Source organism: Janthinobacterium sp. B9-8, from assembly GCF_000969645.2.
GTDB lineage: Bacteria > Pseudomonadota > Gammaproteobacteria > Burkholderiales > Chitinibacteraceae > Iodobacter.
Map to the genome: position 1 here is coordinate 2929528 of NZ_CP014222.1, position 57671 is coordinate 2987198.

Consider the following 57671-nt stretch of genomic DNA (forward strand, 5'->3'; position numbering starts at 1 on the left):
GGAAAAAGCTGATAAGGCAGTAAAAGCCAGCATGCCTGCTAAAAAATAAGCAGCAAAAATTACAAAAAGGCACCTGAGGTGCCTTTTTTTATACCTATTTCTATTTGCGTGCGCCAAACCCTCAGCATTTTTTATAACGGCCCCCCATCATCCCCAAGCATTTTTAACTTGAACCGCGCTCGCTCTCATGGAATGCTGTGCCATCTTTCGCACTAAAATGATAACTCATAATGACAGATAGCCGCGCTTGGGTTGCCCGTGCGATTCGCACTATTGAAGCTGATTTTAATCGCTCTGCAGATACCCATTTAATCCCGCTTGATTTACCGGGTTTTCCCGGCATTGATTTCTATTTAAAAGATGAATCAAGCCATCCAACGGGCAGCTTAAAGCACCGTCTGGCACGCTCACTCTTTTTATATTCACTAGCCAATGGCTGGATTAACGCCAAAAGCACCGTGATTGAAGCATCGAGCGGCTCAACTGCTATTTCTGAGGCTTATTTTGCACGGCTTTTAGGACTACCCTTTATTGCCGTGATGCCCGCATCAACCAGCCCGGAAAAAATTGCGGCGATTACTTTTTATGGCGGGCTGTGCCATTTAGTGAATGACCCAACCACGCTGCATAGCGAATCGCTCAGGCTTGCCGCAGAAACCAACGGCCACTTTATGGATCAGTTTACCTACGCCGAGCGTGCCACCGATTGGCGAGCCAATAATAATATTGCCGAATCTATTTTTGCGCAGATGGCACTGGAGCCTCACCCGATTCCTAAATGGATCGTCGCCAGCTGTGGCACAGGCGGCACATCGGCCACCTTGGGGCGCTATGTACGCTATCGCCAGCACAGCACGCAAATTGCCTGCGTAGACCCAGATAACTCGGTATTTTTTGACGCTTTTTGCAGCAAAGATCGCAGCTTAAGCTTGCAATGTGGCTCTTTAATCGAAGGTATAGGCCGCCCTAAGGTAGAAGCGTCTTTTATACCCTCGGTGATCGACAGTATGTTTCAAGTGCCCGACGCGCTATCGATTGCCGCCACGCGCTGGCTATCTGAAAAGCTAGGCCGCAGAGTGGGCGGGTCCACTGGCTGCAATTTGGCTGGCGTACTGGCTTTGGCACTAGAAATGAAAACCGCCGGGCAAAGCGGCAGCATCGTTACCCTGCTTTGCGATAGCGGCGAGCGCTATGCGCATTCTTACTACAACGATGCATGGCTGGCAGAACGAGGCATTGATATTCAGCCTCGGCTAGAGCAGCTAAGCGCCATTACCGAACGAGGTGAAACACTAAGTTTACGACGGGCGGATCAGGGCTAGGGTGGCGGCTGTGAATGGTGCAGTGTGGCGCACTGCGTGTTGAGCAACGAAAACCGCCGCTCACCGAGCCTCGAGTGCGCCCTACGCCATGATTTCTGATTTTTTCATCTGAGCATGTCGGGTTACGCCGATTTATCCGCCAAAAAACCGTGAATAAACCGCCTAACCCGACCTACTCCTTGGCCTATCAGCCAAATCGCCCCTGACGCATCCATTTGGTGGCAATCCATTTTTCGCCTTTGAGCACAGGGTTGCCTCCGTGCAGGGTTAAAGGATCGGTTTGGCTATGGCTATTACAGTATTCAAAATAAACGGCAGAGCCTTTTTTAGGCGCAACAGCCAAGCCCAGCTCAGGAAAAATAGTTTCGCCGCCCTCATCCACATCATTTAAATACATGACTAAAGTGGATACACGCTGGCCGCCATTTTTTAGATGAACCTGACTGCCTTGATCCGCAACTGGGAAATAATCAAAATGCGGTTTGTATTCGCCGCCAATTTTGTAATTTAAAATTTGCAGACCTTCACCGTTTTCAATCGGCCAGTGCATCACATCCGCAATCCGGCGATCCAACCTAGCGATAAACTCGTTTTCATTCACAGTAAAAAAAGTACCAAAGCTACTGCGATCATCGATGACTTCTTCAGCCCCCGTTTGCGGGTCCACAATGGTCGATCGCTTGAGCTTGCTTTGTGATAAGCGCACCAGCTCATCGCATTCTTCCATCGACAATAAATCGTCCAGGATAGCCACAATCGGTTTGGCCACCCTTGCCGTTACCCGAACGATGCGATCATGGGTATGAATCACCCCACCTTCCATCGGAAACCGAGCTGGCTCCGCAATATACGCAGCAGCAGGCACAGCCGCCGTTTTAGTCTGAGTTGATACATTAGAAAAATGAAAAACCACGGCATTGGCAAAAATGGGATCAAACCCTTTGCCAGCCATCACTTCAACCAGTGATTGCGGTACGCAACCCCTGGCTAAATTATCAACAATCCAATTTTGCCAGTCTGCTGTAATTTGCGTGTCCATCGCCCCATCCTCATATTGATTTATTTGTAGTGACATTCTTACAAGACAAAGGCAGTGCTGTCATCCTTATTTATCCTGACGTTGCAAACAGGCCAAGACAAGCAAGAAAACAACATTTCGTAAAGCTGATCAAATACTTAAAGCATAAGTAGGATAAGAAAAAACCACCGGATATAGCAATGAGGCAAATACCGTTTATCAGCCAGAAAACAACATCCCGACGCCCTTTACCCAACTTCATTTGCCTTGCAAATGAAGTTTGCCCAGAGCAGCAAGCGCGGGCTGTGTTAAAATTAGCACCTTGATTTTTGCAGACGTGAGACTTGGCTCGCAATGGAACTTTCCGCTCTTACCGCCTTATCCCCGCTCGACGGTCGTTATGAAAAACAGCTCGCCGATTTACGTCCTTATTTTAGCGAATACGCGCTGGTTAAAAACCGCGTTACCGTTGAAATTGCTTGGCTAAAAGCCCTTGCTGCAGAAGCCGCGATTGAAGAGATTAAGCCTTTCTCTGCAGCCACCATCGCTGAACTCGATGCGGTTGTCGCCCAATTTTCACCAGAGCACGCGCTGGAAGTGAAAACCATTGAGCGCACTACCAACCACGACGTAAAAGCCGTGGAATACTGGATGAAAGAACGTTTATCCGGTAATGCCGAAGTCAGCGCTGCGAATGAATTCATCCATTTTGCTTGCACTTCAGAAGACATCAACAACCTGAGCCACGCCCTGATGTTAAAAGGCGCTCGTGATGCAGTGATGTTGCCTAAGCTCAAAGAAATGGTCAGTAAGCTCAAAGAGCTAGCTCACGCCTTAGCCGATGCGCCGATGATGAGCCGTACCCACGGCCAGCCAGCGACACCGACCACCATGGGCAAAGAAATGGCCAATGTGGCTTACCGTCTTGAGCGCCAACTGGTTCGCATCGAAAAAATCGAGCTGCTTGGCAAGATCAATGGTGCCGTAGGTAACTACAACGCCCACATTTCCGCCTACCCTGATTTTGATTGGGAAAGCTTCTGCCGCCGTTTTGTAGAAGGCTTGGGTATCAGCTTTAACGCCTACAGCACGCAAATTGAATCGCACGATTATATGAGCGAGCTGTACGACACGTTTACCCGTGCCAACACCATTCTTATTGATATGAACCGCGATATCTGGGGATATATCTCGCTGGGCTTCTTTAAACAGCGTGTGAATAAGAACGAAATTGGCTCCAGCACGATGCCGCATAAAGTGAATCCAATTGACTTCGAAAACTCCGAAGGTAATCTGGGCATGGCTAATGCGATGCTGACCCATCTATCGCAAAAACTACCAATCAGCCGTTGGCAACGTGACCTGACCGACTCCACCGTACTACGTAATATGGGTGTAGGTTTGGGCTATAGCTTGCTGGCTTATGGTGCCTGTTTAAAAGGCCTGAACAAGCTGGAAGTCAATCGCCAAGCCATGCTGGATGATTTGAACGCCAACTGGGAAGTGCTGGCTGAGCCGATTCAAACGGTGATGCGCCGTTATGCCGTGCCTAATCCTTATGAGCAGTTAAAAGAGCTCACACGGGGAAAAAGCGGCATTACCCGTGAAGCATTAGCGGTGTTTATTGATGGCTTAGAAATTCCCGAGCAAGAAAAGGCCCGCCTGAAAGAGCTGACACCATGGAACTACATTGGTAAAGCTGTAGAACTCGCGCAACGGATCTAAAATCCAATCTGAACGGGCGCCACAAGCGCCCGTTTTTCTGCCAAGCTAGCATCTTACTTACGCCTTTTTGATGCGCAAGGCACGATATTGAATGTCGGAGACAATGGTGAAACGTAAAGTATTACTGGGTAGTGCAATCACAGCCGCCATCCTATCCACAGCCTATATTGGCGGTGCTTATGTGGCTGGGCAAGCCGCTGAAAAAACACTAAAAAAACAGCACGAATGGCTAAGCAGCCTGCCCTACTTTATTGTAAAAAATCGTGAATATCAGCCCGGCTGGTTTAGCTCCAGCGAAAAAACCACGCTGCTGCTTAATCCCGAGCTTTATCGCTTTTTTATTGAGCGTGCGGGCACCGAGCTGCCTAAATTTAAAGTGACCTATACCCAGCATATTAAACACGGCCCTTTCCCACTGCTCAGCAGCTTTAATTTGCGCCCCTATAAAGCAGTGGTTGAATCTGAATTTGTTTTCTCGCCAGAAACGCAAAAGTTTTTAACCCAATTCTTTGGCACACAAAAGCCCATTCATATTGAAAACCGAATCGGCTTTAATGACGATGGCGTTATTTCTGTAAAAGTACCGAGCTTTGATTATGAAGAAGCTATTTCTGGTGTAAAAGCCAAATGGAAAGGCTTTGATGCCACACTCAATTACGGTGGTGATTTTAATAGCGTTAAACTGATTGCCAATGCACCCGGTTTATCTGGCGAAGCCAAGGGCAAGCTCTCATTTGCCTTTAATGATTTAAGCTTTGGCTTTGATCATGTGCGCGGTAAAACAGGCGTGATGCTGGGCACAACCACAGCCAATCTGGCTGGCTTTGATATGCAGCTTTCAGAAAACACCCCGATTAAACTCAAGCTGGAAAACCTGAAATACGCGGGCAATATTGTGGAAGAAGGCGAGTTTATTAACGGCGGCGCAAATATCAATTTAGCCAAGCTCATCCTCGACGATCAACCATATGGCCCTGCCGAGCTGCAAGCCACAGCCAGCCATTTGCACGGCCCAACGCTTGCTAAGCTTGCTGATGAATTTACTGCGCTACAGAAAAAACAACTGAACCGCGATGAATTCTCTGCCGAGTTAGTTAAGCTGGTTAAAACCCACGGCATGCCGCTGCTTACGCATGACCCCCTGCTGGCGATTAAAAAGTTCGACGTTAAGCTCCCCGATGGCTCGATCCGCTTTACCACCGAAGTGGGCCTCAAAGGCTTCAAACCGACCGACCTTGATAAACCGGTTGAATTTGTAAGCAAACTCCACGCCAAAGCCGATTTCTCTGTACCGCGCAAAGTGATCGAAACCATGGTGATGTGGCAAGCCCGTAATATGTTCGGCGGACCGGATAGCGGCGTAGCAGCAGACGATCTCGATTATCTGGCAGGACAATTTGTAGAAGGCCAGATCAACAAGCTCACCGATCAAAACCTGATCCGCAGCGAAAACGGCCTGCTCTCTGCCAAAGCCTCGCTAGAAAAAGGCGCTTTCATGCTCAATGGCATCAATGTGCCACTGCCTTGGCAAGAGCCTGCAGCAGCACAATAAGCACGAAGACATAACTAAAATGCCCCGAAAAGATCGGGGCATTTTTTTGCAGCGCCTATAGCAAAAGTATCGAATCATTCAACTTAGACGGCGTTTTCACGAGCTAAAAAAGAACACGTCCTTAATCAGCCCTGCCTCGCAGTGATAAATCACGACAACGGCTTCAGGCTCATCGCTGCGCCCATATACCCATTCGTGATCGACCACCTTATTGCCCATCACGATCCGCTGACTCACCTCGGCGCGCTGCTGAAGATTCGCGAAAGAGCTAGCTGCATAGCGGGCCTTAAATTGATCCAAGCCCTGCATACTTGGTCTAGCCGCAGGTGGCCACCAAACTTTCACATCAGCGCTATAGCAGGCACAAAAAGCGTCTAGGTCTTTAGCGTTGTAGGCATCTAACTGATCCTGGGCAAGCTGGGCGGGGCTTCTCATCAACCATCCATCCTTAATGCAATTGCGGATTCACTTCGGTAATCCCGTGCCCGATAAAGAGCTGGGTAACATCTACTTGGTCGAACTGGTATTTTTCGTTGCAAAACTCGCAACCCACATCCACATGGCCATGCTCGGCGAGCAAGCCTTCGATTTCTTCTTTGCCTAGCATTTTCAGCATGCCACCTACGCGCTCTCTGGAGCAAGTGCAGGCGAAGCTTGGGAATACCGGGTCGAAAATACGGACTTTTTCTTCGTTATACAGACGATAGAGTGTTTCGCGCAGCGGCAGACTAAGCAGCTCTTCGTCTTGAATGGTTTGCGATAAGGCAGTGACTCTATCCCACCCATCTGCATCGCCCTGACCTTCTGGTAGCTTTTGAATCAGGAGCCCACCAGCCATTTCGCCGTCGGCCGCCAGCCAGATTTTGGTATCGAGCTGCTCTGAGCGCTGCATATAATTTTCGATGATTTCAGCCACACTCTGACCTTTTTCAAAGCCCACAATGCCCTGCCATGTCTCACCGTCTTGCGGGTCGATCATGATAGCAAACTGACCTTGGCCAATCAGCTCGGCCAGCGTGGCATCGCTAGGAATCAAGCCTTCCCAGCGTGCGGTAGCACGCAATGTCATCTCGCTGGTGCATTCAACCACCAACATTTTTAGCGGGCCATTGCCACGCAATTGCATCACTAAAGTGCCATCAAGCTTAATGGTTGCAGTGAGTAAGGCAGCAGCGGAAAGTAATTCGCCAATGCGCTTTTGTAAAACCGGCGGGTAAGGATGACGAGTCAGAACTTCTTTATAGGTTGCATCAAGCTGAACGATTTCGCCGCGCACCGGCAGGCCATCAAACAGAAAACGCTCTAGTGAATCTTTCATTTTTACTCTCTACTTAAAAAGCTGTGACTCAGAATATTGAGCTACAAGTATTATTTTTTAGTTTTAATCGCGCTAGATTGCACGCGTTCAACGGTATAGCTGGTCATTGGCATCGATGAGCTCACATCAAAAGCACAACCTGCTTCAATCCCGATACGGGCGATATCAGCCGCGCTTAAATCAGGATTATCGTAAACGGCATTCATCGCGCCAATTGCATAATCACGGCCACTGCCTATGCCCCAGAAACGCTGGTATTCATAAACTTCACGCAGGCTATAGACAGCAAAAATGCCGTGCGGATTAGCCAGCAGCACGGTCATTTGGCTGGATTCGTAGGGATCGTCTTCCTCTTCGTCTACTTTTAGAAAGAAGTCGTCTTTAAGTTTTGGATGTAGCTTTCTGAAGCTTTCAAAAATAGCGGGTCTATCGCTAAAATCCAGATTTTTTACTTTTTTAAGCACTGCTTGCAAAACTAAATCGTGAGCAGCGCTGCCTGCAATCGAAAAATATCCATCGTGTGCAGCAAAAATTTTATTCCAACACGCATCGTCCCCCGCGCCTAGCCGGGTATCACCAAAAGTAGATTGGCTATCCGCCGCAATGGCGATCTGATCGCCTTTTTTAACGACAACTACCGTGGTCATTTATTTTCCTTATTAGCGCAATTTCTAAAAAAACCTGTAGACACAGAGATAAAAACCAGACCACAGAGCACACAGAGAAAACCTTTATCTCATTCAAATAACGTAGCCTCAGCTGATTTTTTTCTCCGTGGACTGTATTGCCCCTCTGTGTCTGCAGATTTTTTTAAGAAAGTTAATCCAATTAATCTTGCTCTTCAATCAACTCAATCAAGCGAATCAGAGCATGGCGTACTGTTTGCATACGCACTTCTGCTCTATCGCCATCAAATAATTCTTGTTCAATAATAATTCCAGTAGGCCCGGCAAAAGCAAAGCACACCGTACCAACGGGCTTTTCTGCACTTCCCCCCGCAGGACCAGCCACACCGCTCACAGCCACACCCCATTCGGCATTAGCAAGAAGACACGCCCCTTGCACCATGGCGGCCACCACTGGCTCGCTCACTGCACCAAACTTAGCGATAAAATCAGGTGGAACAGCAAGCATGTCCATTTTGGCTTCGTTGGAATAAGTAATAAAGCCACGCTCAAACCAAGCCGAGCTACCTGCCACATCGGTAATCGCTCCGGCAATCAGGCCACCGGTACAAGATTCTGCGGTTGTTACGCTCTCACCGCGCGCCAACAGCACGCGGCCGAGTTGAGTTGCTAATACCAACATGGGGGTGACACCTTTAGATTTCAAATAGACACAAATTCGTAAGGCGGGTGAAACCCACGTATTTTTCGTACATTACTCGTAGATTGCACCCGCCCTACGGTGATTTTTAAACCGCAGCTGGAACTGCCACCGCTGGCTCACGAATAAAGTTTTCGCGGTAAAACTTCAGCTCATCAATCGATTCCTGGATATCTGCTAAAGCCGTATGCGCGCCGCGCTTTTTAAATTGCTTGGCGATTTCTGGCTGCCAACGTTTGCACAGCTCTTTCAAGGTCGATACATCCAGATTGCGGTAGTGGAAGAACTCTTCCAAAGTAGGCAGGTATTTCACTAAGAAGCGGCGATCCTGATGCACCGAATTACCACAGAGTGGCGATGCGCCTTTAGGCACGTATTGTTCCAAAAAGGCAATGAGTTGCGCTTCGACTTCCGCCTCAGTAAAGGTCGATGCTTTTACTTTATCGATTAAGCCCGATTTGCCATGAGTGTTTTTATTCCAATCATCCATTGCATCTAAAATGCTATCGTCCTGATGCACCACAAATACGGGGCCTTCGGCAATCATATTCAGATTGCTATCGGTAATAATGACGGCAATTTCGATCACGCGCTCTTTCTCGGGATCAAGCCCAGTCATCTCCATATCAACCCAGATGAGGTGGTTCTTGTCTTGTGGCATACTTGGCCCTATTCAATCACACAAAAATGCTATTTTACCCGCAAATGAACGCAAATCAGTTCTCCCTCCTCTTTCTGTTTGCTTTAACGGCCAGCGTCATATTGCAACTCTGGCTGGCGATGCGCCATATCAACCATGTAAAACGCCATAGAGGCAGCGTTCCTGCAGAGTTTATCTCTGAGATCACCCAAACCTCGCATCAGCGTGCGGCCGATTACACTGTGGCAAAAACACGTTTTGGCATGATCGTTACCCTGTTTGAAGCCATGCTTTTAGGCGCATTTACTTTGGGTGGCGGGATTGAATGGATTAATCAACTGATCTCAAGCTGGTTTAGCTCGCCACTTTGGGGTGGTGTTGCCCTGATTATGGGCATTACCCTCATCCATAGCTTAATCACCCTGCCGTTTACTTTAATTTCCACTTTTAAAATTGAAGCCAGTTTTGGCTTTAATAATATGAGCGCCAAACTATTTATTGCCGATACACTTAAAACCACTGCCGTAGCGGCCGTAATTGGCCTGCCGCTATTAGCTGGCGTGCTTTGGCTAATGGAGCAAATGGGCAGCTATTGGTGGCTATGGGTTTGGGCAGTATGGGTAGGATTTTCACTCTTATTAATGTGGGCGTTCCCGACGTTTATTGCGCCTATTTTTAATAAATTTGAACCCTTATCTGATCCAGATTTAAAACAGCGTATCGAATCACTCTTAAGCCGCTGCGGTTTTAAAACCAATGGCATTTTTGTAATGGATGGCTCCAAGCGTTCCAGCCATGGCAATGCTTATTTCACCGGCCTTGGTAAAGCCAAGCGAATTGTGTTTTTTGATACCCTGCTCAAGCATTTAAATGCCAGCGAAGTGGCCGCAGTATTAGCCCATGAATTAGGCCACTTTAAGCATCGCCATATTGCCAAACGGATGCTGTGGACCTTTGGCCTGATGCTGGGCATGCTGTGGATTTTAGGGCAATTAAAGCAAGAATTATGGTTTTATCAGGGTCTTGGCGTAAATAGCCAATCCACCGCTACCGCCCTCTTGCTATTCTTTTTAGTGATGCCGGTTTTTACTTTTATTTTTGCCCCGCTCAGCTCAATGTCATCGCGCAAACATGAATATGAAGCCGATGCCTATGCAGCAGAACAAGCATCAGCCAGCGATTTGATTAACGCATTGGTGAAGCTTTATCGCGACAATGCCGCCACACTTACGCCCGATCCTTGGCATAGCCTGTTTTACGATAGTCACCCCCCTGCAGCATTACGCATCGCAGCCTTGAAAAAACTAAATTAGACTAATTACTAATCATTCATCCCCCAGAGAGAGAATAAAATGTCACTCACTACAGAAAATTGCCAAGATGGCGCAGCTAAGCTCAGCGAAGTAGAAGCAGAAATGCTGTCTACCGATCTGCAAGACTGGATCGTGACTGATACTTATCTGGAGAAAACATTTCGCTTTAAAAACTTTTACGAAACCATGGGTTTTGTAAACGCGGTGGCCTGGATGGCCAATCAGCAAGATCACCACCCCGATTTAGACGTTAGCTACAGCCGCTGCCGCGTGCGCTGGAATACTCATTCCGCCAACGGTATCAGCCGTAATGATTTTATCTGCGCCGCACGTTCGGACGCACTCACATTGAAAGCGAATTCATGACAGAAACAGCCCGTATCGTCGCTAGCCACGGCAGGTCTTATATCGTTGAACGCACTCATGGCCAGCGCCTTCGGGCCAGTACCCGTGGCAAAAAAACGGATTTCGCCTGTGGCGATTTAGTCGATATCCAGATATTGAACGATGAGCAAGCCGTAATTGAGCGGGTATTAGAACGCAAAACCCTGCTTTATCGCTCTGATGCCTGGAAAAGCAAGCTGATTGCAGCCAATGTCACCCAGCTGATTATTGTGCTGGCCTCTGAGCCTAGCTTTTCTACCGAGCTGATCAGTCGCTGTGCCATTGCAGCAGAAGCAGGCGGTATTCAAACCCTAATCTGCTTAAATAAATGCGATTTACCAACCGCTGCGGCGGCAAAAGAGCGGCTGCAATACTTTGTAAATCTGGGCTACAACGTGGTTGAAATTTCTGCGCTGGATAATATCGCCCCGCTGCGCGCTTCTTTAGTTGGGCATATTTCGGTATTGGTGGGGCAATCAGGCATGGGCAAATCCACCATTACCAATGCGCTACTGCCAGACGCCAATGCACGAGTGAATGAGATTTCTATCGCGCTGGACGCAGGTAAGCACACCACCACCAATGCTACGTTTTATCATTTGGATGCAGAATCGGCGCTAATTGATTCCCCAGGCTTGCAGTCTTTTGGCTTGGCGCATATTACAGCACAAGATTTACCCGCTTATTTTCCAGAATTTAGAGAGCGCATCGGCACTTGCCGCTTTCACAACTGCCGCCACCGCCAAGAGCCGGATTGCGGCATGCGTGCAGGGGTTGAAGAAGGAACGATCAGCCCGCAAAGACTGGCACTACTACATCGCTTACAAGATGAATTAAGCGCAGGTAGCCGCTATTAAATCCAGCCAATTGGCCTGCATTTATTTGAGAAAGACACAGCCTAGACTAAGCTAGATAAGAGAAGAAATTAAGTCATCAGATTAAATAAAATATAGATACGTAAGTATCATATTAAAAGACAAAGCCCCCATGCTTTACTCTGCCTGATACTTGATTTCTTATTTTATTCAATCAGCCTGAGGTGGGTAATGAGTAAAGCAACTACGGTGCGCCGGCAGTTTATTAGCCTGCTTTTACTTATTGTTTTATTACTAATCACCCAAACAGCCATTATTTGGCATATTTCTTCTGAAATTCTAATCAATGGCCCGCGCTATCAGCGCATTATCGCGAGCAAAGATTTAACCACCGATATCCTGCCGCCCCCTGCCAATTTAATAGAAACCCACTTACTGGCACATCAATTGATCAATAGCATTGATCATGCACAGCGTGTGCAGCTAACTCAGGACTTGAAAATAGCCGTAAAGAATTTTGAAATACGCCAGCAATATTGGCAAAACAGCGCATCCCCACCCTCCATTGTTAACGCCATGCGCAACTCGGCTTATCCCCCGGCACAACAGTATTTAGCCCTACTGCAACAACAACTACTGCCCGCAATAGAAAACTATGACAGCCTGTCTTTAAAGGAAGCCGCACTTAAATTGCAAGCGCTCTATGACGTCCATCGTAAAGGGATCGACACTGTTGTTCCACTTGCGCTCGCCTACCAGCAAGAAGAAGAAAAAATAGCCACCCTTACCGCCCAAAAAAGCAGCCAGCTTGCCTTGGGCTTGCTTGTCATCACACTCGTCATGATCTGCCTTATTGTGGCGTCTACTTATCGCAAAGTGCTGCGTATTTTAGAAGCCGAGCCCGCAATGGCCAATGTGATGACGCATATTGCGGCTGGCAATTTGCAAGTTGTAACAGCACTGAACCCCAAAGATACAACAGGCTTGCTAGCAGGGATAAAAGCGATGGGCATGCATTTAAAGCAAGTCATTGAAGACACGCAAAACTGTGTTTCCGCGCTCTCAACGTTATCCGCCCAAATTAGTATGACGGCCAAAACACTCAATCATTCCAGCTATGAATTAGCTGCAGGCATTGAAGAAAGCACCGCGACCTTGGGCCAGCTCACGCACACCACCCGGCTTACCCTCAAAAATAGCCTGCAATCAGTCAGACAATCTGAAGACGCGGTTGAAGCATCCAAGCACGGCGCTTTAATCGTAAGAGAAACGGTAGGTGTGATGAAAAATATCGCAAAGAAAGTCAGCATCGTCGACGATATTGCCTACCAGACCAATCTGCTTGCCTTAAATGCCGCCATAGAAGCCGCGCGGGCTGGAGAGCATGGCAAAGGATTTGCCGTGGTGGCGGTAGAAGTACAAAAACTAGCGCTACGCAGCCAAACTGCCGCCTCTGATATTGAGGGTTTGGCACAAACGAGTATCGAAAAATCGGACGCGGCCATTCAGGCACTCGATCAAATTGAAAACGCAATTCAGCGCACGGCCGAACTCATTTCACAAATATCAGCCTCGGCTGCAGATCAATCCAGCGCGATTGAGCAAATCAGCTCAACCGTACAACAATTCGGCTCAATATCCAGCATGAATTCAGAGCTTGCTACTCAACTCACCGGCTCATCAGATGAAATCAAAATACAAACAGAATTAGTACAAGAAAAAATACATTTTTTCAAACTCTAAACACGGTAAATAAGATGTGATCCACACAAAAGACCTTCCACAGCCGACATCCAGCCCCACCCATCAAATCATTAACAACTGAAAGCAAAAAAACCTATGTATTTTAAGAAAAATCAGAAATTATTTACAATAAACACAGTTCTCTCTATGACTAGCCAAGCAAAGTAGGCAAAATTAGCCTCTAAATTCTTATTGTGATTTGCCATGGTTGCCGTTACCCGCCCGCTTGCCCAATCCATTGCTGAAGCAGCAGACCCTGATCGCTGGCTGAGCGCCCTTACTGAGCGCTACCCACCCACCGATATCGTGCGCATACGGCAAGCGCTGGATTGGATATTCGAGCAATACGGCCAACATATCCATACCGATACCGGCAGCTCGCTGTTTCAGCACGCCGTAGCCAGCGCATCGATTGTGGCGGATTTGCGCCTTGATGCAAATTCGGTGATCGCCACCCTCTTATTTGCGCTACCTACCCAGCTTAACCAGCCCATCGAGCTGATTAACACCCACTTTGGCCCCGATGTCACCCGGCTGGTCGATGGAGCTAGCAAGGTCAGCAAATTACGCAGCCTGGCCCACCCCATGGGTGGTAAATCCGCAGACGCCGCACAGCAAATTGAAGCCGTACGCAAAATGTTGATCGCTATGGTAGAAGACATCCGCGCCGTACTGATCAAGCTGGCATGGCGCACCCAAACCATGCACGAGCTAGCCCGCGCACCAGACGATGTGCGCCGCCGTATTGCACAAGAAACACTCGATTTATTTGCCCCTCTCGCCAATCGCCTTGGGGTATGGCAAATCAAATGGGAATTAGAAGACTTAGGCTTCAGATATCTGCACCCTGATACCTATAAAAAAATTGCCAAGCTATTAGATGAGCGACGGGTTGATCGGGAAAAGTTTATTGATGGGGTGCTCAATACACTCAGAATTGAACTTAATCATGCCGGTGTAAAAGCCGATTTAATGGGGCGGCCTAAGCATATTTTCAGCATCTGGAAAAAAATGCAGAAAAAAAAGCTCGATTTCTCCGAGCTTTACGATATCCGCGCTGTGCGTATTCTGGTTCCCGATTTAAAAGATTGCTATACCGCACTCGGTATTGTGCACAATCTTTGGCAGCCTATTCCGGGTGAATTTGACGATTATATTGCCCACCCCAAAGGTAATTTTTATCGCAGCCTGCACACGGCCGTGATTGGCGAAAATGATAAAGCGGTTGAAGTACAAATCCGCACCATAGAAATGCACGAGCACGCCGAATACGGCGTGGCCGCACACTGGCGCTATAAAGAAGGCGGCCAGGGCGATGCGCGCTATGAAGAAAAAATTGCCTGGTTACGCCAGCTCTTAGATTGGCGCGAAGATATGGCCAGCGAAACGCAATTCGCCGAGACCTTTAAAGCCGAGCTATTTGACGACACCATTTATATTCTCACCCCGGCAGGCCGCGTGATTACCCTGCCTAAGGGCAGCACTGCCGTTGATTTTGCCTACCATGTGCATACCGATTTAGGCCATCGCTGCCGTGGCGCCAAAGTAAACGGCCAGATTGTGCCGCTCTATACCGCATTAGAAAACGGCCAGCGGGTAGAAATCTTATCCACAAAAGAAGGCGGGCCAAGCCTGGACTGGCTGCATCAGGGCTATGTAAAAAGCCACCGCGCCGCCAGCAAAATCCGCCACTGGATACGCCAGCAGCATCAGGATATCGCCCTTGAAGCAGGCCGCTCTATTTACGATAAAGAAGCCGCCCGCTGCGCCGCACGGGATGCAAATCAAGACAGCATCGCAGTTAAATTAGGCTGCAAGCATATTGAAGAGCTATACGCTGCGCTTGGCCAGGGAGAGATTTCTCAAAGAGAGCTCAACCAAGCTTTCAGAGAAAGCCTGGCGCCTATCGAGCCCATCGCCGAGCAGCCTAACGACTTTATTAAAGCCGCAAGAGCCAATGGCAATGGCGAAGGTATTTTAATTGAAGGCGTCGATAAACTAATGACCCTGCTGGCCAAATGCTGCAAACCCGTGCCGCCTGATCATGTGATGGGCTTTGTGACCAAAGGCCGGGGCATCTCGATTCACCGTAGCGATTGCAGCACACTTAAACGTCTGGCCAGCGCCGCGCCTGAACGCCTCATTAATGCCGACTGGGGAATTCAGCGCGGCCATGTGTTTGCGACCGATTTATTAGTAGAAGCCCATAACCGCAATACGCTATTGCGCGATTTAAGCGACATCATGTCACGCGAACGAATTAACGTCACCGCAGTGAATACCCAAAGCAAAGACCAGCGCGTCATGATGCGCTTTACTTTAGAAATCAGAGACGCCGAGCAATTACAAAGAATCTTAATTAAATTGCAAGATGTGAATGAAGTCATCCGTGTGATACGTGGGTAATACCTTAGATCAGTGAAAGCTAATTAATCCTGGCTTTCGCTCTTTTATATGTAATAATTAACATGTCAATACTTACAATAAGCGCTTGCTTTTTTAATGCGAATTAAGATCTATTCGCAATTTGATTGCTCCACCCAGCTGCTTTTTCTATCAAAACATGTTGTTTGCATAAAAGAGCCCAATCATGAATCAATCTCTTAAAGTAAAATTGATTGTGTTTATTTCATTATTAACGCTTATTTCTGGCACTATACTTACATATGGTAGCTATTTGAAAATGCGTCATGAAATGATCAATGTCAGTTTGCATAATGAAATCATAGGGATTAGCACCGGCTACAACGTGGTGCTTCGCAACTGGGTGGCAGAGAAACAAAATATTGTTTCAGGCTTGGCGGAGGCATTAGCAAAAGCAGAGGACCCTGTTCCTGCTTTATATCAAACCGAAAAAAGTGCCAAATTCGATTTAGCCTATATTGGCACTCCTGATAAAAAATTTATTAGCGGCCATGTCGTTAACATGCCCGCCGATTTCGACCCCACTTCCAGACCTTGGTATAAACAAGCAGTAGCCGCAGGCAAAACCATCCTCACCCCGCCTTATGTGGATGCAGAAAGTAAACAACTGATTCTTTCTTTTGCATCACCGGTAAAAGGCGATGCAGGCTTTAAAGGCGTGGCTGCAGTTGATATTTCGCTTGAAGGTGTGGTTAAAGATGTTTTAAATATCAAGCTCACTGGCAATGGCTATGCCATCCTTGCGGATAAAACCGGACAAATTTTAGCGCATAGCGAAAAAGACAAACTCAATAAGCCCACTACGGATATATCCAGCGATCTAAGTGCCAGCAATATGACCAGCATTGCCAACTCACGCGAGCTGGCTGAAATCAGTATTGCTGGTGAAGACAAATATGTTTTTGTGCAGCCGGTTGAAGGCACCGATATCAACCTGATTCTGGTGATTGATAAACAGATTATTTTAGGGCCACTTAATCAATTAGTGTGGCAAGCCGTTGCAGCTTTGATCATTCTCTTAATTATTGTCATTCCCGTTGCCGGATTTCTCATTAGCAAAATGCTCAAAAGCCTGGATAAAGTACGGATTGCTATGCAAGAAATTGCCCAAGGAGGTGGTGATTTAACGCGTAAAATTGAAATTGATGGCAACGATGAAATTGCCGCCACAGCACAAGCGTTTAACCGCTTTACCGATCAATTACGCACTATGTTTATTGATATTCGCAAAGAAACAGAAAACCTGACTACCGGGATAGGCTCGATCAATTCTGTACTCAATGATCTGGCTAATGATTCTCAGCGGCTTTCAGATTTATCTGCATCTAATGCCGCTACCATTGAAGAAATCACCGTCAGCATTTCGCATATTGCCGATAATTCCAGAGATGCCAATCAGCTTGTCACCAGCACTGGGGCACTGTCTGGCCAATCTGCATCTACGGTCAAAGAGGTAGCCAATGAAGTGGGTAAATCGGCAAAAGAAGTCGGTGATTTATCCAGCCTGCTCGACAGGCTCAACCAAAGAGCCCAAGACATTAGCGGCATTATCCGGGTGATTAAAGAAATTGCCGATCAAACTAATCTGCTGGCGCTCAATGCCGCGATTGAAGCCGCCCGCGCAGGTGAGCAAGGCCGTGGCTTTGCGGTAGTTGCAGATGAAGTACGCAAGCTCGCCGAGCGCACTTCATCGGCCACCATTGAAATTACCGGGATGATTGACGGGATTCGCGGAGAAACAGGCATTGCCGTTAATAATATGCAAACCACTATCACGGCAGTGCAAAGCGGCGTGAACTTATCTGAAGAAGCCGCAGCCAAAATTGGTACGATTCGTGAAAACATGGATGAAGTGATGGCCAAAATTGGCGAAATTGCCCATGCCACACTCGAGCAACAAAATGCCACCACGGCCATGGCGCAAAGCGCAGAAAACATCACCAACCAAATGCAGCAATCCGATTCTAATCTGCAGCAAGCCACCAAAACCGTGCATGATCTGAATGAGCTGGCCGCCTACCTCACCAAGCAGTTTGGCCGCTTTAAACTTTAAGCAAATCAATATTTTAATCAACAGCCCCTGCATGGGGCTGTTTTTTTATGCAGATAAAACGTAAAGCCACCCGTAAAAAAACCCAAAAAATTAAGAATGAGTATATTGCTTTTCCAGAAGTATAAAAGTTCGGACTTAATCAGATCTCCCCTAATAAAAATCCCCCCCTCTGCAACGACCTTTCAGCAAAGCCTACTATCAAATCAAATCTAAACTTCTACAAATAAGATACGGCCCGACTTTTGGTGCGCATCTGCCACCCACTCTGACCCTTACCGACCATTCTCTCATCGAAGTTAATCCCTCTTTGTGATTCCGATGAAAATGATCCGCAAATAGATTGATTTGCCTTTTTGCATCATGGAGTAGCAATTTACCCTGCATAGTGCTAAAAATAGACGCAAAAATAAATCAAAGCATAGACCATTTTGGCACAAAGAAAAAAACACCTGCAATAGTCAAATGTGATGATAATTAATTTTATAGTAATGTTGATAATTAAAAATTCAACAAATGTTAAAATATTTACCAACAAAAAAAGAAAGAATATTAATAAAAAACAATAACAAAAGTTAATTATCAATAAGAAAATTGAGTTTACCTCTGAGAAATTTTAAAAAAACAACATTAAAAAATGACCTGATAAGTAACAAAAAAATGATACGCAGCCTGCCCTAGAATAATGACTCAAAGACGCTAAAAATACAAACACACGTCAATGTAAGTTAAATATCACCCATAAAAAAGAAAACATAAAAAATCATTCAACTTAATTTGTAAATCAACCATTCAAACCAGAAAATAAAAAACAATGATAAAAAAAGTTGAAATACATAAAAAACAAACATAAAACATATAAGTAGGCCGTTTTTTTTTAGTTATATTCGCAACGCAGTAATGAGGAAGGCATCATGCTATCCAATTTAAAATACTCAGTAAAACTAGGCATCATCTTAGCACTCGCGATTGTCAGTATGACCATCATCAGCTGGCGCGGCGTAGCAGCAACAGATCAGGTCAACCAAATGCTAAATAGCATGTACGACAATAATCTAGTGCCGATTCAGGATGTTGCCAACGCAAATATGCAAGCGATTTATCATAATCGCAGCCTATATGCTTACGTGATTGAATCAGAACAAAAAAAAATGGATCTCATTACTAAACACATGGAAGAAAACGAGCAGAAAATGAAAGAGCTGCTCGATAAATACCGCAAAACCTCTCTTACCCAGCCAGAAATGGACGCGCTTAAAAAGCTTGATGAGAATTGGCCCGCCTACCTGGCCATATCAAAGCGAGTGCAGGCAGCGAGCTATGCAAATGATAATAAGCTGGCGATGGAAGTTTTTACCCAAGAAGCAATGAAGGCTTTTCAGATTTGCGATGATCTGCTCACCGAGATTGTAAATATCAATCAAGCTCTAGGAAAAAAAGCCTATGACGATAGTGATTCAATCGTGGCACACATTAGCAAAGTATTAATGGGCATCACCCTTGGTATTTCCATCGTATTCTTGCTGCTAGGGCTAGGATTCAGTAAGGCATTATCTTCTGGTCTAGGGCGCGCCAATACCGCTTTAGAGCAAATGTCTAAGGGCAATTTAATTGCCACAATTAATGTAAATGGCACTGATGAAATTGAAAACATGCTCCGCAATATGCAAATCATGCAGAAAAATCTGGTAAATACGATTAAACAGATTATCAGCAATGCCGATCAAGTGGCCTCAGCGGCAGCACAATTAGCCCAATCATCAAGCGAAGTATCTGCCAGTGTAATCCAGCAGGTAGAAGCCACATCCGGCGCGGCTTCATCTGTAGAACAACTGAGCGTTAGCATTGATCAAGTTTCTCATAACGCTGTTGCTGTACAGGACAATGCAAAATCGGCCAATGATAATGTTCGCAGCAGCACACAAATAGTTGCCGACTCCATGGAAATGGTTAATGCCGTGTGCACTTCGGTTGCCAGCAGCGCCAGCCAGATTGATGCGCTTTCTGTGCGTATCCAGCAAATCGATACCATCACTAATGTGATTAAAGATGTGGCCGACCAAACAAATTTATTAGCCTTGAATGCGGCCATTGAAGCCGCCAGAGCCGGTGAGCAAGGCCGTGGTTTTGCTGTTGTAGCCGATGAAGTACGCAAACTCGCTGAACGCACAGCGAATTCGGCGCGTGAAATCAGTAATATGGTGAATGCAATCCGGGCGGATGCCAGTTTAGCCGTGGGCAGTATGCATAGCAGTAATGACACGGTAGACAGTGTAGTGCGTACATCCAGTACCGCAATGACATCTATGGCTGAAGTCAATACTGGCGTAAATCAGATTCTGAATGCCGTTTCGCATATCGCCACATCCTTGGGCGAGCAACGCCATGCCGGGGCCGATGTTGCTCAGCGGATAGAGCGAATTGCTCAAATGTCGGAAGAAAGCAGCTCTGCTATAGAAGAAATAAATACTTCAGCAGAAATGCTCGCCGATGTTGCCCGCCAGATGCTAGGCAACACGGCTAAGTTTCAGGTGTAATTGGCCTGACTTCTGCACCCATTCCAGCGTTTGTCATCTTTATAAGCCTGACGCCGGAAACCATCCCAAAAAGCAAAAACCCCAGAAGCCTAAGCTTTTCTGGGGTATTTGAGGATAACTAAGTGCATTTAAAGCTCTGTGCTGGTATCCCCGACAGGAATCGAACCTGTATCTAGCGCTTAGGAGGCACTTGTACTATCCGTTGTACTACGAGGACGACGCCAATCACAGCGGCGGGCGTATTATACCTGTCATCTGCTAAGAGTAAACGCTTTACATCCTAATACTCAGCTTATCTAGCATGGGTTTCAAATCCTCAGGAAATTTAATGCTTTCGCCCGGCGTTGATACCACTTCTAATTTACCGGCACTAATTAGCCCTACTTCTAATTTTCTGTTTTCAATATCAATCAGTAAGTAAGCCTGGCCTTCACTCTCATCAAGGGCGCTGCCGCTAATATAAAGCACACTGTCTTGCAGGATAGGGCTGGTTTTCGCCATATTTCGCTTAAAAATATCCAGCTGAGGGCCAAGTAATAAGCGCAGCGCATGCTTAAGCGGTGCCCTTTCCCATAAATTGATGTCCTGCGGATTTTGCCCGATAAACTGCTGCAAGGTATTCCACTCTGCCTGGTTTTTCTTAAAGAATAAATCAGGTGTGCTGGCCTCGCTCTTCGCAGCAGCCTTTGCGGGTGGCGTGCTACTTTCCTGGCAGGCGGTCAGAGCAAAAGCCATCATCAAGATAGCGAAACGGAGCAACATAAATAATCCTTGGCAATCAATTCTTGTTAGGAAAGCTTAGAGCGCCAAAGTTCATTTAATCTTGAGTGTAAATGCTACGCCTTTATCTAGCTGCTTTTGCTAAGTGCTTGTTTAGCCCCTCCTAACACAGAGCCTCACAGCCATAGTTTTTTCCAGCCATCCAGCCCCATTCCCCTTAAGGTGGCGATATTGCGATCCACAATCACGTCAGCCTCAGGAAACACGGCTACCGCCTTGGCAATACTATCTTCACGTAATAAATGCAAAGTGGGATAAGGGCTACGATTGGTATAATTATCAATATCGTCTATATCGCTGCCTTCAAACTGATACTGAGGATGAAAGCTGGCGATTTGCAAAATGCCATCAAGCTTCAACTCTTCTAAAACGGCATCTGCAATCTCAAGAAAATCGTTGTAGGCCATAAAATCCCCCAAAACACAGGGATGGATCAGCAGCGTGGTTTCCAGCTTGGCTGGATCGGCTTCGGCTAGGGTTTCTAATTCTGTAATTAATGTCTCAATCAGCACATCAATATTGCGCGCCTCGCTGACGACATAGCGCACTTGTTTTTTAATATGCACTGCTTTAGCAAATGGGCAAAGATTTAAACCAATCACGGCTTTTTCTAGCCAGCGCTCGGTATCTAGAATAATTTGTTCTTTAAATGGATTCATATTTTTTATAAGGGGGGATATTTAACTGCATTTAAAACCATTTTTTGCCGAATTGCCCGTTCTAAATCAACATTTATCACATCGGCAAGCCTAATCATATAAAGCAATACATCGGCCATTTCCTGCTCAACAGCTTCGCGCTTTACCGCATCTAATTGCTGCGATTCCTCTGGTGTGTCCCATTGAAAATGCTCAACGAGTTCGGCCATTTCTACCGACATTGCCATACACAGATTCTTAGGCGTGTGATAACGCTCCCAATCGCGATCTTGTGCAAATTGGCGAACATCGAGCATGAGTTGGTTTAAATCCATAAATGAGCGACTCTTGTTTATATGTAATAGTGCTCGTGGGCATAAAAACTTGCCCACCCTACATTATTTGAATGGTTTTAAGATGGAGAAATGCGTTTCAATGGATTGGCTATTATCTGCCAGCCACACTTGCCCATCTTGAATTGTGCATTGCAATTGCATATTGCGATTAGCTAAAGCGGCTAATGTGTGTGTCATTTCTACCGGCACATTAATCACTTGCAGATTATCTAAACGCTCTAATTTACTGGCAATGCCTTTCCACCAAACATCAGCGCTATTACCGCTATAGGTAAATACAGCCACTTGGCGTGCTTTACCACAAGCTTGGCGAATGCGCTTTTCATCAGGCTGGCCTAATTCAATCCATAATTCAATTGCGCCAGTTAAATCTTTTTGCCAAATGTCTGGCTCCTCGGTATCGCTCAAGCCCTTGGTAAAGGCAAGCGATTCGCTGGCATGCAGAGCGAATGCCAATAGGCGCACCATCATGCGTTCGTCATTTTCAGAAGGATGCCGGGCAATCACCAAAGAATGGGTGGCGTAATAATGACGATCCATATCGGCGATTTGCAGATCAGATTTAAAAATAGTTGCCTTCAGGGCCATAGCGGATCACGGAAAAATAAAATAAGCCGCATCTTACCCTGCAAAGACTTTGGGCGGGAATGTTAACCCGATTTGAGCTGCTTTGCCCCACAGCCATCCTGATGATGTGCCAGATGCTGCATTTTATGATGTGTATCGGTCAGGCTTTCTAAACAGGCGCTGCGTAATAGCTCTTGCTCGCCATGATGAGTGATGCGAAACAAACCGTATTCCATGGCTTCTGGTTCGCTCACCGGCCAGATAGGGTGAATTACAAAGGTACTCATGATAAACATCCTGATCATCAAGTGTTATCAAAAGACAGAGCAAGCATCGTGCCAAAGTTTTGAAAGCTTGCAAGCCGCATAGCCCAATCATCGGCACTCTATAAGAAGACTTTAATACCCCTCTGTGCAGCCTGTCGGATTTAAGCGATCGTAGATGGAAAGACCGGTTTGAGGCAACAACACACATTTTTGAGACGAATAACTAGCTATTCAACGAAAAAATGCATGAAATGTGGCCAAATCCAGATTTCCCATAGTAGATCACTCTTAAGTCCGGCAGGCTGTCATACGGCATTCTTTGCCGCCCGGCGATTTATTCCACGCCTAATTCGGCGCAAATTCTTGCCATTTTTTCTTTTAATTCCATCAGTTCGGACTCTAATTGATCTACTCGCGCTTGCAAGCCTAAATCACCCACTTCTTTTACATGTGGCGCAGCTTCATTGATCACCGGCTCTCCCGATAATAAATGCGCCCAGCGGCTCTCTCTGGCCCCCGCTTGGCGAGGCAGTTTTACCACCAGGGCCCCGGCGCTACGGGAAGCGAGCTCTTCTAAAAAAGCCTCTACCGCTGAAATATCAGAAAACTTATGTAGGCGCTCAGAAGCCAAACGCAGCTCCCCCGCCGTTTGCGGGCCGCGCAACATCAGCACCGTTAAGATAGCAACCGATTGTGATGGCACTTGAAACACCGCAGCAAAGCGCTGTGAATAACGCGCAATTCGCCCGCCCAAATGCGAAGACTCAACCAGCTTGAGCTCTTTTAAATGCACCAGCGCTTCATCAGCCTCGGTGTCATTAATCGCCATGACAGGATCACGGCTGGATTTCTGATTACAACCTGAAACAAGGGAATTTAAAGAAAGAGGATAAGTATCAGGAACAGTGATTTGCTTTTCGATTAAAACACCCAGAATGCGGGTTTCGAGCAGGGAAAGGAGGAAAGTCATAGTGCACCAGCAGATCAAGCAGATGGGTTTATTATGCACTTAAATGATGTGAAGCTTACTAAATTCAATCATGTAGAGTGAGCACGCTTTTGTGCCCACCCTACATTTTTGCACAGCAACCCCTTAGCTAATACTCATCAAACTCGCATTACCGCCTGCGGCTGCGGTGTTTACGCTGATAGAGCGCTCGGCCAGAAGGCGGGCCAGATCGAAGTCTTCTCCGGCAACAAGGGCGGCGCTGGATAGGCCTTGCACTTGTAAGATAGGCCCGGCAATTTCTGCGACCTGGCGGTTGATCTCACCCAGTGCATCGCTATCGCCTTCAAACAAGACCGCTCCAATCACACCGGCTTCGGCCATAGATGGCTTCACAACAACTCTGCCAGACAAGGCTTTTGGCAAGGCATCAACCATGGCTTTTACTGCCGGATGCGCAATAAATACCGCCTGATTACCACTGGCTAAGGCGGCAGCAAATTGCGCTTTTGCGCCCAACTCAGTTGCAGCAACACAAAGTACCGGGCCACGCGGATGCAGTAGGTAGCGGTTGCGCTCGCCAGTTGGGCCGGGCAAATCGATATTTGCACCTAGGCCAGATCCCGCCAGATAGCGACTGCAACGTGCCGCCGCATCGCCTTCTTTAAGGGATTGCAAATGATCGTGATAAGCCAGCAGCGGAGCAAGGGCCGCCTGATCGCCCGGCAGGGTTTGCGCAGGGCGGCGGGACAAGAGACGTGGCAAGTACAGCGGGCCACCGGCCTTAGGCCCTGTGCCCGATAAGCCTTCTCCACCAAAAGGTTGCACGCCAACCACAGCACCAATCACATTGCGGTTTACATAGATATTACCGGCTTGCACTTTCTCAACCACGTGAGCGATGGTTTCATCGATACGGGTATGCACACCAAAAGTCAGACCAAAACCCGTTGCGTTGATATCAGCTATCAGCTGATCCAAGGCTTCGCGGCGATAGCGAATTACGTGTAATACAGGGCCGAATACTTCTTGTTTCAGCTCAGACAGGCTATTGATTTCGATCAGCGTAGGCGCAATAAATGTGCCCTGCTGGCATACGCTAGGCAGCGGCAGCGCTAATACCTCAGCACCACGGTCCTTGAATGCGGCGATATGGCTGGCAATATTTTGCTGCGCCTCAGAATCAATCACGGGGCCTACATCCACGGCCAGCGAATCGGGTTTGCCGATATTTAACTCCTGCATCGCGCCTTTCAGCATATGCAGAATATGATCTGCTGCCTCAGTTTGCAGGCAGAGCACGCGCAGTGCCGAGCAGCGCTGGCCAGCCGAATCAAACGCCGACATCAGCACATCGCCCACCACCTGCTCGGCCAGAGCCGATGAATCAACAATCATGCAGTTCTGGCCGCCGGTTTCGGCAATCAGCGGAATGGTGCGGCCGTCTTTATCGAGGCGTTTCGCCAAATTGCTGGCAATTAAACGTGCCACTTGGGTAGAGCCGGTAAACATCACGCCACTGCAACGCGCGTCAGAAATTAAGGCGCTACCCACGGTTTCACCACGGCCCGGCAAGAGTTGCACCGCACCGGCAGGCACGCCCGCTGCACGCAAGATGCGCACGGCTTCGGCTGCGATCAGCGGGGTTTGCTCGGCGGGCTTAGCCAGCACAGGATTGCCTGCCGCCAAGGCTGCAGCCACTTGCCCAATAAAAATCGCCAACGGGAAATTCCACGGGCTGATACAGACCACGGGGCCCAGCGGGCGATGCGTGTCATTGGCAAAATCTTGCTCGATTTGCACCGCGTAATAGCGCAAGAAATCGACCGCTTCGCGCACTTCGGCAATCGCGTTGGGCAGGGATTTACCCGCTTCACGCACGATCAGGCCCAAGAGTGGCTGCATACCGGATTCGAGCAATTGCGCTGCGCGATTCAGGCAGGCTGCGCGCTCGGCGACCGATGTAGCTTGCCAGATTGGGCCAATATTTGCGGCGTGCATAAAGGCAGTCGCCACATCATCCACATCGGCTTCAATCACATAGCCCACCACATCCTGATGATCGGCCGGATTTTTAACAGCCTGCTTACGAGCCATATCCAGCTCGGCCACCACACCCAATAAAGGCGCGGCCAACCATTCGGTATTCACGCCCGCCAAAAGTGCGGCAGACAAGGAGGCCAAGCGATGCTCATTAGATAAATCCAAGCCGCTGGAATTCAGACGATTTGCACCAAACAAGAGTCGTGGCAGCGGGATTTTATCGTGCGGGGCAAAAGCAGGAATCACCGCCAAGGCTTGCACAATCGGATCGACAATCAGCTCTTCAATGGCCACATTTTCATCGGCAATGCGGTTTACAAACGAGCTATTTGCGCCATTTTCCAGCAAGCGGCGCACCAAATAAGCCAGCAGCGTTTCATGGCTGCCCACCGGCGCATACACGCGGCAAGGGCGGCCCAGTTTTTCACGTGCGGTCACTTCTTCGTATAAAGGCTCACCCATGCCGTGCAGGCACTGGAACTCGTACTGGCCGGGGTAGTAATTTTGCCCGGCAAGGTGATAAATCGCCGAAAGCGTTTGCGCATTATGCGTTGCAAACTGCGGGTAGACCGCATCTGGGGTCGCCAGTAGTTTTTTAGCGCAGGCAAGGTAAGCCACATCGGTATAAACCTTACGCGTGTACACCGGATAATCTTCTAAGCCATCCACTTGCGCACGCTTGATTTCGCTATCCCAATACGCGCCTTTCACTAAACGAATCATCAAACGGTGGCCACTACGGCGGGCCAGATCGATCACATAATCAATCACATGCGGCGCACGCTTTTGGTAGGCCTGAATCACAAAACCAATGCCGTTCCAGCCTGCCAGCTCAGGATCGAAACACATGGCTTCCAACAAATCGAGCGAGATTTCTAAGCGATCCGCTTCTTCGGCATCAATATTTAAACCAATATCGTAGTGGCGGGCGAGGCGTGCCAAGGCAATCACGCTAGGCAATAATTCTGCCGTAACGCGGTCTTGCTGCGCACGCGAATAACGCGGGTGCAAGGCAGACAACTTGATCGAAATCCCCGGGCCTTCGTAAATACCGCGCCCGGCCGATGCCTTACCAATGGCATGAATCGCTTGCTCGTAAGCAGCGTAATAACGCTTAGCGTCTTCCGCCGTAGTAGCCGCTTCACCCAGCATATCGTAAGAATATCTAAAGCCTCGGGCTTCAAATTTTCGGCTATTGGCTAGTGCCTCAGCGATGGTTTCGCCGGTTACAAACTGCTCGCCCATCAAGCGCATCGCCATATCGACGCCCTTGCGGATCAAAGGCTCGCCACCACGGCCAATCAAACGGGTTAAGGCAGAAGACAGCCCCGCTTCGCTATTGGTGGCAACCAGCTTACCGGTCAGCATCAGCCCCCAGCTTGCCGCATTCACAAATAAAGATGGCGATTGCCCAAGGTGAGCATGCCAATCGCCCTTGCTAACTTTATCTCTGATCAATACATCACGCGTAGCGCGATCAGGAATACGCAGCAAAGCTTCGGCCAGGCACATTAGCGCCACACCTTCCTGGCTGGATAAAGAGAACTCGTGAATCAGGCCTTCAACACCGCCACCGGTACGCTTGGCGCGTAATGCCGCCACCAATTTATGCGCCAAGGCCTGTGTTTGCTCGGCCATATGTGCCGTCGGCATTTTGGCTTGCTCTACCAGCACCGGCAGGCATTCGGCCTCCGGACGGCGATAAGCCGAAGTAATGGCAGAACGCAAAACGCTTTGCACGGCAATACTTTGAGCCAGCTCTAGGAAAGGAAGATTGCTTTCAACGCTCTCTGCATCATCCAGCAGCGGCAGCGCTTCGCCATCTTGCGCCAGCTCCAGCGGGCGGGCGCCCTGCTCTACCTGCTGCAAATAGGCAAAAATTGATTGCTTAATCAGCCAATGCGGCGTTCTATCTAATTGCTGGGCTGCAGTTTTAATCCGCGCCCGCAAATCGTCGTCGACTTTAATTCCTAGCGTTGTGCTGGCCATTTTTGCGTTCTGTTTAATCAAGATGACATATTATAAATCGAGTTGCACCTTGCAATGTAGGGACTATCCCTAGGGTTGCACCTTTTTGGTTGCACCTTATAAAAATAATGACCGCCTGTCTCATCCAGCCTCAGATTCTTTAACCTGTTTAATTCATTTGTAATAACATCCGCCACATTAGAAAATCATAATAAACCCGATTGACAGAGGTATTGCAGATGCTTTACACGCTCAAAGGCAAAATTCAGGCCGTCATGATTTTATTAACGACGCTCACCGTTGCCCTATTTACCTATTTTAGCTATCAGCAAGCACGCAGCCATGCTCTGCAAGCCATTGACAGCCAGCTTACCGCCGCAGCCACCGGCTACCGCTATGTATTAGGCGAAGGCTTTCATGCCGAGCTAAAACCACGCGAGCAAGCCGATCTGCCGCAAATGCGTCAACTATCAGAGCGGCTTACCCGCTATAGCAAAGAACTAGGCTTACCGTTTATTTACGGTTATATCCAGCGCGAAGGTAAAACCTATTACGTGCTCTCTTCCCTCTCGCCAGAAGAAGAAAGCAAACCCGATGCCGAGGTTTACCTCACCGCATCGGATTCCACCAGCAAGCAATTACAAATTGCAATGAGCACCAAGCAGCGCACTTTTGACGAATACGACAGCAAATTTGGCAGCTTTCGCACCATCTTTTTGCCCTTTACTAATAATAAAGGCGAAACAATTGTGGCTGCGGCTGATGCGAATTTGTCATCCGTAAAAGACACTTTAAATAGTATTCTGATGAAATCTGTCATCTTGGGCGCACTGGCTATTTTGCTATCGACCATTGCATCGCTCTGGCTAGCCAATCTGGTCACCCGCCCGCTTAATCGCTTAAGAATTGCCATGCAAAACTTAAATGGCGGCCACGCCGATTTAACCGTGCGCTTAGATAGCAGCAGCCGTGATGAAACATCGCATATTGCAATCGCATTTAATCAATTTATGGGCGACTTGCACAAAATGATTAATCTGGTACGCGATCAGGCTGGCAAACTCAGTGGTGGCGTAGCCGATATTGAACAAATGGCGCAAAAACTATCGCAAGAATCACATAAGCAAGCCGATATGGCCGCCACATCTGCCGCCAATATTGAAGAAGTTACCGTCAGCATTGCGCACATTGCCGACAGCACCCAGCAAGTTGAAAGCACCGTTAAAGAAGCTGATTTGGGCGCACAAGCCAGTGCCGATGCCGTGAACACCATGCGGGACGACACCAATAAAATGGCGGGCACGGTTGGCGAGCTGAGCAACACCATGCAAGAGCTATCTGAGCAATCGCAGAAAATCAGCTTAATCACCGTCACCATTAAAGACATCGCGGGCCAGACTAATTTGCTGGCGCTCAACGCCGCGATTGAAGCCGCAAGAGCAGGTGAAACAGGCCGTGGCTTTGCGGTAGTAGCCGATGAAGTCAGAAAGCTAGCCGAGCGCACCGCCCGCGCCACCGAAGAAATCGAGCAGATGCTTGGCTCAATCAGCAATAAAACCGATCACGCCGTTGGCAAAATGCAAGCCACCAAAGAAATGGTAAGCGGTAATCAAGCGCTAGCCCAAGTAATTGCCGAGCGCATCGGCGGCATGCAGGCTGAAATGCAATCGGTAGCCGGAAAAATCATCGAAATATCCAGCGCCACCCGTGAGCAATCCATGGCCACCGAGCAAATCGCCCAAGTGGCTGAAAAGATCAATCACCAAGTAACCGAAACCGATATTGCACTCAAAAACACCCGAGCAACGCTGACAGATTTGTCAGAGCTGGCGGCCAATTTACAAGGGGTTGTGGGGCGGTTTAAGCTTTAAATCTATTTTCTAAGCCGATTGAGCAAGGCGATATCAATACGCCTTGCTCAGTTGCCGAGCTAAGCACTCGGCCCAGCCCCCTCCGCACTTCTCACTACCTTGCAGGCATAGCAGCCGTAGCCTGCGTAATGCAAATGCACATAAGCAATCGCTGCCCCTTGTAATAGCTGCTGCAAATACTGAACCAGCCGCTCCCCTTCCACCACCTCCGCCATTTTGATCATTCCTTCTGCATCGTAGGCACGTACCGACATCTGCCTTGTTTCCATTTCACCCGGCAATTGGTTCGGCGCTAAAGTGGTAGCCACGCTATTTTCACGCACAAAAATTGGCCCGCTTGCCCGATATGGAGAAGCGCACTGATGGTAAACAAAGGGCAAAAGTAAAACGTGCTCCCCGATCGCCGCATCACGCAGGCTAACGCGGCAAGGATAGCCCAGCGGTTTATCCGCAATTAAACGCCGCGCATTGTGGCTGGCAAGCTCTTCTGTATTCATCGCAAAAAATGGCTGAAATTGTTCAATAGCCAGTGCATAGACTTGAAAATTCATGATTTAACCCCTGAGTAAATTAAACAGCAGGGCCAATCATGGCTAAATCGCCACTGGATAAACACCCGATTCTTGCGCTCTTTCTGATTTATGTTTTAAAAGCAGCAAACTGACTTTGGGAATCTCTGATTTACTCTGCTTTATCATTCCCGCTCAGCTGGGAATCCAGCATTTACACTTGATCTCCGGCAAAAAATTCGGGGATGACGATTTAATCAAAGCTAATTTTGTTGTTTTTATGTAAATATTTACAAGCCTTCTAAAAACTGTAATACCGCGCTGCTATCCTGCCCGCTATACGACTTAGGGGAGTGATCCATGGGTATTTCTACTACGCTACTTGATCACATTTATATCAAAACGCCCCTGGGGCTAAAAGAAATTGCAGAGCGCAGCAGCGGCCTGCTGGCAAAGCAGCGCCGCTTACTGATCTTAATTGACGGCATAAAATCCAGCAGCGATTTAGCCGCGCTATTGGCTGAGTTTGAGCTTACTGCCAAGCTTGATGAGTTGGTGGAGCTCGGGTTTATTCAATTAAAAGATACGGCGTTCAGTGTTGAGCCCAATGTTGAAATCAGCAATAACGTCATTAAAGAGCCGTCCACAGCACCGGCTACTGAAATCATCATCAACCCGATCATTGACCCGATTTTCCTCGAGCAAGCTAAAAATCTAATGATAGAAAGCGCCCAGCACTGCATGGGCATTATGGCCAGATCATTAATTGAAGAGATACAGCAGTGCAATCAAAACAACTACAAAGTGGTCATTGCCCGCTGGAATATGGCACTGCGCCAATCAAATAAAGCACGCACCCATGCCGATCAATATGTAGATGCGGTAAAGACTTTAATTGGGATTGATTGAAAAAAACCAAAAGCTTGAAACACAGAGTTTTGCGAAGAAATGTTGGGCTGATAAAACTTTAGCTCAAGCTAAATTTGCAGCTTACGACCTTTCGAGCATTTCCCGCCTACAGGGCTCAAACTGATGTAGGTATCGGGTAAAGGTATCTTTGGGGCGTTCAAGCCCATTAGAAGCCAAAACTCGGGCGGCCATGCCTCGATGGTTGCTACCATGCGTCAATAAGTGCAGCAGAATTTCCTCAACTGAAAGCTGCCCTTGGTCACCATCCGTGAATTGGAAATAAACCTGTCTACTCAATTCATCTTGGCTCACTGCCTCTGTAAAACCCACCAACCAAGCATCATTCTGATCCATCCGATCTTTTAGCTCAGAGAGTGAAGGCGTTTCAGGAGTATTGTCAGCGCTGTACAGCTCTGGGCTGCCAGATACACGGCTAATAAAAAGACTGTCCACCACGGTTGTGTGGTTCAAGATGCGGGCAAAGAAAGTGGAGTCATCATCCGATAGTAAATGAAGCTGCCGCTCGCCATAGGAGAGAAGCTCCGCATTTGCCCATGCCTTGTACTTAAACGCTTTTAGAAACATATTATTTGCTTGCATAGTGACTCTGGTGAGATTGGAAGGTGGCAGATAACATCTGCATCAGCCTGGACAGCTTTTTACGCAGGTAGTGATGGATTAAGCGCTTTTGTGCCATTCGGGCCGAAATTGAACCACAGGGGTTTCTCCTTGAACTCCAATGTCGTACGAGAAAAGTTTGGTAACTATAAAACGCTTATCTGTTGCGCGAGTTGTGAGCGAAAAGGAAACCTCAATGCGGTTTATTTTGTACCGTGCCTCGCGTACTTTCTGTATGCCAAGCTGATTTACATGCCCAACAGGAATCCGGACTTCCATTACTTGTGGTGCAACAAGCACCCACTCTTTAAAATTTGGTGTTTCATAGGTTTCATCTCCAATGTGAAGACGAATCTCGCTGAGCATAACCTCACAAAGGTGAGGACCAACATTGCGAGGGATAACAGTAACGGCATAACCCTGCCCTTCAAGAAGTGGCTCAACGCGAACTTCAGGCACAACGTACGGGCGGTACTTATTTGAATATTCTCGCCTGAGGAACCATAGGGTAACTGCGGCAAGAATAAATATGCCTAATGTCATTAATGAGCCAAGCGCATTGGCATAATTATTTGAAAATTCTTTCAGTATTTCCATGAGCTTCACCAAGGAGGGAATGTCTGAGGGCTAATGATTGAATGCAGGGGTCTGATCCTTTTTGCTTCTCCTTACTTTCAAATAGCTGCCATATAGCCGTCAGTTTACCAAAAGAACAATGACAAACAAATAGAGCTATAACTTTCTACAAGCAATATTATCTCCAGCCATCAGCCAAAGAAATCGCATTACCCAACGCTTACCTAAGGCATCCATCCCCGCTTGGCTTTATACTGCTCATCCAAACATAAAAATTGCCGGAGACTTGGATGCTTGCTCGATTTCGCCCTCTGATTATTGCCGTCACCGTCGCCTCAACCCTGCTCGCCCCCCTCGCCAGCGCCGCCGTCAGTAAGGCGGTTTCAGCAAGCAATAAAGTAGAAAACGCCAAGAGCCTGCTTTGGAAAATAGAGAAAAAAGGCAGCCCGGATTCCTGGCTCTACGGCACGGCTCATGTGGGCGACCCGCGCGTGACCCAGCTCAGCCCTAAAACCGAGGCCGCTTTTGCTGGTTCAAAAAAAGTGGTTACCGAAATCCGCCTCGATTTTGGCATGATGATGGAGATGGGCAAGCGCATGCTGACCCCCGAACCATCATTAGAGCAAATCATTGATAAAGAGCATTACCAAAAACTATTGCCCGCCTTGGCCGCCCGTGGCTATCCGGAAGTGGCCACCGCCAAGCTTAGGCCTTGGGGCGCTGCCATGCTGCTGATGACGCCGGTACGCCAGCCGGGGCAAATGCCGCTTGATTTGCTGTTTGCCAAAATGGCCATCGAAGGGCAAAAAGACTATTCCGGCTTAGAAACGCTGGACGAGCAATTAAGTATTTTTGAATCGATTCCGGAAGCAAAACAAATTGAGCTGCTCTATGCCGTACTTGATCAGCAGGCCGAAATGGAAATAAGCTATCAGAAAGTGCTCGATCTTTATCTGAAACAAGATATCAATGGGCTAGCCGAATACGCCGAGCAAGATGATTTTAAAATGCCTGATCAAGCTTGGTTTCGCCAATGGCGTGCTCAACTGCTAGAAGCCCGTAACCCACGCATGGCCGAGCGCCTGACTGACAAATTAAAAGAAGGCAACGCTTTTATCGCCGTGGGTGCGCTGCATCTACCAGGCAAAACCGGCCTGATTCAAAGCCTGCGCCAGCAAGGCTACCGTGTAAGCCCTGTAAAATAACCACGTAGGGCGCACTCGAAGCTTTGTGTTCGACCGTTTTTGGTCACACACAAAGCGCAGTGCGCCGAAAATGCCACAAATGCCGCAAACGCCTTACGAGACACGCCCCATGAAATATCACCTTCTGCCCAAAACCGATTTAAATATCTCTACCCTCTGCCTTGGCACCATGACCTTTGGCGAGCAAAACAGCGAAGCCGATGCGCACGAGCAGCTTGATTATGCGCTTGCAGCGGGGATCAACTTTATTGATACCGCCGAAATGTATCCCGTTCCCGGCAAGGCCGAGACCCAAGGCTTAACCGAAAGCTATGTAGGCAGCTGGCTGGCCAAACAAAGCCGCGACAAGATTATTCTGGCGAGCAAGATTTCCGGCCCTAATCGCGGTATGGATTGGATACGTGGCGGGCCGCAATTAAATCGTGAGCAAATCCATGCGGCTTGTGATGCCAGCTTAAAGCGCCTGCAAACCGACTATATCGATCTTTACCAATTACACTGGCCTGCCCGCCATGTGCCGATGTTTGGGCAAAGCTATTACGATCCTAGCCAAGAGCCTGCCCATACCCCGGATTTTGCCGAACAGCTTTCTGCACTTAATGAGCTCGTTCAGGCCGGTAAAGTGCGCCATATCGGGCTATCGAATGAAACCCCCTGGGGCGTGATGGAAGCCAGCCGCGTAGCGCAAGCACAATCTCTGCCACGCATTGCTACCATTCAAAATGTATTTAATTTAATTAACCGTCAGTTTGAGAATGGCTTGGTTGAAACCTGCCATCGTCAGGATGTGGGTCTCTTAGCGTATAGCCCGCTGGCTTTTGGATTGCTGTCTGGTAAGTATTTGGATAACCCGCAAGCGGCGGGGCGAATGACTCGCTTTAGCAATTTTGGCGCACGTTATTTAAAACCAGCAGTGCCGGGTGCAATTGAAGCCTATGTAAAACTCGCCCGGGAACACGGCTTATCCCCTGCGCAAATGGCGCTGGCATGGGTGAGCAGCCGCTGGTATGTAGCAAGCAATATTATTGGTGCCACCACCATGGCTCAACTTAAAGAAAATATCGGCAGCCTAGATGTAATCATCACGCCAGAATTAGACGCCGCAATTGAAGCGATTCATAAGCAAAGCCCTAATCCTGCGAATTAAATGATTAGCGGCTCAATAGATTCAAACATTTAGTTTATTGAGCCATTACCCAAAAAACTGATTATTCTTTAATGCATTGTCAGTGTTTAGTCAAAAAATGGCCTTATCGCAAATTTTATTTTGCAATAGGGCCATTTCTATTTAAAAACCACAATAAACCTGGCTACAAAAAAAATCTCTTTAAACATTAACAATTGATTTTAAGCAAAGTCATTCTATAAAGATGACAGATGTTTTGCTCTCAACCTGCTAGTGCTTGCCAGGGGATCACCTTATGTTTGGCTTTACTCAAAAAACAGAAACAAAAAACACTGCAGATGCTCAGCTCGATACGATGAAAGTAGTGCTGGATCATGTTGATAATATGATTCTGCTCTGCGACACCAGCCATGAAAACAATGTGTTTTATGTAAACCAAACGGCTAAAAGCGTTTTTGAGCAATATCGCCAAGAGATGACCCAAGTTTTGCGCGGAGCAGATCCCACCCAGGCACAGGGAGGCTCTATTCATCGCTTTCATCAAGATCCGGAACGAGTGCGCCGCATTTTGCAGAAACTAGGTAGCGGCGCTAGAAATGCCACCCATGTTGCCGACATCCCTCTAGGCAGTATCACCTTACGTACCAAGGCTTATCCTATTTGGGATGCCACAGACACCAGTAAAGTTAAATGCTACCTAGCCTGTTGGGAAGATATCACCAGCAAAATAAAACATGAAGAATTACAAACAGACGTGGCGAATAAGGCCAGCGCGCTACACGAACAAGTCTCGTACATTGCCTCTACCATGGAAGAAGTCAGTACCAGTATTGATGAAGTTGCACATACCACCGCCGAAGCCAGCAACCGGGGTAACAGCGCTTTTGAAAGCGCCAATGAAGGACAAGTGGTAGTTGAAGGTGCTGTGCGCGGCATGCGCGATGTAGCCACATTGGTTCGCACCACGGCAGGCGTGATCGGCCAGCTCAACACCCAATCCGATAAAATTGGTGTGATTGTGGGGGTGATTAAAGATATTGCCGACCAAACCAATTTACTAGCGCTTAACGCGGCCATTGAAGCAGCGCGCGCAGGCGACACGGGCCGGGGTTTTGCGGTGGTGGCGGATGAAGTGCGTAAATTATCCGAGCGTACAGCCAAAGCCACGGCAGAAATTGGCGAGCTGATTTCTTCTATTCAAATTGAAATCGAGCGTGCAGTAGGCACGATGACTTCAGGCGAAAAAGACGTCAGCGCTGGCGAAGAAAAAGCCGTGAGTGCAGAAAAAGCACTCGCCCGGATTGTGCAGGATGTAGGCGCAATGCGTAATTTAATCAGTGAAATTTCTAATGCATCCGAGCAGCAGGCAAGCTCGGTAAGAGATGTGGCGCAGCGCCTGGAAGTCATTACTTCAAAGCAATAAAAACGCCGTAAAAAATCCCCCGCTGACGCAAGCCAGCGGGGGATTTTTTTAAATTAAATCACTAAAACTTTTTGGTGATTACAGATCTTTAGCGTTTTTAGCTAGGTAATCAGCAACGCCGGCAGCATCTGCCTTCATCCCTGCTTTGCCTTTGTTCCAGCCTGCTGGGCAAACTTCACCGTGCTCTTCAGTGAATTGCAGCGCGTCTACTACACGCAGCATTTCGCTGATATCGCGGCCTAGTGGCAAGTTGTTTACTACTTGGTGCTGTACAACACCCGATTTGTCGATCAGGAAAGAGCCGCGCAATGCAACGCCAGCTTCTACCAATTCAACATCATAGGCTTGGCAAATTAAGTGCTTAATATCGGCAACTAAAGTGTAACCAACTTGGCCAATACCACCTTTTTCTACCGGAGTGTTGCGCCATGCAGCATGAGTAAACTGGCTGTCGATTGACACACCGATTACTTCTACATTGCGGGCTTTGAATTCTTCCAGACGGTGATCAAAAGCGATCAGCTCGGATGGGCAAACAAAAGTGAAATCCAAAGGATAGAAGAACACCACGGCGTATTTACCGGCGGTGGCTGCCTTAAAGTTGTAGCTTTCTACGATCTCGCCATTACCTAAAACGGCTGCTGCTGTGAAATCTGGTGCGCTTTTACCAACGAGTACGGCCATGCGGATGCTCCTTTATGTGCAACTAAAAATTAAACCCAGCATATCATGGGCAAATTGTCTGACTCTGTCCAATCAACAAAGTTCATCCTAATGATAGCTTCTATCAATGAAGGATTGATGATGGCTGTCGCTATTATTTTAACAGGCTGTCAAAAACAAAAGATAACGCTTTCACCCCATTCCGGGCTTGCCCTTGCAGCAAGCCCTGTGAAACACGCCGTTTAAATTTTAAACCGGTCTACGGCTTTTTGTAAATCTAATGAAAGCTCACCCAAGCTTTTAGTGGCATCACGCACCTGCTGCAAAGCCGCATCGTTGTCGTGCACCATGGTATTAATTTTATCTACATGCTGTGAAATATCTTCGGTGGCCTGCGATTGCTGCGCCGTGGTTTTGGCAATGTAATGCACGCTATCTGACATTTGATGCGTGCCGGTGGTGATTTCAGCAATTTGATCGGCGGCTGCTCTGGATAGCTGCACGCCTTCTTCTACCTGCTGCAATGCCAGCTCCATGCCTTGAGCCGCTTGCTGGGTTTCATCCTGAATCAGCGCAATCATTTTGCCAATATCCAAAGTAGCACTGCTGGTGTTCTCAGCGAGTTTTCTGACTTCATCGGCTACCACGGCAAAACCCCGTCCCTGCTCACCCGCCCTAGCTGCTTCAATGGCGGCATTTAAAGCCAGTAAATTAGTTTGCTCGGCCACGCCACGAATCACATTCACCACATTAGAAATCTCGGTAGAGCGCGCCCTTAAACCATTCATCAAGACCGATTGGGTTTTGATGACTTCTTCAATTTTAGCGATTTCACCCGATGTAGCCCGCACGCCCAGCTCGGCTTGCCTGGCATTTTTTTCTGCCACATGGCTCATATTTTCCGCAGCAAGGGCATTCTCGGCAATCGAGTTAATGCCATGCGATACATTTTCAATAGCACCCGCGGTTTGCTCGGCGGCCTGAGCCTGCTGGGCAGAGCCTTTCGCCACGGTATTGGCATGCCCTGCCAACTGGGTAATTTGTAAATTAAGCTCTTTTACCTGTAATTTTACCTTAGCGATCATTTCGGCCAGCGAGGCAACAAATAAATTAAAGGCTAAGGAAGTGCGGCCAATTTCATCGCTGCTGCTTACTTCCAGCCTATGACTTAAATCTGCATCGCCTGCCGATAATTGGGTCATGGCTGCATTTAATTGCATAATGGGTTTAGTTAATAAACTCAGCGTGGCCGATAAAATAATGGAGAGCAGTAATAAGCCCAGCCCGCCAATCAAAAAAGAAAGGTGCAGCAAGCGATTAGATCTCGCATAAAGCTCGGCTTGGGGCACATTAATCACCAAGCTCCAGACCGTGCCGCTTTTTCCCATATTAATCGGCATAAAAAACCGGGTAAATCCGCCGCTCTCTATATGTAAAGCTTTACCCGTTTTAATATCGGCCAATACCGCAGCAGGTACTTCTGCTTCATCAACTGGCTTGGCTAAGCGTGCCGAATCTGGATGGCTGCCATAAATGCCGCCCGCACTGATTAAACTAATAAAACCACTATCAAAAACTTTGGCCTGACTTAGCGTTTTTTGCAGCCCCCCCATTGGAATATCACTTCCTGCCACTCCAATAAATTTCCCTTGATACTGCAAAGGCACAGCAAACGACATCATTAATACCTTGGTATCACTATCTACATAGGGCTCGACCACCGATTGCTTGCCCGTGCTTTTAGGCGCGGTGTAATACGCTCCGCCGTAATATGTTTCTTCCCATTTACGAACGACAGCTTCATCCATACCTTTATCGCCATCGTGCACATATTCAATCAGCTCAATTTTATCGCCCTTGCGCAACACCCAAGGCGCATAAGCACCTGATGGGTAACCCGTTTTATCTTTGGTAAATTCGGCATCCTTGCCATCAAACTGACCGTGCTCATAAATCAGCCACAAATCGTAAAGTTCTGCGTTATCTTTCAGAATTTGCTGCAAAAGATGATTAGTTTGGCTGCGTTGCACTAGCCCGTTTTGCTTGGCGCTATCTAAGCTGCTCGCCAATGTTTGCAGAGGGCTTAGTGATTTTTCCAGCTCATTTTGCACAAATTGCGCATAGTGCTTGGCCATATTTTCTGCGCTGCCAAAAGCCTCAGCGCTCATTTCTTTACGCGTATTCCAAGCTAAAACAGACAGCATCAAGCCTAAAATAAGAAATAAAGAGCCCAATACAGTCATCATTATTTTGGCACGAAAACCAAGCTGTTTCATGAACATGACCCTTTAAAAAGGCAGGATTGCCCTGTAAGAGTAGTAGCAATCATGCCAATCTGTATAAGTATTTCTGCATTAAGATTTTCAAAAAAACTGACAAAAAAAGAAGAATCAATTAAAAACAAGCACGTTTTATATTTTAATTACTTACAAGATCAATAAATACACAGCATAAAACCCGCTAATCATGTCCCTAATACCTTTTTGCAAAGATATCAGCACAGATTATTTATCCGGGTGTTAGCATCAAAGCTCCTTTCATTTTTTGTACTCTGCCCCGCCAAATCCTAATCATTCTTGCAAAGCCCTTCTGAGGAAGCGTTGCGTCGGTTCGAAAAGCATCCAACGCTGCACCTACACAAGGCTTTCATGCCCTATAGCACGCCCCTTGGCTACCAAGTTAAAACTCAAGATATCGCCGTTGCTGGCGGTCTAGATTTGAATATCCGCTCGCTGCTCGATATTCAGCAATATTTTGACCCTCTGGGCGAAGCAGAAAACGCGGGAATTTCGCCTGCTTGCTGGCCGCTATTTGGGCAAATCTGGCCATCGGCACAAAAGCTAGCTGATTTAATGCAAGTTTATGTTTTAGGTGAACGACGGATTTTAGAAATTGGCTGCGGCTTGGCGCTGGCAAGCATGGTGGTGCATCGCAGAAATGGCGATATCACTGCCAGCGATTGCCACCCGCTTACCGAGACTTTTCTTAAAGCAAACTTGCAGCTCAATACCCTGCCCGCGCTGAAATACAGCACCGGCAACTGGGATCGCATCAATTCTGAGCTAGGCCAATTCGACGTTATCATCGGCAGCGATGTGCTGTACGAGCGCAACCAGCCCGCTGCGCTCTCTGCCTTTATTGATCGCCATGCCGCCCCCCATGCCGAAGTGCTGATTATCGATCCCAACCGAGGCAATCGCAGCGCTTTTAACCGGCAAATGGCGGCAAATGGCTTTAGCCTGAGCGAAACATTGATTAACACGCCCCTACATAATGGCAATGCCTATAAGGGGCGTTTACTAAGCTATCTGCGAAGTTAAGCCAAAATCTGGCGTAAATGCGCTTGCCAGTTCACGCTCTGCCAATCTGGCCCCATTAAAAAGGACTGATAGCTATCGCCGCGGAAACGGCGATCCGTTTCCAGCAGCACATGCACACCTTCCGGGCGAGCAATGCAGCTGATTTCTACTTCCTGCACCGAGCTAAATTTCTGCATAGGGCGGAACTCAAACTCCTGATAGCAGCCCAGCGAGCTATGAATATGATTCATCTGAATCGTGCCCGCTTCCACATCCGAACTAACATGGGCAAAGCCTAAAGCGGCCATTGCGGCAATCAGGCCTTGCATTTGTGGCAACGGATGAACATCTAGAAAATCTCTATCTTTGGCATCTACAGCGCTGCTAATTGCTAAATCAGTATGAATCCACACGGCAGCGCGCACATTGGGTGCGTATTGGCTGCCGGGGCTGGCTAATGCCTGTGCATTATTGACGGGTGTTTCCAAGGGAAGCGTCAGCATAAATGGCAGGCGAATCTCTTGCCCTGCAGCAATTTTTAAAGCTCCCGAGGCACGGATGCTGCCTAGCGGCTTGGCCACGCGAGCTTCGTGATCGCCCGATTCTTGCTCTACCTCGGCCATCAAAATTAAATCAACGTATTCGATATCCTGCTCAACCTTACCGCCCTTAATTTGCACATGACCGGACAACACATCGCCGGGGCGCAAACTGGGGTTATTTAATACGGTATCCACACTTGCCCCACCGACGCCCACTGTTGCTAATAATTTTTTAAACATTTTCTCTCTCAACTATCAAATCACAGCAGCTTGAGTACACAGACGCACGCCGCTTAAACGGGGCCAAACTTTACATCATGCTAAGAAAATGCGCATTTGGGATGGCCGCTATTTTTGCCCAAGCTTTAAATAGATCATTGCGGCAAGCAAGGCATCGTTCAGCGGATCATGGCGGGGCAAATCGGGTAGGTTTAATGTTTGCAAAATATGGCTGAGGCTTAGATCTACATCGGGGCGATGTGCCGTTACCATATGGTCATAAAACAAGCCGGACACTTCGATGCTGGCATTGGGCAAAGCCACGCCCAGCATGGGTTTAAGCAGGCGACCCAGCACCGCCAAGTCGAATTCCAGATAATAGCCAATCAAAGGCCGCGGCCCGATAAAGTTCAGCAAAGCGGCCAAAGCATCCTCTATCGCCATGCCCTCTTGTACATCCTGGTGGCGCAAACCATGCACGGCAATACTGGCCGGATCGATCTGGCCTGCGGGTTTAACCAGCAGTTTAAGATGCTCAGAAAGGAAAATCCGCGAGCCTTTAATCCTGATCGCGGCGATGCTTAGAATCTCTGCCTGCCTTGGATCGAGGCAGCTCATTTCGCAATCTAGGCTGATGTATTCATCAAGGGGAGGCACATCCCATAAATAGGCAAACTCTTGATTCGCCAGCGCCAGACTGCGCGATCTGCGCCAGCGCTGCCAATAGCCCCAGCTCATAGCATCCCCAGCTTGAAATGGTGGCTAATCAGCTGGCGAAATTGCTTCACCACCGACAGCGTGTCTTTTAATAGCTCACGCTCTAGCGTGGTTAAAGTAGCTGGATCAATCAGATGATCAACCGGCTTATCCATCGCCTGATTCAGCAGCCCCGCTTTAAGCTGCAAGCCCTGTAAAAACGCCAGAGATTCGGCCAGATCGCGGCCAAAACTCTCGCTTAAATGGCCGATATCACTTAAGCGCTGAATACGCTGATAACTATTACACTCGTCCACCCCATATTGCAGCGCAAGGCTGCGCAAGCCGTGTACCACGGGGAAAATGCCGCCTTTTTTAATATCGAGCGCGTGTTTATCCGGCCCAGCGGTGGTAATCAAGCGAGAAAACAGATTAATTGGCGGGGAGAATTGCTCCACCGGAAAAGCAAACCGCGATAAAAATGCCGCGTTATCGCCTAAATCCTGCTGCAAATACTGGCGCAGGCCCTCAAACAAAGCCAGCTGCCCGCAGACTGGCCGTGCATCCAGCCAGATCGCCATATGCATCACATTTTCACTGCTGGCGCTGCTGGTCCAGTGATTAATTAGCCGCTTATACCCCGCCACGCTTTGCCGCCACTGAGGGTTAGAAACCATCACTAAGCCAGGGCAAGGTGGGTAGCCAAAGGCAATCAACTGCTGATTAAATTGCTCACAAACACGCTCTAAATCTGGGTGCTGATAGCCGTCTTCAATAATCAGCGCATTATCCTGATCGGTATTTAATATCTGCTCGCCACGCCCTTCCGAGCCCAAGACCAGCAGGCACACATGCAGCAGCATCTCTGGCGGGGCTAGTAGGGTAAACAGTCGGCTGAATAAACGCTGGCGAATTTCCCCCACCAGCTCGGCCAGCAGGGTGATTTTCATGCCATTACCGTGCAGCGTGCGTATCAATTGCTGCGTGCTTTTAACCGCCGCCAAGAGCGCGTCGGGGTGAGAGGCACGGCCAATTTGCGCGGTAATGCCGCGTGGATTATGCGAGTTATTAAAAAAAGCCGACATCAGCTCGATCTGCTCCAGCACGCCACAAACTTCGTCGCCCTCCAGCACCACCAGCCTTTGCACCGAGTGGCGCATCATCAAGAGCATGGCGTGATGCAAATCGTCCTCGGCCTGCACACAAATCAGCGGGCGCTTAAGGTGGCGATAAATGGCTTCATGATTAGCATCCAGCCCATCCACCACCACATTGCGTAGGTCGCTCTGGGTAAAAATCCCCACGCCCGAAGCTTCCTTCACCAACACCGCCCGGCTATGCGCGCGCTTCATCAGTCGCGCCGCATCCATCACCGTAGCACTTTCTGCCAGCCAGCAAGGCGTATGCAAGACCGCATCAGCTACCCTTGGCTGCAACTCTTGCACGGGGTGGCTTAGCGCCGCCAGTTTACGTGCCACATCGGCATAAAAAAACGCCGCAAACTGGCTATTAGCATCGCTGATTTTCATCGCCACATCACGCCTGATATGCCAAAGCAGTGTGTCTTCATGCGCATGCAAAGTGCAGCAAGCCTTGCCACTAAGCAGCGATTTGCTATCGAGCACATCAAAACAACCATAAAAGTGAGCCTCGCCGCCCTCTCTAACCAGCCCCTTCATCACCACCAGCAAGGCATCGACTCCCTCACCCTGCTGCTGAATCACCGATCCAGCCGCGTAATAAGCCACATCCAGCGCTGCGGCGATGCGATCCTGCTCGGCAGGATTCAAGCAATTAAACGGTGCACGATTAAAATCAAAGGATGTAGTCATAAGGCCCCCTATGGCTAATTTTAGATTTAATGGCGGGGAAAGGCGGGGGGATCTGGCTGTTTATTGATGAGGATCTGAGGTTGCGCAAGGAAAACCCACACATTGAAACACGGAGATCACAGAGGACATGGAGTTTCAAGGAAAAAAACAGAGCAGAGTTAAGTGCGTAGAAAATAAATGCTTCGCAGCGTTGTATCTAGGCCTTAGCTGATGACGATCGCCAGATGCCGTCGTCAAGACGAAAAAAAACCCTTGATCAACAAGGGCTATTTTCTTATGCAGCTTACTTACTATCTAATACTAGACTCAGCCAGCGCAGCTGCACTTGGCGGAGAGCAAGGGATTCGAACCCTCGATACAGGTTTTGCCCGTATGCTCCCTTAGCAGGGGAGTGCCTTCGACCACTCGGCCAACTCTCCATCAAGACTGCGAATCATACTCAGCTACTTACGCCTAAGTCAATAAAAACTTTCAACCATGCTTGAATATATTCACTCTGCATAATAAAACATCCAAGCGTTAGAGATAGCTTGGGGTAAGCCGCTCAAAAAATGGCCTATAAAAACAAGCATCAGAAGGGACTTAGAAAGTTAAGATGAACCCAGCCCCAAACCAGCCAATGCCGCACTGCATATCACTGGCCAGCTCCCGCCCCACTCACGCACATAAGCCGGTATCACTGAATACTTTCCTTCGGGCTCAGGTGTAGTTTGAACTTGCTCTAAAGGTAAAACGCCTGCCCATACGCCAATTTGCATATCTTTTTCATCATCCATTGGCCCGCCAGATCTCACTTTTGCTGCAGCTTCTGATAATGAAACGCGCAGCACAATAGTTGCGCCTATTTCTTTTGAATTACCGGGCCGCACTTCATCTTTGCGGCCACTGGCGATCTTATCCATCAGAGCGTCTAATGCGGCCGATTTATCGACCTCAGCGATTACCTGCTCAAACTGGCCATAGATCACGGCAGATCGATAATTCATCGAATGATTAAATGCCGAACGCGCCAGCACCAAACCATCGAGATGAGTAATTGCGACCGAGGCTTCTACCCCCTTCGCCAATAGCTTCATCAGCCGCCCCCCATTAGAGCCATGAATATACAAATGCTCGCCGCTACGCCAGCAGGCCGTTGGGATGCAGTGTGTGCTCGTGCCATCATAAAAAGCGATATGACATAAATAGGCCGCATCAATAATCTGATACAGCGTTTCTTGATCATATTGAGCCCGCTCTGGAGCCCGACGGATACGAGTGCGGCGACTTGGATAGCTAGACATGATGTACTCTGCGTTGTGTTGATATACATGCACACAGACTATCCCAACAACTGGCTCCAAGATAAGATCCAATACTGGCAAAAAAATTGGAACCAGTAATGGATTACTCACTCCTGCTTAAATCCGATCAAACTACAGGCCGCTCGCGCCAGCATGGCCTGTATGAGGCACTCAGAGCGGCTATTTTGGCAGGAACGCTCTCCCCGGCCACACGCTTACCCTCATCAAGGCTGCTTGCCCAAGAATTAGGCATGGCGCGTAATTCGGTGATTTACGCTTACGAGCAACTAGCCGCAGAAGGCTTTTTGCTTGCGGATCGAAGCGGCACCAGAGTTGCCTCTTTAAAGCTGGGCAGCAGCCAAACCCCCACTGCAAACCCATCGATAAACTGCCTATCCCAGCGCTGCCAGCCATTTTCTGCACGCTTTGCCGATGAAACGCTGCAAGCGTTTACCCCCGGCGTGCCAGCGCTGGCTGATTTTCCCATTGCCCGCTGGCAACGCGTCTTGGCCCGAAGCTGGCAAAAAAGCACGCCAGAAAAACTCGCCTATGGCAATACGGCCGGAGAAGATGTTTTGCGAGAAGCCATTGCGGCACATCTGCGTGCAGGCCGTGGCGTAGTCTGCGATGCGAGCCAGGTTTTCATTAGCGATGGCACCCAAAACAGCCTCGATTTATGCGCCAAGCTGTTTGCCGATGTGGGCGATACGGCGTGGGTAGAAAGCCCCGGCTATACCGGTGCAGCCAATGCTTTTACAGCGGCCGAGCTTAATATTATTGGCATCGCACTTGATCAGGATGGCATCCTGCCACAGGAAAAAGATTGGCAAGCAGCCCCTCCCAAGCTGATTTACCTGACCCCATCACACCAGTACCCACTTGGCAGTGTGCTCAGCCTTGAGCGGCGTTTAATGCTACTGCAGCAGGCCCAAAAATACGGCAGCCTGATTATCGAAGACGATTACGACAGCGAATTTCGCCGCGACGGCCAGCCTCTGCCCGCAATGCAAGGGCTGATGCCCCATGCCCCTGTTGTCTATTTGGGCACCTTTAGCAAAAGCATGTTTCCCGCCTTACGCACGGGCTTTATGGTGGTTCCCGCCCATTTAGCAACAATGGTCGAAAACATGCTCAGCCAATGCCAGCCGCGAGGCCGCCAAATAGAGCAATTAGCACTGGCCGAATTTATTAACAGCGGCGGCTTTAGCAGCCATTTACGAGCGATGCGCAAACTCTATGCAGCTCGGCGAGACGCCATGAGCGAGGCATTAAACAAGCACTTAGGCGGCTTGATTACGATCTACGGAGGCTCTTCCGGAATGCATTTATCCATCGCGCTGGATCATGCTTTTTCTGATCAAGCCATTAGCGAAGCCGCCTTAAAACAAGGCCTGGTGGCCCGCGCATTAAGCAGCTACACCATAGGCAATCAAAGCCCCGTCAACGGCTTTATCCTTGGCTACGCACAGGTGCCTTGTGAGCGTATGGATGAGAAGATCAAACAACTGGCGGATATTATTTGCAGTGCAAAATAGGTGAGTTAAGCCGTAATCTGCTTTTTAGTGCCTTCGGCACGTTGATTTAGGTGCGGGTTTTCTCCGTGAAACTCTGTGTTCTCTGTGACCTCCGTGGTTCAAGATTTGGGTTTGTGTTGTGTCACATCATTTTTTGAAAAATATGCAATCTACAAATCAGCAGGCATCTGAGGCGCGCCACTTCCAATCACCATGCCATAAGCCATCCACAGCATCAGCAGGCCGTACATGATTCTTGGGAACCACTCGGCCACTTTGCTTTGGAAATCGGCAATGGTTTCGCTTTCCATATTCACATGCCGCAGCAGCATTTCAGGCAAAGTGCCGCTGGCCTCCCCTGTTTGCACAAAGCCAATTACCCGTTCTTCCCCTAAAAAAAACTGATGATCAAGCGCTTTAGCTAGGCTATCCCCGCGCTGCATTTTGGGCAGAATGCGGCTGTATTCGCTGCGAATCAGCTGATTATGAATCGCCCGATTCGCCTTAGGCAGAGCATCAAACATCAGCAGGCCCGCTTCCAGCATCAGCGCCAGGCTTTCAAAAAAATCCCGCGCATTGCGCCGCACATGCATGGCCCCAAACAGCGGCATTCTGATCAGCATTGTTTCAAGCTGCAGCCGTAAACGCGACGGCTGCGCGACTTCCAGCCAATCTGAAACCCCTCTGAACAAACCATAAAGGCTGATAAAAAACAGCAAGGGCCGCAGGCAGCGCCATAAATAAGCAGCCGGGCTCAGCGCGCCCAAAACCAAATCGGGCAAAGGTTGCACCAGTAAAGCCAGCACAAACACCACGATGGGCAGCATCATTTTGGAGCGCATCTGCTTGCTTAATCTGGCCTTCAAGGTATAGCGCTCAGCAAGGCGAAAGTAAGTACGCGCCGGGCTGCCCGCGCTAATCGCCACATGCAGCAAATCCGCTTCCAGATCGCTAAACAAGCCCGACATCCGCCCCGCAGCCGCCACATCCTTGCCCCGCCCCAGCCACTTACGCGCCTCGTCCACCCTAGGCTGGGCTGCTTTCGCCAGCCGCAGCGACAGAAAAGCCTGCGCCACCGGCAAACCTGCTTTCTCCATCGTTGCCAGATGGGTGAATAGATCGGCACGGATGGCGTCAGTTAATGGGGGGAGTTTGGATTTAGGCATGGGGTTTAGTTTAGAAGGAAAAGCCTTATAAAGATGCGATTCGCTGTCAATTTAATCGCGTTTAAATAAAACTATCATCAAAATATATTTTGACTTGCGATAGTTTATGATCGGCATCGAAATAAAATTCGATATTAGTCGTACCATCATCATCTCCGCATTGGTTTAATGCCCAATTCTTTTTACTTGCTGTGGATAGCTTTATCGTTTTACCACTGAATAATATATCTCTTTCAGCTAGGCTCATGACTTCTTTCTCTGATTTCATACCCAGCAAAGCCATTATTTCTGACTTTTTCTGCCCAATATAAAACTGAGTTCCCAGCTTATATTTTTGATTTGATAAGTTAATCCGCTCTATTTGCTTCTCTCGTTTTTGTTCATCTGCAACCGTAAAGGTTAAACCCTGATAAATTAAATCTTTAAGAAAATAAGAACCAGCATTACCGCCTGAATGATATTCATAACGTTTGGTTTGCTCTGGCTGGCCTATTTTTTTAAAAACGACATCACTTTTATCCAGCAGATTCACGCTATTAATACTTATCTGGCTGGATTTTAAACAAACCATTTCAGCCTGATCGGCAACGTTTGCATATGCAGAGGCTGAGATTAAAAGCATTGAAATCAGCAAAACTGATTTTTTTATCTGCTCCAGGAAATACATTTATTACTCCTTTAGGTTTATTTTATAAAGACACAATGAACAAAAATGACTAAATCATATGGGGTTTTCAAAAAAATAGCCCTAGTCACAAACCAACCCCTGCTGCATTCCCCCCAACTTTCCGCTACCCTCTCCCCCAAGCCCATTCAATAAGACTTTCCCGTGCTGCATCTATTTCAATCCAACCGTATCGACGTTCTGCTGGCGGCTCTGGCACATCAGTTAGAGACTTCTCCTTTGGCTTCCCCTTTTGAGCAGGAAAAGATTGTGGTGCAGTCTAAGGGGATGGGGCGGTGGTTGAATTTTCGTTTGGCGGAAAAGCAAGGCATGACGGCGCAGATGGGCTATCCGCTGCTGGCGTCTTTTTTCTGGGATTTGATGCAGCGCACGCTGGGTGGCAATCTGCCGAAGAAGTCGCCGTTTTCGCGGGAGATTATGGGCTGGCGGGTGCTGGCCTGGCTGGATTCGCAGCCTAATGCGCCGGTGCTGCTTAATTATCTGCGTGAAGGCGGAGATTTTAGGCGCTTTGAACTCGCCACGCGCATTGCCGATGTGTTCGATCAGTATTTGGTTTACCGCCCCGACTGGCTGCTGGCTTGGGAAAAAAATCAGAGCCTAGGGCTGGGGGATGATGAGGCTTGGCAGGCGGCGCTGTGGCGCTATCTATCTAAGGATGAGCTAGATATTCGTGTCGATGGCGGGCATCGGGGCGCGCTGCTTGCGGCAACCCACAAGCGGCTGCTCGACCCGCGCCCTTTGGATTTGCCCAGCCGGGTTTCACTGTTTGGCATATCCAGCCTGCCGCCGGTGTATATGGAGATTTTACGGGCGCTATCCAAGCGCTGCGAGGTGTTTATCCATGCGCTGAATCCTTGCGGCGAGCCTTGGGGCGAGATTCGGGATGCGGCGGAAATCGCCCGGCTTTCTGATGGTTTTGATCCTGAAGACTTGTATCTGGAAGTCGGCAATCCACTGTTGGCGGTGTGGGGAAAGCAGGGGCGGGAGTTTTTTAATCAGCTGATTGCCGAGCCAGAAATCGTTGAATATTTCACGCCTTTTCCTGGCAACCACGACACGATGTTGCAAACGCTGAAAAGCGATGTGCTGGAACTTGTCGCCCGCAGCCCGGAAACCGCACAGCGCGTGGCGGCAGATGATAAATCCCTGCAAGTGCATATCTGCCATTCGGCCATGCGCGAAATTGAGGTGCTGCACGATCAACTGTTGGCGCTGTTCGAGGCCGACAGCACGCTCACCCCCGCCGATATTGTGGTGTTAATGCCCGATATCGAACATTACATTCCCTATATTGAGGCCGTATTCGGCAGAACAGGCGGCGCATCCGAGCTTGCCGCGCCCCATGTGCCCTTTGCCATTGCCGACCGCAGCCTGAAAGACGCAGCTCCCTTGGCGCAAGCCCTGCTGGAGCTGCTTACCCTGCCGCAATGCCGTTTTGCCAGCGACTGGATGATGGCGCTGCTGGATATCCCCGCCATTGCCCGCCGCTTTGAAATCCCGACTTCCGACTTGCCCACCATTCACCGCTGGATCAGCGAACTGGGCATTCACTGGGGCAAAGATGGCGAGCATAAGGCCGAGCTGGGTTTACCCAATACTTTTGAGCACACCTGGCGCTTTGGGCTGGACAGATTGCTGCTGAGCATCGCCCTGCCCGCTGACGTGGCGGGCGCTGCCGCACCGCTGTTTGCCGGCACATTGCCAGGCTCTGGCGTGGCGGGAAATCAGGCGCAGCTGGCTGCTGGCCTCGCAGCTTTTGCCGAAACGCTGTTTGAGCAAGCCGCATCGCTATCGGGGGAGCACACGCCCGAGGTGTGGCATAGTAAATTGATCACCATGATAGAGGCGCTGTTTGCACCGGATGATGATGAGGCGCTAATTCTGGCTGATTTGCGCGAGCAGATTATTGAATTTGCCGAGCAAAGCCGCGCCGCAAACTACGATGCGCCGGTGGATTTATCCGTGCCGCGCAGCTGGCTCAATGGTGCACTGTCCGGCAAGATTCCGAGTGGTGGGTTTTTAACCGGCGCGGTGACGTTTTGCGCCATGGTGCCGATGCGCTGCCTGCCGTTCAGAGTGATTGCCCTGTTGGGCTTTAATGATGGCGCTTTCCCGCGCGAATCACGCCCGCCGGGGTTTGATCTGATGGCGCACAATCCACAATATGGCGACCGATCCCGCCGTGCCGATGATCGTTATCTATTCCTTGAAACCCTGCTTTCGGCCAGCGATGTGCTGTATCTCAGCTATGTAGGGCGTGGTATTCAGGATAATGGTGTGATTCCGCCATCGGTGGTGGTGTCTGATTTACTCGACGCCGTGGGTCGCAGCTTTGTGCTGGACGATGCCCCGTCTCAGCCTGCCCTTGGCAACGAAGCACTGAAATGGCGACGCATCGAGCGCGAGCGGTTGCTAAAGCATCTGATTACCGAACACCCGCTGCAGCCCTTTAGCCCACGCTATTTTAAAGACGCGGCCTTCATTGGAAAAAGACTCCCCGCCTATTCTCCACTCTGGTTTGCCGCGGCCACCGCCATTGGCCAGTCTCAGCTCCAGCCGCTCTCGGTATTGGCAGAAAGCTTGCCCCTGCCCGACCCAGAATTTAAAAACGTAGCATTTAACGATTTGCTGGCCTTTTGGCGCAACCCTACCCGCTATTTATTAAGAAACCGCATCGGCATACGGCTTGCCGATGAGGCGGTGGAATTCGAAAGCAACGAGCCATTCAGCCTGTCTTTTTCCGCCAAAAGCGAACTAAACCAGGTGATCTGGCAATCCCTGGAGCAAGGCTGGAGCAGTGATTCCATCGCCACTGGCCGCGCCGCTGGACTGCTGCCGCACGGTGGATTTGGCGATATGAGCGCCGCCAAGCAATCAGCCACCCTGCGTAAACTCTATAACGCCGCCGAACCACTGCTCAGCGATGCAACGCTGGCACCGCATACTTTCCTATTTAAATTTGCGGACGATATGCAGCTCAATGGCGCACTGCACCAGCTGCGCCCCAATGGGCAGGTGGCCGTCTGGACAGACCACAGCTCGCCCATCGAGCTGATCGCCTGCTGGCTAAAACACCTCGCCCTCTGCCACGCCGCGCCCGAAGGCGTATTACTTGAAACACGCATCGTCAGTCAAAAAGGCCATTGGCGCTTTGGGCCGGTGGAAAACGCAGGCCTCGAGCTAGAAAAATGGCTGCATTACTACTGGCAAGGCCTATCCAGCCGCCTGCCCTTTGCCACCCGTAGTAGCGCCAAATATGCCGAAGCGCTCAGTAGCGACGATGGCTCGGCAGATGCGGCAGAAAAAGCCGCGAGAGAAAGTTGGCTCGGCAACAGCCTGCGCGGCTTTGCCGGAGAAGAATCAGAAATCTGGTACGAAATGGCTTGGCGCGGGCAAAGCTTGCTGGGTGATGAAGGATTTGCGGAGATGGCAAATGGATTGTTGTTGGCGATGTATCAGGCAAGAAGCGAGGTTTAAGCCTTACGTTTAAAAGCAAGCCCAGACAAACAGGCCTAGCGGTGCTGGGCTTGCTTGAAACGCGGTGCTACAGCAAGGATAGCAAGCCAGTAGTTTGTCTGTGATGTAAATCACACCATCTATTTTTTATGCAATACCAATATTCCTTTCAAAAAACCATATCTTTCTTTCTGCTAAAGAAAACACCTCCCAAAAAAAGCATACAAAACAGAGTCAAGGACACGCCCACTCTCGATTTGTGCTTTTTACAAATAATTACACCCAATAAAAGAAATGATCGATGCTATTTATTGCTTAATTAAACTTAATACCAAATGTAAAAATATGTGAAGAATAACGTATTGAAATAGCAAGAGCATATCTGTACAAACCCTGATAAATAAATTTTGCGGTTATCCCCCCAAAAAAAATTTGGATTTTTAGTGATTTAAATCTCAATTAAAAAGGAATACACACATGTCCCCCTTAAATAAATCAGCTGCAATTATTATAATTTCTTTACTTAGCTCAAGCGCTTATGCGATATCTGAGGCCTATGTAGATTCGGTAATAAGCTTTAAAAATGCAGCGGGTGCAAATGTCAGCAGCGTAACGGGTAACAACGGCAGCAATGTTCTAGGCTTCACTACCAATGTATCCACCACCCTGCCGCTTGGCGCACCGGGAACAGCAAAATGGGCCTCTGTAGTGCAAGGAGGCGAAGCCATTTATGGCTTTACGGGCAAGCAGGCCACTGGATCAATTGATATTTACACCATTGTGAACGGTGCCGGTGAAATCGCCAAAATCTATGGCCGCCTAGGAAATACAGGAAGTTGGTCTTTCCTTGGACAAACCGATTCAACACCAAATGGCAACTTTTCCCTTGCCCCTAAGCAGATCTCTTTTGCATTAGGATCTGGAGTTGTAGTTGATCAAATTGGTATTTTCTCCCAAAACAATAATGGCTACTCGCCAGGCTTTGATATTATGGGAATTGGTGGTAATGGGATGGTTAGCACCCCCGTGCCTGAACCAGAAACCTATGCCTTAATGGGCTTAGGCTTAATTGGTTTACTGGCTCATCGGCGTAAATCATCTGCTAAAAATATTTAATTTTTTTAGCTTAGTCTATCTTTTTAAAGAGAATAAATTGCTTTTTTTTGAACTGCCCCCAATTAGTTGGGCAGTATAAAAGCTAGGTGCTCAAGGGCTGGGTTCTGTATTGCACAGGACTCAGCCCTTTTAACTTCAGCTTGATTCGGTCGGTCGTGGATACCATATTGCTTGGAGATCGTCTTAATGCCTGCTTCGCCAGTTAAATATTGCTGAACGACAGAAAGCTTGAATTGCGTTGTGTACTCAGACTTAAAAACACCCCAAAAATATGGACGGGTGTCCAACTTTTGGGGTGCAGTTCAAAACCAAGAATACTTTTTCAATTCAGAGGGATAAAGCTCAGCTCATCCGCTCACTTATGCTGTTGCGGTGCCACCGAATGCAAAAGCTTATCGGTATAAGCCAGTGCAGCAGCAGAAACAAGGAAAGACAAATGGATAGTCACCTGCCATTGCATGGTTACCGGGTTCATTTTGTCGGCGTTGATAAAGGTCTGAAGCAGATGAATCGAGGAAATACTAATAATTGCCATCGATAATTTAACTTTAAGCACGGTGGCATTCACATGATCCAGCCATTCCGGCTGATCAGGGTGAGAATTAATCCGTAAACGCGACACAAAGGTTTCATAACCGCCCACAGTGACCATCAGCAGTAAATTGGCAATCATCACCACATCAATCAGCCCCAGCACCGAAAGCATAATCTGCGTTTCAGTTAGCGTGGTCAGGTTCATCATCATAGTGAAGAGCGCGGCCAGAAACTTATACGCGTAAACCCCTTGTACAACAATCAAACCAAGGTAAATGGGCAATTGCAGCCAGCGGCTGCCGAAAATGATTTTACCTAAGATATTAGAGTGAGAGACTTGCATACACTTCTTATTGGATTGTGGTGAGCCTGAATTGTCTATGTTGTCTAGCCTGCTTGGCAAGCCTCTTTCTCAATCACTGATGGCAATTTTTGCTTACTCTTCACGGATATTACACAGCGACTGTTACTTGTTCACTTTCTACGAAGAACCGCTTTGTATCAGTACCCTCACTCAGCGCCGTTTAACAACACACCCCTATCCCTCTTGAGAACTGTTGGTTTTTCACCGCGCCACTCATGAAAATCCCTCAAGAAAAAAAAGATGTAACAGATTGTTTTAATAAATAAAAACATCGATTAAATCTCCATTCATGTATTGCTCCGCACTAACTATTCCCAAAGACAAACGCGGCCAGCATAGTGCAGCCAGTCCCTAGGGAATCTCCAGCCACAGCTTAGAAGCGATAAAGCAGAAGGCCGTGGCTGGCATAAGAGAAGTTCATAAAAAGGATGGAGAAGATGAGACTCAAACGATGCGTATTCGTCGCAGGCACCCTGCTGCTCTCTACCCAAGCCAGTGCAGCGCTTTGCACTCAGGCTTGGGTAGAGGGCGCGGCTTATCCGGCAGGCACGGCAATCAGCTACGCCAGCCACAATTACACGGCTATCAGCGATATAGCCGGGCAATCGCCACCCGCCGCCAGCCTCTGGAAAGATCAGGGCGAATGCAGTGGCAAAATTGATCTACCCGAATGGGATATCGGCAGGGTGTATACCGTTGGCAAACAGGTAATTTACCAAGGCTATATTTATCAAGCCAAGTGGTATACCCAAGGTGAAAACCCCGAACAATCCGGGCAGTGGGATGTGTGGAAAAACCTAGGGTTGCCTAAACCCAGTGTGGCTTTTGTGCAAAGCAGCAGCTGGAAAAACGGTGCAAAAGCGGCGTATTCCATGCTGCACGATGATTTATGTGCCTGGATTACGGATGGCCAGATCGATTATGCGGCTCCAGCCCTCAAGCAGCGTGGCTTGGTGGCGGCTTTTGGCATGATTACAGGCACTTGTGGTGATAAACACTGGGCAGCGGCCAAGCAATTTTTGGCCGATGGCAATGAGATCTACAGCCACACGCGTAACCATATCGATGCCAGAAGCAAAGATTGGGATGCCACAGGCCAAATTAACGGATCCAGTGACGATATTGCCGCCCATTTAGCGGGCTATCGGCCAAGCTTCTTTGCCTGGCCTAGCGATGTGGCGGCTGATGCACCACTCGCCTACTTACGCACAGCCAGCGGCTATATTGGCGGCCGTGCACCTAATCGCATCGCCGAAAACGGTGGCGTAATCTACGACGGCCACACAGGTGTAATTAACCCAGCCCAATTAGCCGACCCTTACCAAGTGCGCTGGGATCTCTATACCGATCAGGGGCAGTGGTCAGCTTATGAGGAGCAGGTGAAGGCAGGGGGCGATTTACTCAACTTGCATGTAGATGCCGCCATCAATCAGGGCGGCTGGGCAACACGTACCCTACACGGCGTTAATGATGGCTCGTGGATGTCGGTGCCGCTCGCCCAATACAACATCCACCTTGATTATATAAAAGCCAAGGCCGATGCGGGTTTACTCTGGGTAGCTGGGCCTTCCAGCGTGATCAAATACACTTACGCACGGGATTTTTGCAAAGCCACACTCAGCACTACGCATGTATCAACCGTAAGCTTTGATACCAGCACGCCAGAGTGCAAAAAATATGCAACGCCGATTTCTTTGCAGCTGTATGCGCTCTCTGCCAACGGCAAGCTAAGCGCCCGCCAAAAAGGCAAAGCGCTTAATCTGATTGCAGGGCCAGCCAATAGTTATTTTGTAAATGTTGATCCACTCGCAGGAGCGGTCACATTGAGCGCACAGTGAGGCGTTCTGGCAGGTGGTACACCACAGCGGAAATTTTTACCTCCTAAAAAAGCCAAACCCAAATCTTGAAACTCAGAGAACACGGAGTTTCACGGAGAAAACCTCATCTTTATTCTGTTTTTCTCCGTGGGCCTCCGTGGTTTAAGGTTTAGGTTTTTGTGTGAGGAATGACTGGGCTTGGGCCAGCCCCTCTCAAGCAAACCACTGTGGAAAATCACCCTGCACGCGTTCCAGCGATTGCCGGGCAAGGGGAATCAGATCGGACCCCATCTGCAACAACCATCCTTCTCGCCCTCGCTTACAGGCCTTCTCCACCTTGCGTGGATTCACCAAATAAGAGCGATGCACTTGCAGCAACACGCTATCGTCAAAATAAAGCCGAATCGCCCGCAAGCGCAGCGTGATATACAAGGGATCTGCTAAATCCGCGGCATAAATACCGCAATAGCCCCTATCTGCTCGCACATAACGTAATTTATCGCGGCGGGATGCAATGCTGTAAAGATCAGATAAAAGCTGTGGTTGCCTACCCCATTCATATCGCTGAGCACGCACCAAAGCCAATTGCTGATTCAGGCTGCGATAAAAAACCACATCAGCAGCTGATAAGGGCAGGTGAAATGCAATCGCTAGGGAGTAATCAGCATCGATCACAAAAAAGGCTTGATCCTGCCCAACAGCGAGGTCTATCAATTGATGAGGCACAATGCCGATTTGCGCTATAGATTCGCCCCTCTGGTACAGCGCCACACCTTTTACCTGCTCCTCCTGCACCAGCAGGCTTAGCGTAATTTCCAACATTTGTTCTAAGCTGTGCTGAGTATTCAAGCGCTGAGCAAACTGCGCAAACAGCCCTATTCTATGTAGCAACTGCAGCTCGGCGACCCTCGCCTTATCCAAAATAAAGCCCCAATAAGCGCTGTAAATATTCCAAATATTGCATGTCTCATCTCCATCAGCCCTGCTGTACCTCAGGTGTAAAGCAAGCTTACATGGCAAGGACGACAAGACCCAATTTAAAATGCTATCAGCATATTTCTGTATAAATCTAATGACAGATTGGGAAGAGGAAAGAGGTTAAGCAATCAGAAAATAACAGCTGCAGAACCCGTATTTCTAAAACGGTAAAAAGACAAAATCCTTGCGCACCAAAGATGATGGGCAAGGATTTGTAGGATTTGGATCCGCTTTAGCTAGACCACAGGCAGAGCCTAATTAAAACCGCTCATCCATCCGCAAATAGCGCCATTGGCCAACAGGCAGATCAGATAAGGAGATACGACCAATACGCAGGCGACGAATCGCAATCACTCTCAGGCCAACCAATTCACACATGCGGCGAATCTGGCGGGGGCGGTTTTCACGCAATACAAAGCGCAATGAGTCTTCGCTCTGCCAGCTGACTTTGGTTGGCTTTAAGCGCTCATCATCCAAGCTCAGGCCATTATTAAGCTGTTTTAAACCTTCAGTACTCAACATCCCCTCTACCTGCACGGCATATTCGCGCTCTACATCGACATCCGACATCAGCTTTTTAGCGATGCGGCCATCTTGCGTTAGCACCAGCAAGCCCGATGTATCTACATCTAAGCGGCCCGCTGGGGCTAGGTTATGCATATGTTTTTTAAGGAAATTGATGCCGGTTCGGTCGCCAATAAAGCGCGTCTCTGCTTTGATCAAGGTCCAAGCGGGACGATCACCCGGCTCGGCAGGGCCAGATACATAGCCCACTGGCTTGTGCATCAAAATAGTGACGCGCTCAGCTTGAAATACCGTGGCTTGGCGCTCTAGGGTGATTTTTTGCTCGGGCACAACACGGCTACCGAGGGTATTGACCACCACGCCATCGACTTTTACCCAGCCCTGTTCAATAAATTCGTCGGCCTCACGGCGTGAGCACATGCCCAGCTCGGTCATGCGTTTGGATAAGCGGATGGATTCAGTCATGGTCGTAATACTTTTCATAAGAGCAATCTGCCATTGTACCCGCTACAGGCAAAAAAAACGCCACCGAGTCGGTGGCGTAAATACATACAGAGGAGAGAGATGAAACAACATCGAAATCAATTCAATGTACACATTACGTTTCAGCAGCCATTATTCTAATTTTTTAAAATAATGACGTCGTTGCATAAATTACATTATAAGCAGCGAATATTACCCAACGAAGACATAGCAAAACTGCCATTCCGCACCTTTATATAAAAATTCAATATCTTCTCTAGCAACAGCGACTTATGCTTAAGCTAAACCCACCTAAAGGTGCCCTCATGAACTATGACAGCTTACTTATCCCGAAAATTCACGATATCAATACTTTCCAGGATTTTCGGGAGAGCCTTGCAGATCATGCGCCAAGGATCGAGCAAATTATCGCCGAGCTAAAACGTGATCCGGGCAGAATGATGCTTATCTCTGATTTATTTCGCGCTTTTCATAATATTAAAGGCGATGCAGGGCTATGCCGTGTTGAATTTGTGATTCCCCTCGTTCACG

50 protein-coding genes and 2 tRNA genes (2 of these 52 only partly in view) are annotated in these 57671 nt (G+C 48.5%); 22 read left to right on the forward strand and 30 right to left on the reverse strand.

All coding sequences use genetic code 11. The annotated features are described in order from the left end of the window. Positions 1–49: the 3' end of a ComEA family DNA-binding protein gene (locus VN23_RS22250; RefSeq protein ID WP_046352311.1), read on the forward strand. Its footprint begins 332 nt before the window's first position; the window shows 49 of its 381 coding nt (coding positions 333–381); its start codon lies off the left edge, out of view; the stop codon is at positions 47–49. 181 nt (positions 50–230) lie between these two features. Further along, positions 231–1322: a PLP-dependent cysteine synthase family protein gene (locus VN23_RS13215; RefSeq protein ID WP_046352312.1), complete on the forward strand. Its 1092-nt coding sequence runs from the start codon at positions 231–233 to the stop codon at positions 1320–1322. Between the two features lie 187 nt (positions 1323–1509). Here VN23_RS13215 and VN23_RS13220 read toward each other — a convergent pair whose 3' ends face one another. Then, entirely contained in the window at positions 1510–2361 is an 852-nt protein-coding gene (locus VN23_RS13220; RefSeq protein WP_046352313.1) for a 2OG-Fe(II) oxygenase, read from the reverse strand. Positions 2362–2694: 333 nt separating this feature from the next. Between VN23_RS13220 and purB the strand changes: the two genes are divergently transcribed. Both purB and VN23_RS13230 read left to right on the forward strand, forming a co-directional pair. Beyond that, positions 2695–4065, forward strand: a complete 1371-nt coding sequence (purB, locus tag VN23_RS13225) for an adenylosuccinate lyase (protein WP_046352314.1) — start codon at positions 2695–2697, stop codon at positions 4063–4065. A gap of 91 nt (positions 4066–4156) precedes the next feature. Beyond that, positions 4157–5617, forward strand: coding sequence for a YdgA family protein (locus tag VN23_RS13230; RefSeq protein WP_082752783.1), 1461 nt, complete (start codon positions 4157–4159; stop codon positions 5615–5617). A 96-nt stretch (positions 5618–5713) separates the two neighbouring features. On the opposite strand, the gene VN23_RS13235 is transcribed toward VN23_RS13230, so the two are convergent. From VN23_RS13235 to orn, 5 genes are all read right to left on the reverse strand, one after another. Continuing rightward, on the reverse strand, positions 5714–6052 hold the full coding sequence (locus tag VN23_RS13235) for a nuclear transport factor 2 family protein (RefSeq protein WP_046352316.1): 339 nt from the start codon (positions 6050–6052) through the stop codon (positions 5714–5716). Positions 6053–6065: 13 nt separating this feature from the next. Continuing rightward, positions 6066–6935, reverse strand: a complete 870-nt coding sequence (gene hslO, locus VN23_RS13240) for an Hsp33 family molecular chaperone HslO (protein ID WP_046352317.1) — start codon at positions 6933–6935, stop codon at positions 6066–6068. 50 nt (positions 6936–6985) lie between these two features. Then, on the reverse strand, positions 6986–7582 hold the full coding sequence (locus VN23_RS13245; RefSeq protein WP_046352318.1) for an MFS transporter: 597 nt from the start codon (positions 7580–7582) through the stop codon (positions 6986–6988). 181 nt (positions 7583–7763) lie between these two features. Continuing rightward, entirely contained in the window at positions 7764–8243 is a 480-nt protein-coding gene (locus tag VN23_RS13250) for a CinA family protein (RefSeq protein WP_046352319.1), read from the reverse strand. A gap of 106 nt (positions 8244–8349) precedes the next feature. Then, positions 8350–8922 carry an oligoribonuclease gene (gene orn / locus VN23_RS13255; protein ID WP_046352320.1) on the reverse strand — a complete coding sequence of 191 codons (573 nt, stop codon included), beginning with the start codon at positions 8920–8922 and terminating at the stop codon, positions 8350–8352. Positions 8923–8966: 44 nt separating this feature from the next. On the opposite strand from orn, the gene VN23_RS13260 reads away from it, so the two are divergent. The 7 genes from VN23_RS13260 to VN23_RS13290 all read left to right on the forward strand — a co-directional run bounded on the left by VN23_RS13260 (position 8967) and on the right by VN23_RS13290 (position 20167). Beyond that, the gene (locus VN23_RS13260; protein WP_046352598.1) at positions 8967–10214 is read left to right on the forward strand and encodes a M48 family metallopeptidase; all 1248 of its coding nucleotides are present in this window, start codon (positions 8967–8969) and stop codon (positions 10212–10214) included. A 39-nt stretch (positions 10215–10253) separates the two neighbouring features. After that, positions 10254–10580, forward strand: a complete 327-nt coding sequence (locus VN23_RS13265) for a 4a-hydroxytetrahydrobiopterin dehydratase (RefSeq protein ID WP_046352321.1) — start codon at positions 10254–10256, stop codon at positions 10578–10580. Further along, positions 10577–11455, forward strand: coding sequence for a ribosome small subunit-dependent GTPase A (rsgA, locus tag VN23_RS13270; RefSeq protein ID WP_046352322.1), 879 nt, complete (start codon positions 10577–10579; stop codon positions 11453–11455). The genes VN23_RS13265 and rsgA overlap by 4 nt, the downstream gene beginning before the upstream one ends. Positions 11456–11644: 189 nt before the next feature. Further along, on the forward strand, positions 11645–13156 hold the full coding sequence (locus VN23_RS13275; RefSeq protein WP_046352323.1) for a methyl-accepting chemotaxis protein: 1512 nt from the start codon (positions 11645–11647) through the stop codon (positions 13154–13156). Between the two features lie 204 nt (positions 13157–13360). Further along, complete coding sequence (locus VN23_RS13280; protein WP_046352324.1) at positions 13361–15562, forward strand: RelA/SpoT family protein; 2202 nt, start codon at positions 13361–13363, stop codon at positions 15560–15562. 184 nt (positions 15563–15746) lie between these two features. Next, positions 15747–17633 carry a methyl-accepting chemotaxis protein gene (locus tag VN23_RS13285; RefSeq protein ID WP_046352325.1) on the forward strand — a complete coding sequence of 629 codons (1887 nt, stop codon included), beginning with the start codon at positions 15747–15749 and terminating at the stop codon, positions 17631–17633. A 911-nt stretch (positions 17634–18544) separates the two neighbouring features. After that, on the forward strand, positions 18545–20167 hold the full coding sequence (locus VN23_RS13290) for a methyl-accepting chemotaxis protein (RefSeq protein WP_046352326.1): 1623 nt from the start codon (positions 18545–18547) through the stop codon (positions 20165–20167). Between the two features lie 142 nt (positions 20168–20309). Here the strand turns inward: VN23_RS13290 and VN23_RS13295 are convergent. The 8 genes from VN23_RS13295 to putA form a co-directional block, all read right to left on the reverse strand. Continuing rightward, positions 20310–20384 (reverse strand) — tRNA-Arg (locus VN23_RS13295). Positions 20385–20440: 56 nt separating this feature from the next. Beyond that, a complete protein-coding gene (locus tag VN23_RS13300) occupies positions 20441–20929 on the reverse strand; it encodes a hypothetical protein (RefSeq protein ID WP_046352327.1) in 489 nt (162 codons plus the stop codon). Positions 20930–21063: 134 nt separating this feature from the next. Beyond that, positions 21064–21606: a DUF1415 domain-containing protein gene (locus tag VN23_RS13305; RefSeq protein ID WP_046352328.1), complete on the reverse strand. Its 543-nt coding sequence runs from the start codon at positions 21604–21606 to the stop codon at positions 21064–21066. 5 nt (positions 21607–21611) lie between these two features. Then, positions 21612–21920 carry a nucleotide pyrophosphohydrolase gene (locus VN23_RS13310; RefSeq protein WP_046352329.1) on the reverse strand — a complete coding sequence of 103 codons (309 nt, stop codon included), beginning with the start codon at positions 21918–21920 and terminating at the stop codon, positions 21612–21614. 63 nt (positions 21921–21983) lie between these two features. Then, positions 21984–22529 (reverse strand): YaeQ family protein, encoded by a 546-nt coding sequence (locus VN23_RS13315; protein WP_046352330.1) that lies wholly within the window; start codon positions 22527–22529, stop codon positions 21984–21986. 62 nt (positions 22530–22591) lie between these two features. Beyond that, complete coding sequence (locus VN23_RS13320; protein WP_046352331.1) at positions 22592–22795, reverse strand: hypothetical protein; 204 nt, start codon at positions 22793–22795, stop codon at positions 22592–22594. 313 nt (positions 22796–23108) lie between these two features. Next, positions 23109–23744, reverse strand: coding sequence for a YceH family protein (locus VN23_RS13325; RefSeq protein ID WP_046352332.1), 636 nt, complete (start codon positions 23742–23744; stop codon positions 23109–23111). Positions 23745–23867: 123 nt separating this feature from the next. Continuing rightward, positions 23868–27752: a trifunctional transcriptional regulator/proline dehydrogenase/L-glutamate gamma-semialdehyde dehydrogenase gene (gene putA, locus VN23_RS13330; RefSeq protein ID WP_046352333.1), complete on the reverse strand. Its 3885-nt coding sequence runs from the start codon at positions 27750–27752 to the stop codon at positions 23868–23870. Positions 27753–27970: 218 nt separating this feature from the next. On the opposite strand from putA, the gene VN23_RS13335 reads away from it, so the two are divergent. Further along, entirely contained in the window at positions 27971–29602 is a 1632-nt protein-coding gene (locus VN23_RS13335; RefSeq protein WP_052746632.1) for a methyl-accepting chemotaxis protein, read from the forward strand. A gap of 59 nt (positions 29603–29661) precedes the next feature. Here the strand turns inward: VN23_RS13335 and VN23_RS13340 are convergent, their stop codons facing one another. Beyond that, positions 29662–30153, reverse strand: coding sequence for a DUF1203 domain-containing protein (locus tag VN23_RS13340; protein WP_046352334.1), 492 nt, complete (start codon positions 30151–30153; stop codon positions 29662–29664). Between the two features lie 318 nt (positions 30154–30471). Between VN23_RS13340 and VN23_RS13345 the strand changes: the two genes are divergently transcribed. Next, the gene (locus VN23_RS13345) at positions 30472–31020 is read left to right on the forward strand and encodes a hypothetical protein (protein WP_052746633.1); all 549 of its coding nucleotides are present in this window, start codon (positions 30472–30474) and stop codon (positions 31018–31020) included. Between the two features lie 81 nt (positions 31021–31101). On the opposite strand, the gene VN23_RS13350 is transcribed toward VN23_RS13345, so the two are convergent. Further along, positions 31102–31620 carry a DinB family protein gene (locus VN23_RS13350; protein WP_197432921.1) on the reverse strand — a complete coding sequence of 173 codons (519 nt, stop codon included), beginning with the start codon at positions 31618–31620 and terminating at the stop codon, positions 31102–31104. A 78-nt stretch (positions 31621–31698) separates the two neighbouring features. Beyond that, positions 31699–32235, reverse strand: coding sequence for a hypothetical protein (locus tag VN23_RS13355; protein ID WP_046352336.1), 537 nt, complete (start codon positions 32233–32235; stop codon positions 31699–31701). 269 nt (positions 32236–32504) lie between these two features. On the opposite strand from VN23_RS13355, the gene VN23_RS13360 reads away from it, so the two are divergent. The 3 genes from VN23_RS13360 to VN23_RS13370 all read left to right on the forward strand — a co-directional run bounded on the left by VN23_RS13360 (position 32505) and on the right by VN23_RS13370 (position 35968). Beyond that, positions 32505–33419, forward strand: coding sequence for a TraB/GumN family protein (locus VN23_RS13360; RefSeq protein ID WP_046352337.1), 915 nt, complete (start codon positions 32505–32507; stop codon positions 33417–33419). Between the two features lie 109 nt (positions 33420–33528). Then, on the forward strand, positions 33529–34566 hold the full coding sequence (locus VN23_RS13365) for an NADP(H)-dependent aldo-keto reductase (protein ID WP_046352601.1): 1038 nt from the start codon (positions 33529–33531) through the stop codon (positions 34564–34566). Between the two features lie 274 nt (positions 34567–34840). Continuing rightward, positions 34841–35968, forward strand: a complete 1128-nt coding sequence (locus VN23_RS13370; RefSeq protein ID WP_046352338.1) for a methyl-accepting chemotaxis protein — start codon at positions 34841–34843, stop codon at positions 35966–35968. A gap of 78 nt (positions 35969–36046) precedes the next feature. On the opposite strand, the gene VN23_RS13375 is transcribed toward VN23_RS13370, so the two are convergent. Both VN23_RS13375 and VN23_RS13385 read right to left on the reverse strand, forming a co-directional pair. Next, complete coding sequence (locus tag VN23_RS13375; RefSeq protein WP_046352339.1) at positions 36047–36652, reverse strand: peroxiredoxin; 606 nt, start codon at positions 36650–36652, stop codon at positions 36047–36049. A 221-nt stretch (positions 36653–36873) separates the two neighbouring features. Continuing rightward, positions 36874–38907: a methyl-accepting chemotaxis protein gene (locus tag VN23_RS13385; RefSeq protein ID WP_046352341.1), complete on the reverse strand. Its 2034-nt coding sequence runs from the start codon at positions 38905–38907 to the stop codon at positions 36874–36876. 372 nt (positions 38908–39279) lie between these two features. Here VN23_RS13385 and VN23_RS13390 point away from each other — a divergent pair, with 372 nt between their 5' ends. Continuing rightward, a complete protein-coding gene (locus VN23_RS13390) occupies positions 39280–39951 on the forward strand; it encodes a class I SAM-dependent methyltransferase (protein WP_046352342.1) in 672 nt (223 codons plus the stop codon). Here the strand turns inward: VN23_RS13390 and VN23_RS13395 are convergent. From VN23_RS13395 to VN23_RS13415, 5 genes are all read right to left on the reverse strand, one after another. Further along, on the reverse strand, positions 39948–40712 hold the full coding sequence (locus VN23_RS13395; RefSeq protein WP_046352343.1) for a sporulation protein: 765 nt from the start codon (positions 40710–40712) through the stop codon (positions 39948–39950). The genes VN23_RS13390 and VN23_RS13395 overlap by 4 nt on opposite strands. Positions 40713–40820: 108 nt before the next feature. After that, positions 40821–41429, reverse strand: coding sequence for a 3'-5' exonuclease (locus VN23_RS13400; protein ID WP_046352344.1), 609 nt, complete (start codon positions 41427–41429; stop codon positions 40821–40823). After that, positions 41426–43219: a putative nucleotidyltransferase substrate binding domain-containing protein gene (locus VN23_RS13405; RefSeq protein WP_046352345.1), complete on the reverse strand. Its 1794-nt coding sequence runs from the start codon at positions 43217–43219 to the stop codon at positions 41426–41428. The genes VN23_RS13400 and VN23_RS13405 overlap by 4 nt, the downstream gene beginning before the upstream one ends. Positions 43220–43545: 326 nt before the next feature. Further along, positions 43546–43638 (reverse strand) — tRNA-Ser (locus tag VN23_RS13410). Between the two features lie 171 nt (positions 43639–43809). Beyond that, complete coding sequence (locus tag VN23_RS13415) at positions 43810–44502, reverse strand: pyridoxamine 5'-phosphate oxidase family protein (RefSeq protein ID WP_046352346.1); 693 nt, start codon at positions 44500–44502, stop codon at positions 43810–43812. A 98-nt stretch (positions 44503–44600) separates the two neighbouring features. On the opposite strand from VN23_RS13415, the gene pdxR reads away from it, so the two are divergent. Next, positions 44601–46037, forward strand: coding sequence for a MocR-like pyridoxine biosynthesis transcription factor PdxR (gene pdxR, locus VN23_RS13420; RefSeq protein WP_046352347.1), 1437 nt, complete (start codon positions 44601–44603; stop codon positions 46035–46037). Positions 46038–46186: 149 nt separating this feature from the next. Here the strand turns inward: pdxR and VN23_RS13425 are convergent, their stop codons facing one another. Together VN23_RS13425 and VN23_RS13430 are read right to left on the reverse strand one after the other, a co-directional pair. Continuing rightward, positions 46187–47182, reverse strand: coding sequence for a type II secretion system F family protein (locus VN23_RS13425; protein ID WP_046352348.1), 996 nt, complete (start codon positions 47180–47182; stop codon positions 46187–46189). Positions 47183–47243: 61 nt separating this feature from the next. After that, positions 47244–47849, reverse strand: a complete 606-nt coding sequence (locus tag VN23_RS13430; RefSeq protein WP_046352349.1) for a hypothetical protein — start codon at positions 47847–47849, stop codon at positions 47244–47246. Between the two features lie 162 nt (positions 47850–48011). Between VN23_RS13430 and recC the strand changes: the two genes are divergently transcribed. Together recC and VN23_RS13440 are read left to right on the forward strand one after the other, a co-directional pair. Continuing rightward, positions 48012–51344: an exodeoxyribonuclease V subunit gamma gene (gene recC, locus VN23_RS13435; protein ID WP_046352350.1), complete on the forward strand. Its 3333-nt coding sequence runs from the start codon at positions 48012–48014 to the stop codon at positions 51342–51344. Between the two features lie 456 nt (positions 51345–51800). Beyond that, positions 51801–52439, forward strand: a complete 639-nt coding sequence (locus VN23_RS13440; protein WP_046352351.1) for a PEP-CTERM sorting domain-containing protein — start codon at positions 51801–51803, stop codon at positions 52437–52439. 82 nt (positions 52440–52521) lie between these two features. Here the strand turns inward: VN23_RS13440 and VN23_RS22465 are convergent, their stop codons facing one another. Both VN23_RS22465 and VN23_RS13445 read right to left on the reverse strand, forming a co-directional pair. Continuing rightward, on the reverse strand, positions 52522–52605 hold the full coding sequence (locus VN23_RS22465) for an IS3 family transposase (protein ID WP_442905455.1): 84 nt from the start codon (positions 52603–52605) through the stop codon (positions 52522–52524). A 189-nt stretch (positions 52606–52794) separates the two neighbouring features. After that, positions 52795–53316: a TIGR00645 family protein gene (locus VN23_RS13445; protein ID WP_046352352.1), complete on the reverse strand. Its 522-nt coding sequence runs from the start codon at positions 53314–53316 to the stop codon at positions 52795–52797. 458 nt (positions 53317–53774) lie between these two features. Between VN23_RS13445 and VN23_RS13450 the strand changes: the two genes are divergently transcribed. Continuing rightward, positions 53775–55175 carry a carbohydrate-binding protein gene (locus VN23_RS13450; RefSeq protein WP_046352353.1) on the forward strand — a complete coding sequence of 467 codons (1401 nt, stop codon included), beginning with the start codon at positions 53775–53777 and terminating at the stop codon, positions 55173–55175. A gap of 192 nt (positions 55176–55367) precedes the next feature. On the opposite strand, the gene VN23_RS13455 is transcribed toward VN23_RS13450, so the two are convergent. Together VN23_RS13455 and VN23_RS13460 are read right to left on the reverse strand one after the other, a co-directional pair. After that, a complete protein-coding gene (locus VN23_RS13455) occupies positions 55368–56075 on the reverse strand; it encodes a LytTR family DNA-binding domain-containing protein (protein ID WP_046352354.1) in 708 nt (235 codons plus the stop codon). A 315-nt stretch (positions 56076–56390) separates the two neighbouring features. Beyond that, positions 56391–57122: a pseudouridine synthase gene (locus tag VN23_RS13460; protein WP_046352602.1), complete on the reverse strand. Its 732-nt coding sequence runs from the start codon at positions 57120–57122 to the stop codon at positions 56391–56393. Between the two features lie 323 nt (positions 57123–57445). On the opposite strand from VN23_RS13460, the gene VN23_RS13465 reads away from it, so the two are divergent. Then, on the forward strand, positions 57446–57671 hold the start of the coding sequence (locus VN23_RS13465; protein ID WP_046352603.1) for an HD-GYP domain-containing protein. The gene runs 881 nt beyond the window's last position; the window shows 226 of its 1107 coding nt (coding positions 1–226); its start codon is at positions 57446–57448; the stop codon falls past the right edge of the window.

Excerpts from the sequence above, each read along its gene's own strand:
- VN23_RS13215 (WP_046352312.1), top strand. The coding sequence starts at position 231 with ATGACAGATAGCCGCGCTTGGGTTGCCCGTGCGATTCGCACTATTGAA.
- VN23_RS13220 (WP_046352313.1), bottom strand. The coding sequence starts at position 2,361 with ATGGACACGCAAATTACAGCAGACTGGCAAAATTGGATTGTTGATAAT.
- purB (WP_046352314.1), top strand. The coding sequence starts at position 2,695 with ATGGAACTTTCCGCTCTTACCGCCTTATCCCCGCTCGACGGTCGTTAT.
- VN23_RS13230 (WP_082752783.1), top strand. The coding sequence starts at position 4,157 with ATGTCGGAGACAATGGTGAAACGTAAAGTATTACTGGGTAGTGCAATC.
- VN23_RS13235 (WP_046352316.1), bottom strand. The coding sequence starts at position 6,052 with ATGAGAAGCCCCGCCCAGCTTGCCCAGGATCAGTTAGATGCCTACAAC.
- hslO (WP_046352317.1), bottom strand. The coding sequence starts at position 6,935 with ATGAAAGATTCACTAGAGCGTTTTCTGTTTGATGGCCTGCCGGTGCGC.
- VN23_RS13245 (WP_046352318.1), bottom strand. The coding sequence starts at position 7,582 with ATGACCACGGTAGTTGTCGTTAAAAAAGGCGATCAGATCGCCATTGCG.
- VN23_RS13250 (WP_046352319.1), bottom strand. The coding sequence starts at position 8,243 with ATGTTGGTATTAGCAACTCAACTCGGCCGCGTGCTGTTGGCGCGCGGT.
- orn (WP_046352320.1), bottom strand. The coding sequence starts at position 8,922 with ATGCCACAAGACAAGAACCACCTCATCTGGGTTGATATGGAGATGACT.
- VN23_RS13260 (WP_046352598.1), top strand. The coding sequence starts at position 8,967 with ATGAACGCAAATCAGTTCTCCCTCCTCTTTCTGTTTGCTTTAACGGCC.
- VN23_RS13265 (WP_046352321.1), top strand. The coding sequence starts at position 10,254 with ATGTCACTCACTACAGAAAATTGCCAAGATGGCGCAGCTAAGCTCAGC.
- rsgA (WP_046352322.1), top strand. The coding sequence starts at position 10,577 with ATGACAGAAACAGCCCGTATCGTCGCTAGCCACGGCAGGTCTTATATC.
- VN23_RS13275 (WP_046352323.1), top strand. The coding sequence starts at position 11,645 with ATGAGTAAAGCAACTACGGTGCGCCGGCAGTTTATTAGCCTGCTTTTA.
- VN23_RS13280 (WP_046352324.1), top strand. The coding sequence starts at position 13,361 with ATGGTTGCCGTTACCCGCCCGCTTGCCCAATCCATTGCTGAAGCAGCA.
- VN23_RS13285 (WP_046352325.1), top strand. The coding sequence starts at position 15,747 with ATGAATCAATCTCTTAAAGTAAAATTGATTGTGTTTATTTCATTATTA.
- VN23_RS13290 (WP_046352326.1), top strand. The coding sequence starts at position 18,545 with ATGCTATCCAATTTAAAATACTCAGTAAAACTAGGCATCATCTTAGCA.
- VN23_RS13300 (WP_046352327.1), bottom strand. The coding sequence starts at position 20,929 with ATGTTGCTCCGTTTCGCTATCTTGATGATGGCTTTTGCTCTGACCGCC.
- VN23_RS13305 (WP_046352328.1), bottom strand. The coding sequence starts at position 21,606 with ATGAATCCATTTAAAGAACAAATTATTCTAGATACCGAGCGCTGGCTA.
- VN23_RS13310 (WP_046352329.1), bottom strand. The coding sequence starts at position 21,920 with ATGGATTTAAACCAACTCATGCTCGATGTTCGCCAATTTGCACAAGAT.
- VN23_RS13315 (WP_046352330.1), bottom strand. The coding sequence starts at position 22,529 with ATGGCCCTGAAGGCAACTATTTTTAAATCTGATCTGCAAATCGCCGAT.
- VN23_RS13320 (WP_046352331.1), bottom strand. The coding sequence starts at position 22,795 with ATGAGTACCTTTGTAATTCACCCTATCTGGCCGGTGAGCGAACCAGAA.
- VN23_RS13325 (WP_046352332.1), bottom strand. The coding sequence starts at position 23,744 with ATGACTTTCCTCCTTTCCCTGCTCGAAACCCGCATTCTGGGTGTTTTA.
- putA (WP_046352333.1), bottom strand. The coding sequence starts at position 27,752 with ATGGCCAGCACAACGCTAGGAATTAAAGTCGACGACGATTTGCGGGCG.
- VN23_RS13335 (WP_052746632.1), top strand. The coding sequence starts at position 27,971 with ATGCTTTACACGCTCAAAGGCAAAATTCAGGCCGTCATGATTTTATTA.
- VN23_RS13340 (WP_046352334.1), bottom strand. The coding sequence starts at position 30,153 with ATGAATTTTCAAGTCTATGCACTGGCTATTGAACAATTTCAGCCATTT.
- VN23_RS13345 (WP_052746633.1), top strand. The coding sequence starts at position 30,472 with ATGGGTATTTCTACTACGCTACTTGATCACATTTATATCAAAACGCCC.
- VN23_RS13350 (WP_197432921.1), bottom strand. The coding sequence starts at position 31,620 with ATGCAAGCAAATAATATGTTTCTAAAAGCGTTTAAGTACAAGGCATGG.
- VN23_RS13355 (WP_046352336.1), bottom strand. The coding sequence starts at position 32,235 with ATGGAAATACTGAAAGAATTTTCAAATAATTATGCCAATGCGCTTGGC.
- VN23_RS13360 (WP_046352337.1), top strand. The coding sequence starts at position 32,505 with ATGCTTGCTCGATTTCGCCCTCTGATTATTGCCGTCACCGTCGCCTCA.
- VN23_RS13365 (WP_046352601.1), top strand. The coding sequence starts at position 33,529 with ATGAAATATCACCTTCTGCCCAAAACCGATTTAAATATCTCTACCCTC.
- VN23_RS13370 (WP_046352338.1), top strand. The coding sequence starts at position 34,841 with ATGTTTGGCTTTACTCAAAAAACAGAAACAAAAAACACTGCAGATGCT.
- VN23_RS13375 (WP_046352339.1), bottom strand. The coding sequence starts at position 36,652 with ATGGCCGTACTCGTTGGTAAAAGCGCACCAGATTTCACAGCAGCAGCC.
- VN23_RS13385 (WP_046352341.1), bottom strand. The coding sequence starts at position 38,907 with ATGAAACAGCTTGGTTTTCGTGCCAAAATAATGATGACTGTATTGGGC.
- VN23_RS13390 (WP_046352342.1), top strand. The coding sequence starts at position 39,280 with ATGCCCTATAGCACGCCCCTTGGCTACCAAGTTAAAACTCAAGATATC.
- VN23_RS13395 (WP_046352343.1), bottom strand. The coding sequence starts at position 40,712 with ATGTTTAAAAAATTATTAGCAACAGTGGGCGTCGGTGGGGCAAGTGTG.
- VN23_RS13400 (WP_046352344.1), bottom strand. The coding sequence starts at position 41,429 with ATGAGCTGGGGCTATTGGCAGCGCTGGCGCAGATCGCGCAGTCTGGCG.
- VN23_RS13405 (WP_046352345.1), bottom strand. The coding sequence starts at position 43,219 with ATGACTACATCCTTTGATTTTAATCGTGCACCGTTTAATTGCTTGAAT.
- VN23_RS13415 (WP_046352346.1), bottom strand. The coding sequence starts at position 44,502 with ATGTCTAGCTATCCAAGTCGCCGCACTCGTATCCGTCGGGCTCCAGAG.
- pdxR (WP_046352347.1), top strand. The coding sequence starts at position 44,601 with ATGGATTACTCACTCCTGCTTAAATCCGATCAAACTACAGGCCGCTCG.
- VN23_RS13425 (WP_046352348.1), bottom strand. The coding sequence starts at position 47,182 with ATGCCTAAATCCAAACTCCCCCCATTAACTGACGCCATCCGTGCCGAT.
- VN23_RS13430 (WP_046352349.1), bottom strand. The coding sequence starts at position 47,849 with ATGTATTTCCTGGAGCAGATAAAAAAATCAGTTTTGCTGATTTCAATG.
- VN23_RS13440 (WP_046352351.1), top strand. The coding sequence starts at position 51,801 with ATGTCCCCCTTAAATAAATCAGCTGCAATTATTATAATTTCTTTACTT.
- VN23_RS22465 (WP_442905455.1), bottom strand. The coding sequence starts at position 52,605 with ATGGTATCCACGACCGACCGAATCAAGCTGAAGTTAAAAGGGCTGAGT.
- VN23_RS13445 (WP_046352352.1), bottom strand. The coding sequence starts at position 53,316 with ATGCAAGTCTCTCACTCTAATATCTTAGGTAAAATCATTTTCGGCAGC.
- VN23_RS13450 (WP_046352353.1), top strand. The coding sequence starts at position 53,775 with ATGAGACTCAAACGATGCGTATTCGTCGCAGGCACCCTGCTGCTCTCT.
- VN23_RS13460 (WP_046352602.1), bottom strand. The coding sequence starts at position 57,122 with ATGACTGAATCCATCCGCTTATCCAAACGCATGACCGAGCTGGGCATG.